At 36.2% G+C, this 52594-nt stretch carries 48 protein-coding genes; 12 read left to right on the top strand and 36 right to left on the bottom strand.

The genetic code is table 11. The features are described from left to right. Positions 1–732: 732 nt before the first annotated feature. The 13 genes from CN378_RS03490 to CN378_RS03425 all read right to left on the bottom strand — a co-directional run bounded on the left by CN378_RS03490 (position 733) and on the right by CN378_RS03425 (position 18798). On the bottom strand, positions 733–2238 hold the full coding sequence (locus CN378_RS03490) for an Eco57I restriction-modification methylase domain-containing protein (protein WP_098350545.1): 1506 nt from the start codon (positions 2236–2238) through the stop codon (positions 733–735). A 699-nt stretch (positions 2239–2937) separates the two neighbouring features. Then, positions 2938–3927, bottom strand: coding sequence for an HNH endonuclease (locus CN378_RS03485; protein WP_098350544.1), 990 nt, complete (start codon positions 3925–3927; stop codon positions 2938–2940). A 7-nt stretch (positions 3928–3934) separates the two neighbouring features. After that, positions 3935–4459 (bottom strand): response regulator, encoded by a 525-nt coding sequence (locus tag CN378_RS03480; protein WP_098350543.1) that lies wholly within the window; start codon positions 4457–4459, stop codon positions 3935–3937. Then, entirely contained in the window at positions 4459–6978 is a 2520-nt protein-coding gene (locus CN378_RS03475) for a sensor histidine kinase (RefSeq protein WP_179884799.1), read from the bottom strand. Before CN378_RS03475 ends, CN378_RS03480 begins: the two co-directional genes overlap by 1 nt. Positions 6979–7826: 848 nt before the next feature. Further along, positions 7827–7997: a hypothetical protein gene (locus tag CN378_RS22510; protein WP_179884798.1), complete on the bottom strand. Its 171-nt coding sequence runs from the start codon at positions 7995–7997 to the stop codon at positions 7827–7829. A 1043-nt stretch (positions 7998–9040) separates the two neighbouring features. Continuing rightward, positions 9041–10327: a phage lytic cycle repressor MrpR family protein gene (locus CN378_RS03470; RefSeq protein ID WP_098350541.1), complete on the bottom strand. Its 1287-nt coding sequence runs from the start codon at positions 10325–10327 to the stop codon at positions 9041–9043. Positions 10328–11022: 695 nt separating this feature from the next. Then, complete coding sequence (locus CN378_RS03460; protein WP_098350539.1) at positions 11023–11877, bottom strand: malate synthase; 855 nt, start codon at positions 11875–11877, stop codon at positions 11023–11025. Between the two features lie 1256 nt (positions 11878–13133). Continuing rightward, positions 13134–14072, bottom strand: a complete 939-nt coding sequence (gene rbsB / locus CN378_RS03450; protein WP_098350537.1) for a ribose ABC transporter substrate-binding protein RbsB — start codon at positions 14070–14072, stop codon at positions 13134–13136. 10 nt (positions 14073–14082) lie between these two features. Further along, positions 14083–15036, bottom strand: a complete 954-nt coding sequence (gene rbsC / locus CN378_RS03445; protein ID WP_034756545.1) for a ribose ABC transporter permease RbsC — start codon at positions 15034–15036, stop codon at positions 14083–14085. Continuing rightward, entirely contained in the window at positions 15029–16519 is a 1491-nt protein-coding gene (locus tag CN378_RS03440; protein WP_098350536.1) for a sugar ABC transporter ATP-binding protein, read from the bottom strand. Before CN378_RS03440 ends, rbsC begins: the two co-directional genes overlap by 8 nt. Before the next feature lie 18 nt (positions 16520–16537). Next, on the bottom strand, positions 16538–16924 hold the full coding sequence (gene rbsD / locus CN378_RS03435; RefSeq protein WP_098350535.1) for a D-ribose pyranase: 387 nt from the start codon (positions 16922–16924) through the stop codon (positions 16538–16540). Further along, positions 16921–17811, bottom strand: coding sequence for a ribokinase (gene rbsK, locus CN378_RS03430; RefSeq protein WP_098350534.1), 891 nt, complete (start codon positions 17809–17811; stop codon positions 16921–16923). The genes rbsD and rbsK overlap by 4 nt, the downstream gene beginning before the upstream one ends. Before the next feature lie 6 nt (positions 17812–17817). Next, entirely contained in the window at positions 17818–18798 is a 981-nt protein-coding gene (locus tag CN378_RS03425) for a LacI family DNA-binding transcriptional regulator (protein WP_098350533.1), read from the bottom strand. A 234-nt stretch (positions 18799–19032) separates the two neighbouring features. On the opposite strand from CN378_RS03425, the gene CN378_RS03420 reads away from it, so the two are divergent. Next, positions 19033–19272 (top strand): hypothetical protein, encoded by a 240-nt coding sequence (locus CN378_RS03420; RefSeq protein ID WP_098350532.1) that lies wholly within the window; start codon positions 19033–19035, stop codon positions 19270–19272. Between the two features lie 80 nt (positions 19273–19352). Here CN378_RS03420 and CN378_RS22280 read toward each other — a convergent pair whose 3' ends face one another. Beyond that, entirely contained in the window at positions 19353–19628 is a 276-nt protein-coding gene (locus CN378_RS22280; RefSeq protein WP_142323566.1) for a YceB family lipoprotein, read from the bottom strand. Positions 19629–19966: 338 nt separating this feature from the next. Here CN378_RS22280 and CN378_RS22835 point away from each other — a divergent pair, with 338 nt between their 5' ends. The 3 genes from CN378_RS22835 to CN378_RS03410 all read left to right on the top strand — a co-directional run bounded on the left by CN378_RS22835 (position 19967) and on the right by CN378_RS03410 (position 22039). Then, on the top strand, positions 19967–20092 hold the full coding sequence (locus CN378_RS22835) for a hypothetical protein (RefSeq protein WP_257140983.1): 126 nt from the start codon (positions 19967–19969) through the stop codon (positions 20090–20092). Between the two features lie 134 nt (positions 20093–20226). Next, complete coding sequence (locus CN378_RS03415) at positions 20227–21051, top strand: multinuclear nonheme iron-dependent oxidase (protein WP_098350531.1); 825 nt, start codon at positions 20227–20229, stop codon at positions 21049–21051. Between the two features lie 214 nt (positions 21052–21265). Beyond that, entirely contained in the window at positions 21266–22039 is a 774-nt protein-coding gene (locus tag CN378_RS03410; protein WP_098350557.1) for a nucleotidyltransferase domain-containing protein, read from the top strand. Positions 22040–22193: 154 nt separating this feature from the next. Here CN378_RS03410 and CN378_RS03405 read toward each other — a convergent pair whose 3' ends face one another. From CN378_RS03405 to CN378_RS03350, 12 genes are all read right to left on the bottom strand, one after another. Next, positions 22194–22913, bottom strand: a complete 720-nt coding sequence (locus CN378_RS03405) for a glycerophosphodiester phosphodiesterase (protein ID WP_257140982.1) — start codon at positions 22911–22913, stop codon at positions 22194–22196. Between the two features lie 363 nt (positions 22914–23276). Continuing rightward, on the bottom strand, positions 23277–23909 hold the full coding sequence (locus CN378_RS03400; protein WP_098350529.1) for a type 1 glutamine amidotransferase family protein: 633 nt from the start codon (positions 23907–23909) through the stop codon (positions 23277–23279). A gap of 427 nt (positions 23910–24336) precedes the next feature. Then, positions 24337–25638: a UDP-N-acetylmuramate--L-alanine ligase gene (gene murC / locus CN378_RS03395; protein WP_098350528.1), complete on the bottom strand. Its 1302-nt coding sequence runs from the start codon at positions 25636–25638 to the stop codon at positions 24337–24339. Between the two features lie 50 nt (positions 25639–25688). Next, positions 25689–26243 carry a nucleoside-diphosphate kinase gene (locus tag CN378_RS03390; protein WP_179884797.1) on the bottom strand — a complete coding sequence of 185 codons (555 nt, stop codon included), beginning with the start codon at positions 26241–26243 and terminating at the stop codon, positions 25689–25691. Between the two features lie 22 nt (positions 26244–26265). Continuing rightward, positions 26266–27162 carry a radical SAM protein gene (locus CN378_RS03385; RefSeq protein WP_098350526.1) on the bottom strand — a complete coding sequence of 299 codons (897 nt, stop codon included), beginning with the start codon at positions 27160–27162 and terminating at the stop codon, positions 26266–26268. Positions 27163–27479: 317 nt separating this feature from the next. After that, positions 27480–28076 (bottom strand): CYTH domain-containing protein, encoded by a 597-nt coding sequence (locus CN378_RS03380; protein ID WP_098350525.1) that lies wholly within the window; start codon positions 28074–28076, stop codon positions 27480–27482. A gap of 17 nt (positions 28077–28093) precedes the next feature. Further along, on the bottom strand, positions 28094–28912 hold the full coding sequence (locus CN378_RS03375; RefSeq protein ID WP_179884796.1) for an ABC transporter permease: 819 nt from the start codon (positions 28910–28912) through the stop codon (positions 28094–28096). Beyond that, positions 28878–29906 carry an ABC transporter ATP-binding protein gene (locus CN378_RS03370; RefSeq protein WP_098350524.1) on the bottom strand — a complete coding sequence of 343 codons (1029 nt, stop codon included), beginning with the start codon at positions 29904–29906 and terminating at the stop codon, positions 28878–28880. Before CN378_RS03370 ends, CN378_RS03375 begins: the two co-directional genes overlap by 35 nt. A gap of 10 nt (positions 29907–29916) precedes the next feature. Next, entirely contained in the window at positions 29917–30738 is an 822-nt protein-coding gene (locus CN378_RS03365) for an ABC transporter permease (protein WP_257140980.1), read from the bottom strand. A gap of 11 nt (positions 30739–30749) precedes the next feature. Beyond that, the gene (locus tag CN378_RS03360; RefSeq protein WP_098350522.1) at positions 30750–31427 is read right to left on the bottom strand and encodes a CPBP family intramembrane glutamic endopeptidase; all 678 of its coding nucleotides are present in this window, start codon (positions 31425–31427) and stop codon (positions 30750–30752) included. Between the two features lie 365 nt (positions 31428–31792). After that, positions 31793–32044: a PqqD family protein gene (locus CN378_RS03355; protein ID WP_098350521.1), complete on the bottom strand. Its 252-nt coding sequence runs from the start codon at positions 32042–32044 to the stop codon at positions 31793–31795. Between the two features lie 23 nt (positions 32045–32067). Further along, positions 32068–32889 carry a hypothetical protein gene (locus CN378_RS03350; RefSeq protein ID WP_098350520.1) on the bottom strand — a complete coding sequence of 274 codons (822 nt, stop codon included), beginning with the start codon at positions 32887–32889 and terminating at the stop codon, positions 32068–32070. 302 nt (positions 32890–33191) lie between these two features. Here CN378_RS03350 and CN378_RS03345 point away from each other — a divergent pair, with 302 nt between their 5' ends. Further along, positions 33192–34058 carry a helix-turn-helix domain-containing protein gene (locus CN378_RS03345; protein ID WP_179884794.1) on the top strand — a complete coding sequence of 289 codons (867 nt, stop codon included), beginning with the start codon at positions 33192–33194 and terminating at the stop codon, positions 34056–34058. On the opposite strand, the gene CN378_RS22505 is transcribed toward CN378_RS03345, so the two are convergent. Beyond that, on the bottom strand, positions 34055–34195 hold the full coding sequence (locus CN378_RS22505) for a hypothetical protein (protein WP_179884793.1): 141 nt from the start codon (positions 34193–34195) through the stop codon (positions 34055–34057). The genes CN378_RS03345 and CN378_RS22505 overlap by 4 nt on opposite strands. Before the next feature lie 133 nt (positions 34196–34328). On the opposite strand from CN378_RS22505, the gene CN378_RS03340 reads away from it, so the two are divergent. The 3 genes from CN378_RS03340 (at position 34329) to CN378_RS03330 (ending at position 38770) form a co-directional block, all read left to right on the top strand. Continuing rightward, positions 34329–34796, top strand: a complete 468-nt coding sequence (locus tag CN378_RS03340; protein ID WP_179884792.1) for a DinB family protein — start codon at positions 34329–34331, stop codon at positions 34794–34796. Positions 34797–35266: 470 nt separating this feature from the next. Next, positions 35267–37534 (top strand): tetratricopeptide repeat protein, encoded by a 2268-nt coding sequence (locus CN378_RS03335; protein ID WP_098350517.1) that lies wholly within the window; start codon positions 35267–35269, stop codon positions 37532–37534. 9 nt (positions 37535–37543) lie between these two features. Further along, entirely contained in the window at positions 37544–38770 is a 1227-nt protein-coding gene (locus tag CN378_RS03330; protein ID WP_098350516.1) for an MFS transporter, read from the top strand. A 256-nt stretch (positions 38771–39026) separates the two neighbouring features. Here the strand turns inward: CN378_RS03330 and CN378_RS03325 are convergent, their stop codons facing one another. The 5 genes from CN378_RS03325 to CN378_RS03305 form a co-directional block, all read right to left on the bottom strand. After that, positions 39027–40247 carry a hypothetical protein gene (locus CN378_RS03325; RefSeq protein WP_098350515.1) on the bottom strand — a complete coding sequence of 407 codons (1221 nt, stop codon included), beginning with the start codon at positions 40245–40247 and terminating at the stop codon, positions 39027–39029. A 54-nt stretch (positions 40248–40301) separates the two neighbouring features. Continuing rightward, the gene (locus CN378_RS03320) at positions 40302–41051 is read right to left on the bottom strand and encodes a C39 family peptidase (protein WP_257140977.1); all 750 of its coding nucleotides are present in this window, start codon (positions 41049–41051) and stop codon (positions 40302–40304) included. Positions 41052–41112: 61 nt separating this feature from the next. Continuing rightward, positions 41113–41373, bottom strand: a complete 261-nt coding sequence (locus CN378_RS03315) for a hypothetical protein (protein ID WP_098350513.1) — start codon at positions 41371–41373, stop codon at positions 41113–41115. Between the two features lie 56 nt (positions 41374–41429). Further along, positions 41430–42152 carry a hypothetical protein gene (locus CN378_RS03310; RefSeq protein ID WP_098350512.1) on the bottom strand — a complete coding sequence of 241 codons (723 nt, stop codon included), beginning with the start codon at positions 42150–42152 and terminating at the stop codon, positions 41430–41432. 13 nt (positions 42153–42165) lie between these two features. Beyond that, the gene (locus CN378_RS03305; RefSeq protein WP_098350511.1) at positions 42166–42768 is read right to left on the bottom strand and encodes a hypothetical protein; all 603 of its coding nucleotides are present in this window, start codon (positions 42766–42768) and stop codon (positions 42166–42168) included. Positions 42769–43048: 280 nt separating this feature from the next. Here CN378_RS03305 and CN378_RS03300 point away from each other — a divergent pair, with 280 nt between their 5' ends. Both CN378_RS03300 and CN378_RS23110 read left to right on the top strand, forming a co-directional pair. After that, entirely contained in the window at positions 43049–43294 is a 246-nt protein-coding gene (locus tag CN378_RS03300; protein ID WP_179884791.1) for a sigma factor, read from the top strand. A gap of 142 nt (positions 43295–43436) precedes the next feature. Continuing rightward, positions 43437–43562 carry a hypothetical protein gene (locus tag CN378_RS23110; protein WP_368731156.1) on the top strand — a complete coding sequence of 42 codons (126 nt, stop codon included), beginning with the start codon at positions 43437–43439 and terminating at the stop codon, positions 43560–43562. 715 nt (positions 43563–44277) lie between these two features. Here the strand turns inward: CN378_RS23110 and CN378_RS03290 are convergent. The 4 genes from CN378_RS03290 to CN378_RS03275 all read right to left on the bottom strand — a co-directional run bounded on the left by CN378_RS03290 (position 44278) and on the right by CN378_RS03275 (position 48289). Continuing rightward, positions 44278–45108 carry a M23 family metallopeptidase gene (locus CN378_RS03290; RefSeq protein ID WP_098350508.1) on the bottom strand — a complete coding sequence of 277 codons (831 nt, stop codon included), beginning with the start codon at positions 45106–45108 and terminating at the stop codon, positions 44278–44280. A gap of 531 nt (positions 45109–45639) precedes the next feature. Further along, entirely contained in the window at positions 45640–46464 is an 825-nt protein-coding gene (locus tag CN378_RS03285) for a hypothetical protein (RefSeq protein WP_098350507.1), read from the bottom strand. An 81-nt stretch (positions 46465–46545) separates the two neighbouring features. Then, positions 46546–46998: a hypothetical protein gene (locus CN378_RS03280; RefSeq protein WP_098350506.1), complete on the bottom strand. Its 453-nt coding sequence runs from the start codon at positions 46996–46998 to the stop codon at positions 46546–46548. Positions 46999–47071: 73 nt separating this feature from the next. Then, positions 47072–48289 (bottom strand): helix-turn-helix domain-containing protein, encoded by a 1218-nt coding sequence (locus tag CN378_RS03275; protein WP_098350505.1) that lies wholly within the window; start codon positions 48287–48289, stop codon positions 47072–47074. Positions 48290–49194: 905 nt separating this feature from the next. Between CN378_RS03275 and CN378_RS03270 the strand changes: the two genes are divergently transcribed. Together CN378_RS03270 and CN378_RS03265 are read left to right on the top strand one after the other, a co-directional pair. Continuing rightward, positions 49195–51354 (top strand): tetratricopeptide repeat protein, encoded by a 2160-nt coding sequence (locus CN378_RS03270; RefSeq protein WP_179884789.1) that lies wholly within the window; start codon positions 49195–49197, stop codon positions 51352–51354. After that, positions 51351–52574, top strand: a complete 1224-nt coding sequence (locus CN378_RS03265) for an MFS transporter (protein WP_098350503.1) — start codon at positions 51351–51353, stop codon at positions 52572–52574. Before CN378_RS03270 ends, CN378_RS03265 begins: the two co-directional genes overlap by 4 nt. Positions 52575–52594 lie beyond the last annotated feature (20 nt).

The following is a 52594-nucleotide window of genomic DNA, read 5'->3' as shown; positions in this document are numbered from 1 at the left end:
ACTTTATTCTAGCGTTCACATTTATGTGGTTAGTAAGGTGCGAAGTAGAATAGATAAACAAGAGCCCATACAAAAATTTGGTTAAAAAAAGAGTGAACCTGCAATTTAGGTTCACTCTTTTCTTCTTTATATGGATGGTAGCCGATTGTTAGTGCCCCTTCATCAATTCTTCTTTTCGGGTTTCGTATTCTTTATCAGAGATCTTACCTTGCTGTTTTAAATGATAAGTATACTGGAGTCCAACTTAGTAAACCCCTTTTCTCCTGTTAGCACCTATTCTTTTGTAACCAGAAAGTATTGAGTGGGATTCAAAGAATATTAAAACTTGCCATCTTGATAGTATGCTTCCACCTTAACTTTCATACTGCCTTGGCCAAACTCTTTTGCTTTTACAGTTATAGGGACAGTCGCATTTTCCCCTTCCTGGACTTCAGTTCATTCAGCAAGGATTTTTTTCTCTCTTCGCTATTCTGGATGACACTTGATGTTTCCACGACAGCTTTGGCATGCACTTCGGGGTTATTGAATTTCACATGTAGGTTCCATTTAATTTGTTCTGACCTGAGCGGTTTCTCGATTTCCTCGAGATTAGCTGAGATCGGTAGCAATCACATCCATGGTTGCTACGGGTCATTGCTATTACCAATTTCACTTTTTATACTAAAAAGCATTACTCAAAAAAGCTGTCGAGAATTTCAAAACAGCTTGTAACAATTAAATGCTTTTGTTTTTTTATACAAACATTTCATTTATTAATTGATCTATCTCTTCTTGAGGAGGTAATTCATTTTCATAATAAGTACCTAGTCTTTCTAACATTTCCAAAGATGGGTATTTTAGGGTTTTTAGGTCTGAAACATTTACTTGCGTACTTCCACTAAAAGTTCTAAAGTAAAAATCTACCAATGAAGAGTTTAGATACAACGTTAATCCTTTTGCTTTATTGCGGCTTAATAAACCCTTCTTTCCCGTATGGAAATAATTCACTTTATTATCGAATGCAACTTTAAATTTACCTATATATTGACTATCGTACACTGCTGCTATGATTCTCTTTTTTTCTTCTTTGGAAGAGACTCTTTTTACTAATACATAGATACCCGGGGGTCTCAGGTTATTAAAATTGGATTTGTCCTGAATAAGATAACCTGGCTTTTTACTAATAATTGGCCATTTTATAAACCCATTAAAAAAGTGTTCCGGATATATAAGTGGTATTGAAAATTGCGTAGATTCAAATCTTAAAAGACCTGCTTTTTCTCTAAAATCAACAACAGGACCTGTTGAAACTGTGATTCCTAAATTTTCTAAAGTACAAGGTAAAGAGTGCATTTTTTCTACTAATCCTAAGTCATCTTCTTTATTTAATCTAATTATCTTTTCCTTATCATTAGGAAATACTACATTTTCAAATTTCTTTTTTATCTTTCTTATTTCTGAAAATTCAACATTAACGCTCTCAGTTATGGTTATATTATGATTTATTGTTTGCGCATTTTTAGTTAAATACATGATAATAGTTTCCTGCAAAACATTATCATAAAAAATGTCCTTTCTTGAATCAAATAAATGTATCCACTCAAATTTTATTTTTTCAAGAAGATCACTCCTAAAGCTTTTAAAATATTGACCGTTACAAAAACTTCTTGGTGTAATACAAACAAGTTGTCCTTTGGATTTTAATAACCTAAGAGAAAGTGACACAAATGCCGCATAATAATTGGGAACTTCAATCTTTATACTCGATAATAGCCTCTTTTCCTTGGTGTTAGTATTTAGCTTTTTGTATGGAGGGTTAAGTATTATGTAATCATAAAGGGTTTCTTTTTTTTCGTGTATTTCATCAATTGTGTAACTAATAAAATCTTCATTTTTCAAAACAATTTCTAATTGTATCCTATGTTCATGACACATTTCACTAGAAATCTCCATATTTGCTCTCAATTCATCAATAATCGTATTGTCAATCTCATATAAAATAACCTTTATTTTTTGGGGCTTTACTTCCCAACTGCATACATAAGCTATAAAAGCTGCGGTTAAATTTCCAACTCCTGCACCCGCATCCAAAAAGTTTATTTCTCTTTTCTTAACAGGTTTAAACATTGAAGCCATAAAGTAGGCAATCCCCATAGGAGTAAAATATTGTTCATTAAGTTGCTTATTTCTTTCTTGGGCTCTATTAATACTAGTATTGTTAGAACTTTCATCAATTTCTCTTAAAAAGTCAATTACCATTTGGATAACCTCCACAAAGCCTATTATATAATAGTTAAATTACACTTCAATAATTTTCTGTTTCCAAATAGGGTTACAAAAATTCGAAGGTTGTTTATCACATAGGTAGCTAAAAGTAAATTCTCCTTTTCATCTTAATATTTCAATATGTCAATTTAACACAAACAATAATGAGTTAGCCAGAAAGATAATTTTAATCGACTTAAAAAAGTTAGAGTTGATAGAACCTTTGAAGCACCTATCAAAATTAATCGCAGTCGGTTTTTTCATATCAAACCATACGTCTGTTATACTTACAGACCAATTAATTCTAGAAAAGACAAACAGGTGCAGGTACGATAGACAAATGAAGCCTTGTTTTATATGCAGTTTTATACTTTAAATTTATTATTAGCAATAAAGTGTTTGATAAATGAATAGCCATCGAAAGGTTAACTTCAATGGCTTTTTTAAAAATAAATTTATTATGTTAAGCGCTTCAACCGACCATAGTCAAATGCATTAAGTATTCAACATTCAGTAGACTCCTGAAAGTCTGAGCTGGAGTAATTAAATGTCAAAAGAAAGGGTAAGAGGTTTAATATTTATATAGTGATGTCAGTAAAGTGACTAAAAATTGCAGACCTTCACATCTGGACGCCTCAAATGCATTCATTTTAGCACACACCACCTTTTATTAATCCTGTCACTCCCTCGATATTATATAATTTCTTTGAATTTCTTAAGATTACTTTTCAACTCATCCTCTTTTTCTATTTTTATAGTATACATATTATTAGTTTTTATAGGATTACTATCAATGTAAATATTAAATCTATTAAAATATATTTTATTTTTATCCTTCTCAAAAACCAGTATCATTACGGGAATCTCAAACTCCTTCCATTCCTCTGCTTGTTCAACTGGAATTCGAATTTGTTTTACTCCATTATTGAAATCTAAGCTTTCTTCATAACGAAAAAAAACCTTAATACTACGTTCATTTATATTTATTTCATAATCTAAGTCATATTCAGAGTATACTTTTTCAAGATAAACATTTTCACCATCAAATACAGAATTAAATGTTTCTTCAAAAGCCTTTTCATATTCTTGATCAATATCATCAATCAAATTAAAATACGGACCTTTCCTTTCATCTTCAAGTCCAGCCAAAACTGATAATACTTCGGTTAATTCATGCTGTTTAAACTCAGATAATTCCTTAATGTTTTCTAGTAACCTTTTTCTTTCTTTAATTTTTTGATTTATTTTTTGTTGATATCTTGCCCTAACTTTCCGAATTCCTCTATGAGTTTTCTGATTTAACTTAAGAATATTGACGTAGTCTTCTCCTTCGTCGGTTACAGGAATTAATTTAAATTTTTCATTCATTTCTTCACTTACATGTTTACCATAAATATCATCATGACATGGATCCAATAAATGTCCTTTCCAATCATCACTTTTCTCCCCATTACAAATATGGCAAGAGTAATATAAGTTTTCATACTTATCTATATAAGGATCTTCTGGAAACTTACTTCTTGGTTTAAAGTGATCAATCTCAAAAGATTTAAAACCATGAATACTCTCTGCCTCATGAGTCATGCAATAAGCACACTCGTAATTAAAATCAATGCGTAAATATTTTTTACAGGCTTTGTTGTTATAATTGTAATATCTTTTTTTTCTTATATGCTTTGGCACTTTTATTTCATCCTTTATGTCTATTACTAATTATAGACTCTAACTTATCATTTACACTTTTCAACAAGTCTAACTCTTGACCTACTTCTACTTCCCTTCTTTCTATGCCACTTTTTATATACTCTGCTGTTTCACTATTTGTTTTCCTTTTATGAGCTCTTTTTATTCTAGAAATAATCTCATCAAAACTTTTCACAAATTCTTTTTTCATTATTGTTTGATCAAATTCACCAAGTAATTTTTTTTCGTACCCATCGAACTCAAAATTTGTTAATAATAGGAGATATATATTAGAATCCTGTTCCCTTATCTTTTTGAGTACCTGGAATCCATCATAAGACACACCTTTTTTATCTAAATGGTTATCAATTATGACAAAGTCTATATCTTTTTCACATATTAAATCGTAATACTCATCAGGTGTTTTAAATAATTCAACTCCTTCAACTTCAATACCTTCATCTTCAAAAAAACGTCCATAACTTTCAATATTATCTTCTTCATCTTCAATATATAGACCCTTTATATTCATTAGTCTTCATCCTTTGGAAATAATATGGTGAATTCTGCTCCACCGAGATTATCTGAATTCTCTACTGTTATTTTACCCTTATATCTGAAAATTATATCTCTAACAATACTTAGTCCTAATCCTATACCATTTTCTTTTGTAGTCATAAAAGGAGAAAATATAAATTCTTGCTGGCCTTCTTTTATTCCTTTACCATTATCAGCACATTTAATCACATAAAAACTCTCTTTTTCTTGGCAGGATAACCTTACCTTTTTGTTAGCTGTTTGTTTAAGTGCTTCAAAAGCATTAGTTAATAAGTTAATGATTATTGACTCAAAGTCAATTTGATACATTTTAAAGTTGCTCTCAAAATGGTCTAAGTCATAATCAAGTTCAATATTCTGTGATCTAATAATATTATTATAAGTAGAAGCTATTTCCTGAATGGTTTTTCTAAAATCAACGCTTTCCATCTGCGATCGTTTTTTCTTTGTAACAAAGTTGACAATTAATTCGCTATAACCTTGAACCCTTTCCATGTCACTACTTATTTTATTGTATGCACTTGATATTCCTGGTTTCTCTTCTAACAATACAGACGGGTACCATTTTTTTGTATATGCTATATCAGTAATTATCCTGTTTATGATATCGGCAGTTTCATGTCCAAATGCGCCTGTTAAAATGCCTAAAGTAGCTAGGTTTTTATAAAGACTTAATTCTCTTTCCTTATCATCCAACTTTTCAACAAATATTTTCTTTTGCTCTTCTTGACTCTCTTCGTTGATTTTTCTTTCCTGAAATAATCTGTTTTTATAGAATAAAACGTCATTTTCCGACTGATTTTTTATTTCATTAGCAATATTAGCTAATTTTTCTATTTGTTCTTCTTCATTTTTCGCCCGTAATATCTCTTCAAGTCTTTTCTGTTGTTCTTCAATTCCTCTTCTTCTTGCTTCTTCATGTTTTTCTTCCTCTTCTCTCCTCTTCTCCTCTTCTCGTCTTTTTCTCTCTTGCTCTCTTTGAATATCATCTTCACGCTTTTTTTGAAGATACTCTTCTCTTCTTATCTCTTTTATAAAATTCAAACAAATTTGCACAAAACTTCTTAAGTCATAAAAAGCATCATTTTCTATAATTTGTTCTCTATTTGTAGCGTCTATTAACAAAGGGTTGTTTTCTTCTGTAATATTCACCTTACCTATAACTTGGTTATTCCCAATTAAATATCCATGAGTATCTTTTACTTTTGTTTGGTCTAATAATAACCAATCATTACCAGGTGAACCATATGGTTTAACATGGAATCCATCTCTATATACTTTAACCCCGCAAAATTCATCTAAAATTGCCCTGGCATGGGTAAGATTAAGTATTTCATTGGTCATGTTTTTTGAATCTCTCACAAAAAAATACAACTCTAGGTCAAGCTCACCACAATGAAGCGGTTCCTCAAGTGGAAAGTGCGTGTTTATTTCTTTTCCACTTTTTCTTTCACTGTAATTCAACGAGATATTTTCACCGTTCCTATCTAACTTACATACTAATTTAGCATATGCAACCTCTAAAACATCGTTGACTATTAAGTTATTGTCTAAATTAAATTCATCAGCTACTAATATAGGCTTAAAAGAATTTTCATCTAAGAAATCAGGGGCAACTAGTAATCTTAATTCTTTCTGAATTTTTGTGATATCCCTCTGAGTCCAGGTATCTCTTAATCCCTCTAATACCATAATTAGGCCAGTTGAATTCTCTTTTTTTAATTCTATTTCACTTTGGAGATTTTCAATTTCGTATATATAATCATCAATTTCTGAAGGATTCAGAATTTCAAGATCATGTTTAATATCCTCAATTCTAACTTCTAATGACTTATACTTATCAATCAGTGGCAGAAGATTGTCAGATAGGGAATTAATGAGCTTTGTATTGTTTAAGAATATACTGTAGTCAAAACTACTACTTCCCAATAGCTTTGTCTCTATGTATTGTTTATCTTCCTTATTAACTTCAGGACTAATTAAAAGGTAGTCAAGATGAGACTTTAGATACTTAGCACTTTGCACATCATTAGGATTATGTTTCAATAAAGCAAATCGCTGTTTCAGCCCAACAGAATTCATTTCTTCATAATTATTCCAATTTAAAGTGAATTTAAATGGTGCTTCATCACTATTAAATGAAAAAATCTTCACCTTCTCTGCTAGTCTCTCTACAGCGAACCTACCAATCCCCTTTTTCCCAGCAAACTTTCTCCCTTTGGGGCTATGAGTATCTCTCACTTTATTATTAGTCCCTATAACCATCCATTTATCTTCTACATCTTGCTGGGACATACCACTACCTGTATCGACTATTATGATTCGTCCATCTTTTCTTTTAACATTGTCAAAAACTATTTTTATTCCTTCCGCATCAGCATCGTATGCATTTTTTATTAACTCAACCAAAGCAGTAATATAGTCGGTGACAAGTTCACGCCCTAGTTGGCCTATATGCCTTGCGTTCACCTTAAAATGTATGTGCTTTTTCATATCCATATACTCCCAGCCTTTCTAACAAGCATCTTTTCATAAAACATATTTATATAAATCAAATTCGATTTCACTTAGAATGATATTACTTTCCTTGACAATTTTACCATATAGACTAATTTTATTAATATCTCTAAAATAGTTTCTGTATCACTTCATCATAAGAAATAAGGAATTACAAATTAGGAAATTATTTAACAAAAGTTTTTAAATTAGCTAGAAAGTTTGCAAATAAGGATAAAAAATAAGCATAAGGTTAGGATTATGTACATAGTTTCAAGAATTATGTATAAAAGTCATTAGTACAACTAAAATGGGCTCTAAAAAATTCATTTAAACAAAACAAAAGACGGGGCTAATTTACCTGTATCATTATTTTTTAATTAATAGTTTTTATTGTTTTTAATAAGATATTTGCAAAACAAACCCCACCCCAATTTCATGAGCAGCAATAATAACCCATACGTTAAGATCTCGGTATTTTGTTAAAACCCATACTCTTTAACTCGTTAAAGAAGCTATCAATAAGCAACAAACGGTACACTAAACATAGTATTTTTATTAAACAGTCATCTAATACTATTGTTAAAACAGTTCTATCCTTCCACAAAGCTATTTAATATATTACAGATTCTAGCATTATATTGAAAATCCCTTCTAAAAATTGATAAAAACAACTTTCTCCATATGATACTCCCCTGTATACTACTCCTCCTTAAACATAATAAGCTGGTCAGTCGACAACTCGCTCAAACTGATCCGATTGATTGCCACATAATCCATCAGTGTCAACAACAAGTATCGCCTCTTGCTGCCAACGAGAATTATAATTAGCGCCTCCAGCCTATCTACATCCCTAGCGTCGCTATGTTGGTGTTGTTGTTCTCTAAGATCTCTTCTTTCTCTATGTTCTTAAGTCTGTATGCAGATTCTCTCCCCACATGACTCACAACCTTTTCGCCGTACGAATACATTCTGGAATCAACTCTATCATCAAGCTGTTCATCCCCCGGAATCATCACACCATCCCCCTTTCACAAACACCCCTATCCATTTCAAATAATTAACACAGGCGAAATTTTCGTCGGCCAAACATAAACACATACCCATATTCATACATCTCCGACTCCAACCACTTAATCAAACGTTGAATCCACAAATTTCAACACTTGTAAATTTTTTCACAATCTTAAACCGCATATCCTCCCGAAACTTCCGGATCGACCTGATATACTGCCACTCCTCAAGCACCACACAACCAACCTGAACCCCGCCCTTGTACATGGCATCAACAAAATCAACACATATAGGGGAAGCTTCTCCAAGATATAAAATGTATCCCAGTCAACCATTCTTTGTTTTATTTTTCTACTTTCACTCATTTGATTCACTCCTGATACATTTTGTGTTCAATTTTTATATAATGAGGTTAGCTGGGAAAGGATACCCTTAGGTGATTTTTTAATATAGTCGGTATAAAGGCAAGTTTTTTCGCACAGTTTTTAATTAAATGATTATCGCCATGATAAGTAAAATAGAAAGTTGGAGGTATGTCTTTACCTGAAAAATAATTAAAAAGGGTGAAAAAATAGTGATTATTTTATTATTGAAGAAGATTTTCAAGATCTTATAAAAATAAAAAAAGCTCTTTTTCCCCTGCAATGTAGTGTTTTTATGGGGTTAGAAACTTCATTTATTTAATGAATTGTAATTAAGAATGGTATATTAACCAACAGAAGTAAACCTCATTCCCGCCATCTCACTACTGAGAGTCTAACTCAACTATCCTCAAATTAGATTCATAGGTAGACTATTAGAAGTACCCTCTCAGAGAAATTAGAGTGGCAAAAAAAAAGCAAGTTAAATTATCCTTGGGCTTGAATCAAATATTTAGAATAGACTTCCTTTACATTAAGGTCTATTCCACAAAGACTCCTTAAATTGAATTAGATATTAGGTTAAGATTATTCATTCTTTCCTCTATAGCTAAAAGTGAAGGATAATATTTTTTACTTAATGGTAAATTGATTTTTTTGTTATGGAAAGATTGATAATAAGCTGATTAAACAGAATCATTAATTTTAACGATGTAGTTCTTGTTTATTGTTAATAGACCTTTGTCAAAAAGTTTATCAATATCAGTTCTTAGTAAAAGACCGTTTTGAGGATGATGGCTTTCTTCATTTTTATAGGCTTGTATATGTGCAGCCTCTAACACTGCTATTAAACTTTCTCCCGTAATGCAGCATTTATTAGAATAGACATATAACATTTTGTCTCTAAAATCAGATTGCTTTAACCTAATTCTAATAGTAGTATTATTAGGTTTAGTTTCTTCATCACTATAAGCATCTGAAACTAATTTAAAATCTTCACTTTTTTTATTAGTAATTGGTTCAATGTTCAATCCGTAAATTGTATTTACTAAATCCAGAGAAACAAAGGTGTATAAAGAATGGGCAGGTGTTAAATAACCATTATTATTTTGTTTAGGTACATTAAAATTTTTCGAAAGCTCTTCTAAAGCCTCTTTTTTTATTTTATTATTGTACATCTTATGTTTAAGATAAATGTTTTTCACTAGAGATAACTTACCAGATTTCACAATTAACTTAGGATTTAGAGTTAAGTTAAACGCTTCCCCTATTATTTTCACCCTAGTACCGACGACTTGAGGGGTTTGAGTACCTATGTGCATACCTATACCAACTTTTTTTACAATATATTCACTTTTAACAATGTCTTCTTCAATTCTTTTCTTTCCCTTTCCGTTCTTAGTTTTATAAAGAGTTTGCTTATGAGCTTTTAGGATAAGATCAATACATCGTTCGCTTACTTTAAGAGATCTTTTAGATTTGTCTTCGTCCGTTAAAGTAAGCACATTAAGCTCAACATTAACATCAGTAATCTTTAAGTTGATTATTTCACTCTTATTAACTCCTTCAACACCTTCAAATAATAGTTGAATGATAACTGCATCTTGTGGATTAATGCATTTATCTACTATTGTACTAACCTCAACATCTGTTAAGTATTTTTCAATTGATACAAATACTTTCAACCATGTTGTTGAAAAAACAGTTTCCAAAGGATTGAAATCTATGTAGTGATTATTAACACAGAAGTTCAAAAATGAATTTATAATCTGAATATAGGATCTAGCTGTGGGTAATGACTTAAAGTTAAAGGAAGAGAATAATGTTTCAAGTTCATATAAATTAAACATATGTAATGTTTTATTTATTCTTTTTTCTTCATCTCTACAATAGGTGAATAAGATTTTTCGATATAACTTTTCAGTATCATACTCATAGTTTCTCAAGTATTCTTCTTTATATATATTTTCCACATGATTCCCCACCCCACCAGTTGTTTTTTTAAAATAAGTAACATCACTTTAATCCTAATTATCACTAAGGTAATTTTAACATATATTTCCTTTTGTTATATATAATAATTAGACATTAGATTCTCGGTCTTATGATGCTTCACCATAACTTGAGCTTTAATCGTTCTGTTTTTATTCTGATAGATAGCAGTTTTCACTAGAAATTCTTGCTTTTAAAGGAATACCTATAAAGAACCATGTGTCTAACAAAATACAATACACTCACGCCCTAATCTATCCAAACGACCCTTCCGCATAACAAAAACGGGGTCAGACCCCCAGCTCAGTTTCTGACGATATGAATCACCAGAAAGATCTACACATTTATGAGGTTTGGGAAGGTGCGCGGGAGAGCTGGATTGAACATGAACTCCCAAAACCGTATCGTAAAGACTATGAAGAAACGCTCGGTAGCATGATTGAAGACCGTATTGTCAGTTGGCATAGGCCCATTGGAGAGTGGGGCGGGAATGTAACGGGTAAAAAGTTTTAGGTACTCAGATAACTATTCGTCATCTAAGATAAATGATGTAAGTCAAGTGTCCAAAAACCACAAAAAGGGACAAGGCGGCCGCCTTGTCCCTTTTTAACACTATTCGCAGTGAACCTAAAACACTCTCTCACCTTATATGTGCTAGTTCCTCCGCTGTTCTTATCTAAGCACGCAATAATGCTCCATTCGGCTCTTTTAACTCCTGCTCCACTATTTGATTCACCTTAGAGAAGTGGTCCAGAAATTGTTGTGCCAGCTCTTGTTCCTCCGTGTCACTTTTCAATGAAACGATGTCGCGCAGAATCTGAGCCATCCACGAATTATCGAAATAACGGAACTTACCTGTATTCCATGTCGTTTTTTGAGGGGATTTTTCATTGACATAGTACTTCCAAAAAGGCATCTGCTTCGATTCCTCGTCTGTCAGTTGGAGTCTGTAATGGGAATGGGCAGGAATATTTCCATCTTCACAAAGTTTACCGATGAAATGATCCTTCACCATATAGACACCTAATATCCGTCTGTCTTTTTCAGGCATGCCGGGATCGACCGCTGTCAACAGGACCGCACTGTTTTGGTGTAAGCGACTGGGTTTGTTTGGCTTACCCTTATTAGTACCACTTTTTATTTCACCAGAGGAAACCGTCCAATCTGAAAAGGAGCTACTTTGTTCTTCTGTATCGCACCTGTAAACCATCTGCGATTCGGGATGAAGTTTATGATTTTTCATACGTTTTTCATGACCCATTCGAATCTCCTGGTGTTTTCTTTGCCGTGCCTTTTCCTCTTGCTTCTGCATTTCTTCCTCTTTGCGTTCCATTTCCTGCTCGTGTAATATTTTTTCAAGTGAATTGGCAGCACTTTTATCATGTAGTTTCAAGTGCTGTCCAAATACATCAGGGTAAACAAATTTTTTATTTTCCGTGGCGAAATGTATTTCAACTACCGTATCATTATGATCAACGATACTTCCCATACCAAACCGCTCATGTGTAACTTTCTTATTGATTAAATTCAATATATTAGTCCTCCTTGTATAATAACTCGGGTACTATTGCCTGAAAAGCTCACAAAAACTGTTTGGATTTCCCTTCGGAATAAATAAGATATTTAACTAAACGTTCAATAAAAAAAATCAACAGGTGATAATTATAGCATTTTTTTGATAAAAATACAAATTCTGTGTTGACAACCTATTTTATTGCGAGGTAAAATGTAATTTTGTTTAAATCTTGATGATTGGTACAACCCTGCGTTTTTGGTTTTTCTCTTGTTAAATGGGGACGGATCCCATTCGATTTTTTCAATTTGGAAAAGTCCACTTTCAAACTAATGACCTTATCAGCCATTGATGATATAGATTTGAATTCTCTACACTCATCCAAGTGCTCGAACCAGAGCCCTCCGTTTGAACTACTCAAATATCATGATCCATCCATCCTGCCAATAAATGTCCAATCAGCGCCTCCCCCTATCTACATCCTAAGTGTCTCTAATGGCGGTGGTGTTGATGTTGTTGTTCTCTAAAATCTATTCTTTCTCTAAGTTCTTAAGTCTGTTTGCAGGTTATTTCCGCACCCAATTCACATGCTTTTCGCCGCACGAAGACCTTCCGGAATCAGCTTTTAACAAGCTGGTCAATCCCAGAATCATAACATCCCTTTTGACAGACATCCTTATCCAATAGAAATAATCCATACAAGCTAAATCATTCATCGACTTAAGCGTATAGACACTCCCATACTCACACTTCTCCGACTTCAACCTCTTACAAAAAGGCCTCATTCTCAGTTTAAAAAACAGGTCATCTCGAATCTTCTCAATCGACCGAATATACTTCCTTTCACCGAGCACCACACACCTTAACTGAACTCCGCCCTCATACATAGCATTCAACAGAATCCACAGATACAGGTGATAAAATGTATTCAAATCGGACATCCATTGATTTAAATTTCTCCATCTACTCATTCGATTCACTCCGGATTCAATCTGTATTCAACTTTTATATAGGGAGATGGGCTGGGAAAGGATACCCTTAGGTGAATATTCTTAATTAAATATGTTGTTATTAAATTTGAGAAAGGAAAATACCTTTGGAGGAGAAAATGAAGAGCAGGTTTGTTATCATTCAACTGAAAATCAGGGTCAAACTCCCACTTCATTTGGAGCAAACACAAACAAGAAAAGCTAAATTAATTTCTCCTCTACTTTTACCAACAAAGAAAAAAACCTCATTCGTACAAATGCACGAATGAGGCTAACCACTACAATTTATTCTGAAGAATCTTCTATATTCTCCTCCGTCACCAACTTCAACGGAACCGGAATCTTCTCCTTCACTTTCTTACCCTGTAACACATCAGCCCCAGCCTGAACGGCCAACGAACCAATCTTCTCAGGCTGCTGAGCCACAGTCGCAGACAGGTTACCATTCTGAATGCTAGTCATCGCGTCTTCATTTCCATCAAATCCAACGACTAATACGTCACGACCTGAGCTCTTGATCGCCTGCAGTGCTCCCAATGCCATTTCATCATTATGAGCGAAAACGGCTTTGATATCTGGGTTCCCCTGAATCAGGTTCTCCATTGTATTCAATCCTTCGGTACGGTCGAAATTTGCCGTCTGCTTGGCCACGACATCTAGCTTTTCATCCGCGATGTTGTGGAATCCGGCTCCCCGCTCACGAGTGGCGGATGCTCCAGGGACACCTTCCAGTTCTGCCACCTTGGCTCCTTCACCGAGCTGTTTGACGAGGTATTCTCCTGCCATTTCGCCGCCTTTTTCGTTATCCGAGCTTACGAGTGTGGCGACGTCTCCTTTTTCCGCTGAGCGGTCAAGGGTGACGACGGGGATACCCAGGCTGTTGGCGGATTGGACGGCAGTGGAGATGGCCGCTGAGTCCGTTGGGTTGATGAGTAAGACGTTGACGCCCTTCTGGATGAGGTCTTCTACGTCATTGATCTGTTTGGCAGCGTCATTCTGTGCATCGACGACGACGACTTCCATGCCTTGTTTTTTCGCTTCGTCTTCTACTCCGTTTTTCATGGAGACGAAGAATGGGTTGTTTAGTGTTGAAACGGATAGTCCGATTTTGATATCTTCAGGGTTCGAGCTTGTATTTGGCTTCGCCCATTCCGGCGGCTGCAGGGAGCAGGCGCCTAGGAATAGGAGTGATAAACTGATTAGTAGTAACCATGCTTTTTTCATAGTATCCCTCCTACGCTGCTTTCTTTCGGTCGATGAGAACGGCGATGATGATGACGACACCCTTTACGACCATTTGGAAGAAGGATGAGACGCCGAGCAGGTTCAGACCGTTGTTTAACGTTCCGATGATGAGTGCACCGATCAGTGTTCCGACGATCAGTCCGCGTCCGCCTGATAGGCTAGTCCCGCCTAGGACGACGGCGGCAATGGCATCGAGTTCATAGGATGTACCCGCTGTCGGCTGGGCTGAATTCAGGCGTGACGTCAGGATCGCTCCTGCGAGTGCTGCCAGTAAGCCAGCCAGGGAGTAGATCATCACTTTGATGCGTGGTACTTTGATCCCTGAGATCAGGGCTGCTTTTTCATTCCCACCGATGGCATACGTTTTTCGGCCGAACGGGGTTTTGTGCAGGATCACCCACAGGATCGCGAACGTCAGGATCATGGTGACGGCTGGTACCGGGATTCCAAGGAAGTATCCTCTTCCGAACAGTTGGAAAGCATAGCTGTCGCCAAGTCCCGTGATGGGGTTTCCGTCTGTGTACACAAGCGTCAAACCGCGGAACATCGTCATCGTTGCAAGTGTCGCGATGAATGGTGCCATTTTTCCTTTTGTGATTAATAGTCCGTTGACCATTCCCATTACGGCTCCGAGAATACAGCCGATCAGAATTGCAAGGATCGGGTCGATTCCCGACACCATCATCCCGGCCATAAGGGCACTGGATAAGGCGAGGATCGAGCCGACGGATAAATCAATTCCGCCGGTCAAAATGACGAAGGTCATCCCGTAGGCAATCAGGGCGTTGATCGCGACCTGACGTAGTAGATTCAATAAGTTCAAAGGTTCTAGAAAACTAGGGTTGATGATGGATACGGTCGCAATCAGCACAAACAGTCCGAGAAGTGGACCAAGCTTTTGCATCAGATTGCCGACGTGATTCGTTTTAAGTGCGTTATTCATGTGCGTGACCTCCTGTCGCCAATGTCATGATTTTTTCCTGTGTGGCGTCTTCCTTTGAAATCTCTCCTGCGATGGTCCCTTCATGGACGACAAGGATGCGGTCGCTCATTCCGAGAACTTCCGGCAGCTCGGATGAGACCATCACGATCGCGACACCCCTGTCGGTGAGCTCGTTCATCAGTTGATAGATTTCCCGTTTTGCTCCGACATCGACACCCCTTGTTGGTTCGTCGAGGATGAGCACTTTCGGACCGATGCCGATCCATTTAGCGATGACCACTTTCTGCTGGTTCCCGCCGGATAGGTTCTTTGCATGAGTCCGGGCTGATTCGGTCTTGATCGTCAGCCGTTTGATGAGCATTTCGACAAAGTCCTGTTCGCTTTTATCATTGATCAAGCCTTTCTTTGTGAAGCTGTAGAGGCTTGGAAGGGCGATATTATCCTTCAGGGAAAAGTCGAGGACGAGTCCTTCATCCTTCCGATCCTCCGTGATGAATCCAAGACCGAGCTTCACTGCCTGATCAGGTGTTTTAATGGTGACCGGTTTCCCGTTCACGAGGATTTCGCCTTCATAACGTCCGTCAAGTCCGAAGATGGTGCGCATGATTTCCGTTCTACCTGCTCCCATCAATCCTGATACGCCGACGATTTCACCTGAACGTACTTCGAAGCTGACCTTTTCAAACAGTCCCTTTTTCGTCAGGTTCCTCACTTCAAGCATTGTTTCACCTGGTTTTGGTTGGCGTTTTGGAAAGCGGTCTGTTAATTCACGTCCGACCATTTTCTTCACGACTTCATCGAAGTTGGTTTCTGGGATTGGCGTCGTATCCACCGTGCGTCCGTCCCGCATGACCGTGATCGTGTCACAAATCGTGAAGATCTCTTCCATCCGGTGGGAGATGTACACGATCGACACGCCGGCTTTCTTTAGGGAACGAATGACGGTGAAGAGCGTTTCGATTTCCCGGTCCGTCAAGGCCGCCGTCGGCTCGTCCATGATGATGACTTTTGCATCCGTCATAAGTGCTTTGGCGATTTCGATCATCTGCTGCTGCCCGACCGAGCACTGTCCTGCTTCTTTTGTAAGAGGGATAGAAATGTTCAGCTTTTTAAACTGCTCATTCGCAACCGCTTTCATTTTTCTGGTGTTGATGAGACCGAATTGTGTAACCGGTTCCTTATTGATGAAAAGATTCTCAAGGACGGTCATCTCCGGCCAGACGTTCAGCTCCTGATGGATGAAGGCAACGCCGAATTCCTCGGCCTGCTTCGGATTATCGAACGTCATGTCCTTCCCGCCGATGGTGATCGTTCCCTGATCCTTCTTGTGAAGGCCCGTCAAAATGTTCATCAGGGTCGACTTTCCGGCGCCGTTTTCCCCCATCAGGGCATGGACTTCACCGTCCCCGATCTCGATGTCGACGCCTTCAAGGACCTTGTTCGTCCCAAATGCTTTATGGATATTCTTCATGCTGATCTGCATGCTACTACCCCCTTTGTTTTAAAAAATGACTCCCGCGTGAAGGATGCAATTCGCGTACGGTGTGACTTCTCCCGTGCGGATGACGGCCTTTGCTTTATGGGTTTCTTTCTTGAAGTCTTCATGGGATACATACTGGATCCCATCGAACCATGAGGTCATTTGTTCTTTAACCCCTTTATTTGTTTCGACTTCTTCAGCTAACGTGACGGTTTCAACAACCATTTCTTCCTTTAACAGTTCGACCACGTCAAGGAAGGATGGCTCTCCCGGTTTCATTGCCAGGTCGATTTTCACGACGTCTGACGGAATCGGGAGACCGGCATCGGCCACGACGATTGTATCCGTGTGGCCGAGATCGGCTAGTATTTTTGCGATGTGACTGTTCAAGATGCCATGTCGTTTCATTCTGCCAGCTTCCTTTCCACTTCGTCTCTTGTCGGCATGCCGCCCTGTGCCCCGAATCCGGTAACGGAAAGCGATGCGGCCCGGTTTGCGAATCGGAGGCTTTCTTCCATTGTTTGTCCTTCAGCAACGGCTGTTCCGAATGCGGCATTAAACGTATCGCCGGCCCCTGTCGTATCCACCACTTCGACTTTGAAGGAAGGAACCATGATTTCCTTTGTTCCGTCATGGTAGCGAACTCCGGCTGCTCCTTCGGTGATGATGACTTTGTCAGGATATTGTTTCAGTGCTTCTGACGGGTTCATCCCGTTAAAGAGTACATCTGCTTCGTGTTCATTCGGTGTCAGGTAGCTGGCGCGAACGATGACATTCTGTGAAATCTTCCGTGCCGGTGCCGGGTTCAATAGCAGTGGTACTTCAATCTTGTTGCACAGGTCTGCCACATACTCGACCGTTTCCTCAGGGATTTCCTGCTGAATCATGATGAGATCACATGTTTTGAGGAAATTGGCTGTTTTCTCGACGTATTCTGGTGTCACAAGATCATTGGCCCCTTTTACAACGACGATACTGTTATCCCCTTCAGCAAGGATGATATGAGCGGTTCCGGATTTCTCACCTGTAACCGGTTCCACATACTCGGTATGAACATCATTACTCTTAAAGTTTTCCAAAATCTCTTGGCCGTAAGGATCATCGCCTACGCACCCGATCATGTAAACGTCTGCTCCAAGTCTTGCTGCTGCGACTGCCTGGTTGGCCCCTTTTCCTCCAGGTACCGTATCAAAGCTGTCTCCCAGTACCGTTTCCCCTGCGCCAGGGCGTTTCGCTGATGTGACCACCAGGTCCATGGATGAACTGCCGATTACGGCAATCTTCGCTTTTTTCATCTTCCTTCATCCCTTTCTTGTTGTGTTTCGCTGTATGAGTTCAACCGGTAGCTGAACGGTTGTATCAATGTCTTTTTCTTTTTTTATTAGTTTAATCAGAAGTGCCGCGGCCTGTCTGCCCATTTCGTAAGCCGGCTGCCTGATCGTCGAGAGCGACGGATAGGAAAGGCTGCTCTGAGGGATGTCATCGTAGCCGATGATCTGTACGTCTTCAGGGATCTTCTTCCCGAGCCTCAAGGCTTCATGGAGAATCGCGATTCCGACGATATCATTGCTCGCGATGACGCCGTCCGTATCAGGATAGGTAGCGAACAGTTCCTCTGCCCAGCCCTTTGCGTCTTCAAAGGAGAATGAGGTCGTGGACATCACCGTGAAATCGACGTCTGTCCCGCTTAAGTACTCGACGGCTCCCCGGAATCGGTCCTGAGCCGGCTTGACGTGTGCCGGCCCCTTCATGACGGTGATCCGCTTCGCCCCTTTTTCAACTAAGGTCTTTGCCGCCAGGCGTCCCCCTTTACGGCCGTCCGCATAAACAGCCGGATAGTTGTCCGTGGTCCGGTCAAGGAGGACGAGTGGGAGATTCAATTCACTATACAGCTGATCATGCTCCACATGATTGGTCGCAGAAATCATGCCGACGACATTGTTCTGAACGAAGGTCTGGATATAATCCAGTTCCTTCTGGATGTTCTCGTCGCTGTTTCCAAGGAGGAGCCTGAACCCAGCCTCGCTCACTTCATCCTCGACCCCTCTCGCCAGCTGCGGGAAGTACGGGTTCGTGATATCCGGAAGCAGCAGTCCGATCAGCCTAGACTCCCGTTTATAGAGAGAGCGCGCCACCTCGTTTGGGCTGTAATTCAGCTTCTCGATCGCCCCCATCACTTTCTTCCTCGTCTCGACTCCTACATAGCCGTTATCATTCAGCACCCGGGAGACCGTCGCCACCGACACCCCCGCTTCACTCGCCACATCCTTGATTGTTGCCACACACGTCACTTCCTGTTCGTTTGGTTGGTTATTGTGTAACCGGTTACACATAAGATAACACATTTTTGTAACCGGTTGCAATAGTTTCGTTTGTTTTGATCTCTTTTTAAATGGATGGCACGGACGTGTTCGAGGGGGGATTTTATCCAGATGTGAATAGATATCAACGAATATTACAGAATTTACTAATATTTCCCCCTTTGTTCCTTTATACTTACGTTAAGGGGTGAGGCAATGAAAAAAGGCTGGATTTCAATTGTCGGCGGAATTATTTTAGGCTTGATTCTCTCTTTCTTTACGCTCGAATATGATGGATGGAAATACATTACGGTCAGTGGTAACGGAGAAGTAGAACAAGTCATTCATGAGCTTGATTTTAACCTTATCACAAACACTTTTCTTCTGATGACCGCCTGTGGAATTCTCATGTATTCGATATTATCCATGATTGAAAAGAAGAGGTCTAAAGATTAAGGAGACCCAACGGTTCTCTTTATATCTAACAGATCACCCATATTTTTGATAAAAGGTCTATCCCAAGGGAAAGCAACGAGTTAACATATAGATACTTCCCCTTTTGTTATTTCACCAGTTTGGTCATGAACATAGTCTGTTCCATTCTTACAGTTTTCTTTATTTTCCCATTGGACCACATACTCTTCCCCCTTGTGACTGACGGATATGATTTTAACTTTTCCAATGTGTTTGGTGTGTTCTTCTAACAAAATTGATTGTGCTTCATCTTCAGAAATTTTCGGTGTGGAGAGGTTGTTACAACCAGTTATAATCAAAATGAATAAAAGAGAACACACTATTACGATTCGCTTCATAAGCGTTCACACGCATGTTCATTTAGACGTTATCATGATTGATCAAGTTACAATTTTAGCAAAGCTGGATAGGACTATTTGAAATGATCATTTAATTCATTACTTGGGAGCTAGAAAATGAAAAATAAAAAACAAAACAGTAAAGAATTTTTTAAAGATACCCTTCTAGAGTTTATATCTGAAGTGGTTTTCAACATCTTATTGTTTATACCAAAAATGATTTTTCGCTTGATACGGAACATTTGGTGAAATAGGGAAGTAGCTAATGCCGGCAGTACCCTCTTCAATGATCATGCAGGTTAACGGTGTAAGAAACTAAATGTAAGGGGAGAGAAATATTGGCGAAGGATACAGTAGAACTGATTAAGGTTGGAAGTTTAGTAGTTATTGCCATTAGTATGGCTGTTATCGCTTGGCGAATGGGCGATGTAGTGAACTACCTATATGATATTGCTGTTAGGTAAAGCTCCTTTCTTTAAGGGACTTTGTTAAAACACGAGCCTCCCTTTGTTCAAGTAAAGGGCAGGTTAATTGAATTTGGCTAAAATTTATCTTTGGTAAATCAAACATAAAAGTGGGTTAGAAATGAGGTGAAGATGTGAAGATAGCTGTAAATTATTCAATTGAGGCGGAGCAATTAGTAAAAGACACTGTAATTGATGTTGAAATGTTTAAATGTCCAGATTTTAGTAAGGAACTTATCCAGCAAGCCGAGAGGACAAAGCCTTGTTATATTCATTTTGGTTTAAATGCTGGTAGCGGACAGTTGAATGGGGTCGATTGGACACTTATTAAGGAATTAAAAAATTGGACTCAAACCCCATATGTAAATGTCCACGCTGTGGCTTTTTCTAAACAGTACCCAGATTATGATGTACTAACTGATAAGCCAAAGCACATTAATTTAATGGTGGACGCAGTTTTACGTGATATTGAAATCGTAGGTAAAGAAGTAGGTATTGAAAACGTGATAGTGGAAAACGTAATCTGCCGAGGGCGGGGTGAAAATATGATGAGTTCAGTAATTAATCCCGAAGTTCTCTCGGAAATTGTTAATAAGGCTGGGTGTGGTTTTTTACTTGATACAGCTCATGCACAAATGACTTCTAAATGCCTTGGATTAAATGTAAAAGAATACATATCAAAACTCCCAGTTTATAATTTAAAAGAACTTCATATTACTGGCATCCAAGAAGATGAACATGGACGACTGCGGGACAGTATGCCAATGACAAAAGATGATTGGGAATTGGCATCTTGGTCCTTGGAAAAAATAAAAACCGGAGAATGGCAAAAACCGTGGGTAGTAGCTCTAGAGTATGGAGGAGTTGGACCAGCGTTTGAGTGGCGTACAGATAAAGAGGTGTTATCTAAACAAGTACCTGAGTTTTATGAAATGGTAAAGCTCAATCAAAAAAATTAGATTGAAAGAGAAATCTATAAATATTGTTCATTAGATAGGACAAGTTGGAGAGAAATCCTGATATTGAGTTATTCGGCTTTAGCTGAAGATTGATCGGATATCTGATCTTCAGCGTTTTTTCTTTATTCGGTTAAAGGGCAGGATAGTGAAAAAGCAATAAAAGAAAAATTTATAAAATGACTTTTAACCAGGGGGAGATAAAATGAGAGCAGATATGGTTTTGGAGAAGGTTATAAAGAAGATCAATATTCAGAGTGAGTACAAGCCTTTTGTAGAGGAGTATACAGCTGGCTTGCTTTCAGAGTTCAATGGGAAGATTCACAGTATTTATATGTGTGGCTCCATTCCTAAAGGGACTGCTAAGCCATTTGAGTCTGATGCAGATTTTACAATAGTATGTGAAAGACCAGAAGATATAGATTATGATAGAGTATCGTGTCTGAAGGACCAGATGTTACAAAAATATCGATTCGTAACGAAGGTTGATACGGTTATTTGTTCACTGGATGATGTAAGAAGTAAGCCCAATGAATGGGGATTTTGGATCAAGATCATCTGTGTTTGTATACATGGTACTGATATTGGTGAAGAAGTACCGCCTATTCTTATTTCACCTGAGTTCATATTAGACTTGAATTCAGACACTCAAGAGGCAGTGGAGCGCGTTCGCGGTTTTCTCTCTAATGTCACTGATGACACGCTAAAATCCAGATATACCAAAGGTTACTCAAAGAAATTAATTCGTGCATTATACTCTTTGGTTTTAGAAGATACAGGGGTTTGGCAAGATGACATTTCTAAGATGAAGAATGGCATCTTAGATTATTGCACTATAGATGTAGCTTTAGTTGACTATCTGTATGCGTGTTACATGGATAGTCATGTAGATGTGGAAGAATTTCTGGGGATTGCAGAAGAAGTATATCGTTTTATTGAGAAGGCTTTAACTGCATTGGCTGCTTCCAGAACTACTCCTTCAGAAATATAATTTTTCCCGTGCATACACGCTTATATATCGCAAACAATTTATATTCCAAAACAAAGAGACTCGTCAATCGACGAATCTCTTTACTTTTTATGGCTTCTAGTTTGAGTGTCACTATTTGTTGTCCGAGCACCTCAAAACAGTCCCCTTTAGGTCTCTATAGATAATCCAATAACAACCCCGGATAATCAGTCATGACAACCTCTACACCCGCTTTTTTCACCAACTGAAATTCTTCCATTGTATTGATGGTAAAAACACGTAACGGAATTCCCATCTCCATGACGATTCTCCCCGTTGGCGATTGGGCAAATGATGCATCACAATGGATGGCGTTAACCTGTAAGGGCTTGATCCGATCCAGAATATTTGCTGGAATCCCTTCAAAAAGAAAACCTGTCTCAATATCAGAATCAAGCTCTCTGACTTTCTTCAGACTCTCGGCATTGAAAGAAGAAATAATCGTCTGTTCTTTCATTCCTTTTTCTTTGAGCAGCTCCAGGACCTTTTCTTCCAACTGTGGGTAGTCGATTTGATCGTTCTTCAGCTCGATATTGATGATTATCGAGTCACGATGCGTGGTCACCACATCCAGGACCTCCTCTAGTGAAGGAATGGACTCTCCTTTGAAGGAGGGGTGAAACCAATTTCCGGCGTCATAGGTTCTGAGCTGTTCCCATGTCAAATCCTTCACAAAGCCGGTTCCATTTGTAGTGCGATCGATGGTTTCATCATGGATGACGACCATCTGGCCGTCTTTTGACAGCTGTACGTCCAGTTCAATCCCGTGGGCACCTGACTCGGCTGCTGCTTTAAAGGCAGACAGTGTGTTTTCCGGAGCCTCTCCACTCACTCCGCGATGAGCAAATAGTTTCATTTTCATTACCTCTTTTCTTCGCGAACTTTGACCAGAAATATCCCTTTAAGAAGTTTCTAAAAGAGTGCCTTGTGTAATTAATATACGTATTCTTCACAAAGAAATAAGCGGAGGTTTTCCAATTACGCACAGAAACATCATCCCTTATTTCATTTCTTGAGTTAATAGGCGGAATATTTCCGTCTGTTGATCAGTGACGAATATGACGTTGCTTCCGATTATTGGTGGTTGGGTGACTTCATTATTAAATTCCCAATCTTACGCAAATGAAACTTCCCAATAGGACTATCGTCAGGAAAGTCCAAAATAAAAAGCCCCACTTCTCTAAAAATCGCAATAGAGAAATGGAGCTTTTCAGCACCTTCACTTACCTATTGAATTCATTAACTGAAAGAAGTATTGGGGTTCATGAGTCTTATTCAGGTGATACCATGAATCTAATGTATCCGGCGCAAACACATCTATTTTTTTCAGTACCTCCATCGCAAATTCCAGAGGAGCTATTCCTGATGCCGTAATTAAATTGCCATCAGCTACCGCTGGTCCCGACTCATAGAACGCTTCTCCTTTATAGTGAGGACATACCATTTTCGTATATTCCAAGTTATTACTTGTATGCTTTCTGGTATCTAAGTATCCCATATTTGCGAGACCCTCAACTGCACCACAAATGGCAGCCACAATCGTGGTATGCTCTAAAGCTTGGCCAACCCTTTCCAAGATTGGTTGATGAATGTCTTCGCTCCAAGTCGTCCCTCCTGGTAAGATTAAAAGATCTTCCCACTCAAGAGTACATTCATCAAGGGACATATCCGGTTTTATACTCAGTCCCCCCATCGAGGTAATCACATCTGTAGTAGCTCCTACTGTCATGACTTTTACAGGTGCTGCATCTTTTTTAAAATACCTTCCTGAGTTCAGCTCAGCCATTACATATCCATATTCCCAGTCCGACATTGTATTAAATACATATAGAAATGCTTTTTGTATTTGCATTCAATCACACTCCAATCACCATTGATACAGCCATTATAATAAAACTTCCCTGACAGCTAGCGTCAGGGAAGTTCTCATACTTGATGAAAAGTTAACTAAAATTTCTATATCCCAGCCCCATTACATAATTACTCAGATAGAAAATCTTTGATAGCTTTCTTATTTTCACTAACATCTAAGTCAAGTACTAATCCGACCCCATCATAATATTCGTCGGTATATGTATGATCTAATGGTATTCTCATTGATTGTATATTTTTGTTATTTTCTCCCAATACTGAAGTAGCGATGGATAATACTTGAGGTGTCTTAATATTCGTTTTAATAAAAGGCTTAATTATCAATCCAATAGCTCAAATTGGGACAATGAACCTGTCCCTACGCCCCACTCTCAAATAAACTTATACTGACTATGCTGTCCAATCGCCTAAACTAATTGCGAATTTTCGTAAGCTGTTTGATATTTTTGAATATCTCCGGCCCCCATAAATAATAATACACTGTTGGGATGGTGGGACAGTTTTGAAATGTTTTGTTCTTTTAATAATATGGAATCTGGTATAATATTTTGTAACTCCTCAATACTGACATTTCCTTTATTCTCTCTAGCAGAACCAAAAATCTCGCACAGATATACGGAATCTGCTGAGCAAAGACTGTCTGCAAAAGAATCAAGAAAACGTTGTGTTCTGGAAAATGTATGCGGCTGAAAGATAGCAACGATCTTTCTATCAGGATATTTCTGTCGTACCGCACTTATAGTTGCCGCAATTTCAGTAGGATGATGTGCATAATCATCAATGATTACCTGATCTTTAAATATCTTTTCTGAAAAACGTCTTTTCACTCCGTTAAAGGATTTGAGTCCTTCCCTGATATCTCTCATGTTTTTCTTTTCCAGATAGCCAACACAAATAACCGCCAATGCGTTTAGTACATTATGGTTTCCATAACTTGCGATTTCAAATGTACCGAGAGATTTGTTTTCCATCTTTACTTCAAAAACCGTCCCAGAATCAGTTAAATGTACCTTTACGGCTTGAAAATCATTATCTTCATGAAATCCAAAATAACTGATTGGCACCTTAGTTTTTAGTTCTCTCAACAAGGGAGTATCTCCGTAGGCTATGATTCTTTTTCTAACTTGAAAAACAAATGATTGAAACGCCTCAAAGACCTCCTCAAGGTCTTTGAAATAATCCGGGTGGTCAAAATCAATATTTGTTATGACAGCATAGGAAGGTTTGTAGGCAAGGAAGTGTCTTTTATATTCACAGGCCTCGAAAATTAAATCGTTACTATCCTTTTCTCCTCTACCAGTACCGTCACCTATCAAGTAAGATGTTGGCTGGCATTGGTTAAATACATGGGCCATCAAACCTGTGGTTGAAGTTTTCCCATGGGAGCCGGTTACCGCTATACTATTTAACTCCTCACTGTATTCACCTAACAAATCATGATACCGAATGATTTTTAAGTTTAATTGTTTGGCTTTCTTGACCTCCATATGGTCATCATCGAACGCATTCCCTACAACAACAATGTGATGTTCTTTTACATTATCTGAATTAAAATTTAGTATTTGAATATTTCTTCTTTCAAGTCCCTCTTGTGTAAAGATATGTTTTTCAATATCAGAGCCTTGAACATCAAAACCCATATCGCTTAAAATTTGCGCTAAGGGACTCATCCCTGCGCCTTTTATCCCAATGAAATGAAAAGCATTCATTATTATGACCTCCCAGTTGTCTCCAGGGTCTAATGCAAGTTAAACGAATATTAATAGTTTAATGGATTTAAGAACAAGTCAGCCTTACTTCCTTCAAATCTTTTGTTTATAGTCGATTCTGAATTCTTAGGTTTTTCACTGTTATAAGATGGAGGAATATAATGGTTTGATATGATCCAATCATCTAGTACTTTGTGATAATTATTTATCTCCGATTCGGTAAAGAAAATTGCAGACTCTCTTATTCCTTCTCCAGGGGAAGAACAATGAAGCACACCTCTTGAAGGATGAGATGAAAAATAAAATCTGATGGTACCAGCTACATCATGCCTTCCCTGCAGGTCTTTTAGTAATTCGGCAGAATCGATACCCAGTGGAGATTCAATGGCAACAGCTACTGCAGGACCATTTGAGCATAAGTTTATTAGATCATCATAATGAGATGAATGTTTATGTTCTTCATACAATTGTCGTATTTGATATTTTGTAGCCGTAATCATCTTAAGGCCAATTATCTTTAGGCCCTTTTCTTCAATAAAACATACAATCTTTCCAACTAAATTTCTTTGAATGGCTTCAGGTTTCAAGAGAATAAAACCTCTCAATTTCATACCCTTCTTTCTATTATTATATTTGTTTCGCTGGAACCTTGTCATATTTTTCTACTTGGGATAAAATTTTATTAACTGCGTTCTCTTCGTTAATATTGCCAAGAAGAATTCTCTCGTTATTCTCATCTTCCGTTAACCAGTCATTATGTTCATTTTGCCTCGGGATCCACACAACCCCTTCACCATCGATTAATAAATATTTATTTTTTCTGTGCAGCCTGGATTTCAACTGAATATCCATCTGAGAATCATTAATCGAATGGAGTATTTCTTCAAGACTGTTGAACTGCTCATCAGATAATTCGTACTTTAGCCTGTTCTTGTAGCCACCTGGTCCAATGGGCATGTATTGAAATAATTGCCATTTTCTTATGCTCTTATAGTTTCTGAGTTGATGATAAATATTGACGATATCATCAATGTTGTTCTTATGAACCACTGTATTAATTCCTATGTTGGCATTATTTAAACTGAGTTCATCTAAAATACCCAATACCTCATGAACCTTCAATTTACGCCTGAACATATTCATTATTTCATCTGTTGAACCATCAAATGGTATTCCAATAACATCAATTGATTGAACAATATCTTTGGAAGAAATTTTATTGATAAGGGTATTCTTTCCGATGGTAACATCTCTGATTAAAGATAGACCAACCGTATCCAGGTTTATGGTATAGTCTAACGATTTTAATGTTCTGAGTATGTATGGCATGTCTTCACGCGCCAATGGTTCTCCACCAGACATTGTCACTTTAGAGATATTTACTTTTTCCTTTAGCTCTGACAGAAAATTTATCAAATCACTTGTTATATAGTCTTTACCACTAAAAAAATTGTAGCACCCAGGACACCTTACAAAGCACTTATTTCCACCGCTTAATTGAATCCTTCTATTTAATTCCAGCATAGATTTTCCCTCTTCCTCTTTTGAATTTTTAAAGTGCGCCTATGTCCTCTCAATCATCTTTCAGGCGGCTTTGATTCATTCCATGACTTAAACACTCTGGCTTAGGAAGATAGCCCGGGTTTTATTCCAGATAAGAACGTTTTCTTAGCTAATAGATACAAACACACCTGTTGATTAACTGATTGTAATGACGTTATAGCCGACACACTATTATGAGGAGCAATACGGAGGTGTTAACAGGTAACTGCACGCCTAGAGAATCTAGTCCAGGCTGAATCCCACCGGCAAAGAATATATATTCTTCATTTTCTTGAATTTTAGATATTATTCAGGGCTATCAGAAAACGCTCATATTTGCTTTTCCCGTTTAATTGAAATGTAATTTGTTTATCTTTAAGCAGGTTCATAATATATTCACATTCTTCTTGATTTGAAATCCCTTCTATTTCCAACTCATAGGATTGAACCCCATTGGGAAATTCAGAATGATCCAGCTCAAAAGTATAGTTCTTTACGATGTTAAGACAATGTCTTGTATTTTTAATGGTTCCAAGAAAACTCAACTTCTCTCTTTTTGTCAGAGACACTATCACGGCTCTGCTGCTTTCAGGTAAATACTCCATTATGAAATCTGGATTATCCATACACTGTTCGAGAACCACCTTTGAAACGATTCGTTGTACTTCATCAGAGGTCACAAACACGGCTTTATTTAATTTCGATTTCATACATAAAATCACGTCGTCGTTCTCTTCACGAATCCGAAGAGTGACCCCTGATTTCTTTAAATCTAAATGAGGAGTGTCATAGTAATAATTGATCTGCTTTAGAATTTTTGTTGGTTTATTAGCTAGCAGATGCTTAAAACCTGCTGCATCCAGTAAGAGTTTAAGTTCTTGTTCCTTCACCTTCATATTTTCATACTCCCTTTCTAGAACAATGTCCAACTTCCTTGCCTTCGGGCATGCCTTTCAGCAAGTGTGAGAATTCCATACGTAACCGGAATCAACAATGCATTAAATAACACTAACCCGCCGCACATCAACCACCAAGTTGAATCAATCTGTCCTTCCAGGGCTTGTCTGAGCATAAATAAACTATAAGTTACAGGGAATAAGGCAGCTGCTATTTTAGCCCAATATGGAAAAACTGTTGGAGGAATGCGTACTCCGCCGAATAAGTTCATAGGTCCGTAAAAAATGTAATACAGGTAGCCGGAATCGCGTGAGAATAAACAAAGTGCACATAAGAATGCTCCCCATATCACTGCTGATACAATCATCAGGAGGAGAGAGGCTGCTAAATACCCCCAAGAAATTCCGCTTAAGTTTGAGATAAAAAAGAAGGTCAGGATGCAAAAAACAAAAAACATCCATATTCCATTAAATAAAGAGTAAACTGATCTCCCATATAAAAAGACTGTCTTAGAAGCAGGAGTCAGATAAACCACTTCCAAGGTACCTTGTTTTCTTTCGAGTTCAAAAGTCCATGCCGATTGAACAACTGTCCAAAAAATTTGAAATACTAGGAAACCGCTTAGTAGAAACAACGCTATGTCCCCACCTTCAATTACTTGTGCAAGGGCAGAACCAGCACCATCGCGGAATGGTTTGAAAGAATAATAAGTCGTTAAAAAAGTGAGAACTGGCCACATGAGTAATGAATAAAAAATAACTTTGCTTCCACCAAAGTCATTTCGATGTTGTTTATAGAGCTCAGCTCGAAACGCCCGCCAGGATCTTGTCATCATCTTGAAGCCCTCCTTCAGATAAAAGTACAATCGCATCCTCTAAAGTAGGTTTTTCCACTGTTAAATTTTTTATCTGTACCCCTTCTTTCATTAACCAAGGAAGGATGGCAGGGGTTAAGTCATCCACTGAGTCCGTCTTAATACTTAAAAGCAGACCAGATTGATCATTCTTTTTCATCAGTGAAACATCACTTTCCGGAATATTTAAGAAATGATTAAGATAATGTAATCTCTCTTCTATGAAATCCTGAATATGAAGATGCAAGGTTTCATATCTAGCAGCTTTTTTTACAACTTCCGAAGGTGTAGCACACATAATGAGCTCGCCTTTATCTATTACATACACCCGGTCACAAAGCTCTTCTACTTCTTGAAGATAGTGACTGGTCAAAAGAATTCCTTTTCCACTTTCCGCAGCTAAGCGCTTGACTGTTTTACGAAGCTGCCTTGCAATAGGGGCATCCAGACCCAATGTTGGCTCATCCATTAACAGATAATCTGGATCGTTAATAAGTCCACGGGCTATTTGCAGCCTTTGTTTCATTCCTTTTGAATAGTTTTCAACGGGAGTATCCGCAGCTTCTTCTAATCCCATTTCTTTTAAAAGGATCTCTGCACGGGTAATGATTTCATTTTCAGCCAGTCCATATAACCTGCCAAAATACATTAGATTCTCACGCCCGGTAAGTCTCCAATAAAGCATCCTTTCTCCACCAGCAATCATATTTATTTTTTCAAGAATATTTTGTCGGTTTTTTACAGTGTCCAGACCGTCTATAGTGATTGAGCCCCTAGTTGGTTCAAGCAAAGTGGAAATCATTTTAATGGTAGTTGTTTTTCCAGCTCCGTTTAATCCTAAGAGACCAATGATTTCACCTGGATACAGTTTAATGTTTAAATCTTTCACTGCCACCTTTTGCTTTTTTTCAGACCGGAACCAGCCTAGTTTATTCTTACTTTCATAAATTTTTGTAACTCCATTTACAGATAGCATTTAATCACTCCTAAGCTATTGATCTATCAAAAACTGTTCTTTCAGCATATTTGATCATATATGCACCAATAAGGGTGTATATGAAACTCAAACCTAGTACGGACATAATTTTAAGTGGACTTTCCCAAATAGACATGCCAGTTAACATAGAATCCCGGAACAGGAATACTGAATCTGTTATAGGAAAAATCTTGCTTATCCATTGAAGCGGCACAGGCAAATATTCAATTGGAAATACGAAACCACACACTAAGCCGGTAACGGTAAACAGGTTATTCTGAACAAAGTAAGTATCACGCGTGTACAACATTACTCCAGCTAATACTAAAGCAATTGAAAAACATGAAATCATGAATAAAAGAAAACCAAAGATCGCAGATGAATCTGGATTTGTTAATTTCAAACCTAAGAAGAAAGCTATGATAAGAGCCGGCAATAATTCAATTACCACTCTGTAAAGCTGCTGAATAGCAGTGCCAATAAAATAAGAAGAACGTTTCGCTGGAGAAAGCATCAGTACTTCTAACGTTCCTTCCCTCCATTCAGTTATTAGAGATCTGGAGACATTCATCATCATACTGACCGAAATAGTACTTAGCAGTCCACCAATGATTACATAAGTCAGGTAATCATTGGTTCCTGCAAATTCCGAAAATTTGCTGTCTAATTGGCCTTGAATCAAGTAATGGTATGTGAAAAAAGAAACGAGGATAATATACGTACTATTGAGCAAATGACCTAAGGTAAAAGTCCAAGGATAGGCCCTTATATCTGATATTTGGTTACGATAGATAATGGCTTTTATTGCTTGTAACAATGGCTGGACCTCCAATATTTGTTGAATTAAGTATACATTCCAGTTCCTTTTTGTTTGATTGCCAGATTTTTTGCTTCTTGTCGTGAATACAAGTACCTCCGGAAAATGATTATGATGGACGATGAATTATAGACAAGATGTCCAATGATTGCTGGTAACAAAGTTCCGCTTATTTTATAGGAGTAGTACCATGCAATACTTAGCAGAAACAATATCACATAAGATCTGGCAGTGAAGGTTTTTCTAGTCAAGGGGTGAATATAGTGCGACAACGAAAAAAGACCTCCAGAAACAATACATTCAATCCAAAATACAGAATCCGGTACGTATGTACGGTAAAAGATTTCTTCAAAGATCGCACTGCCAATGATTGAAGATTCAATACCAATAAAGGCCTTTGTGGTAATTGGCGGTAAAAGCGGATATACCTCATTTCTTAATAAAGAGCTATAGTCCTTATATTGAATAGCTAGTGCGAAAATTGCACAGCCAGTTGCAATGAAATAAGGAAATATTCCACTCTCAGAGGTAAAAGAAAAGGTAGGTAATCCAAAGAATATTGCTGGAGTAAGAAAAGGTAAGAAGAAAATCGTTATTCTAACTATGTCTTTTAAATTCGATCCATTAATTTTTTCTCTAATTAAATTTGTTGAGATCATTGCAAATGCAAAAAACAAACCAAATATGAAGTAATCTAAAACCATTATTTCTGCCTCCAAAAATTTACGTGTAGATAAAGATTCAATAAAGGAAAAGGGCACCGTTTGATAGGTAAAAAACTTATTTCTTCACTTAAATAGTAGTTCAAGTGAAATCTGAACTCAGACAATTGCCATTCAATTCGTAAATTGAACTTTCTCTGGGCAATCGTCTTAATAATTAGTTAGGAAGATTTCCAGCTACTAGCTTTACTTGTTTTAAAGTTGGCTTTTTGTACATATGTATCCCCTCCTCCCCTTGTAACGGTGCCCTTTTCCCATATTGAATTCCCTATCTGTTAAACCACGTTCATAATTAAGGAGAAACCTCAATTATGATTAATGTTGAAAATAAGGGTAAATCTATCAGGTTAGACCTCAGCTAGTCCTCTTTCAATTAATACATCTACAAATTCTTGTACATCACTTTCTACGTCATTAACTTCTGTTTTGTATTTAAGTGCAACTTTCTGTGAAATACCCTTTATATCCCTCTCTCCATCGATAGACTCCCAAATCACCTGTCCAACATCGTTTAGTTCAAACAAATCATAATTAAGAGCCAAGTAGCTCGTACCATTTATTACGCTAAACCTAGCAAACATATTCTGTGCAGGCACCATGTTTCATTTCCTCCTTATTTCAATCAACTTGTTTGTTTATTTTTCAGTGTAGATTGAGATTTTATATTTAACGATTGTGCATACTTTATCGTTGCTTTGACTAATTCATTAATGGTATCTAATTCAAACGGTTGACTTTGCAATTCAATGTACTTACTCAAGAGGCCTGTATCCCCTGTTTTTTCTTGATATCGAAGTGCCTTTCTATACAACCATTTTGAATTTGGGTTTGTTTCTCCATGGGCTGCCAAATAAGAAGTCATCACTCGATCCAGGAACAATCGAGATAAAAAAAATGCGGAACCATAATCTCCAGATAAATATGCACCCTGTAAATCTTCCAACAAACCTTGATAACTCTCATTCTCGACTGCTACACGATAATGTCCCAGATTATCAAAATCAATACTGTTATAAACTTCTTCAAATTTCTCAAAGTTTATAATGGGCTTGCCAAACTTCAATCTATGAAGCAAATCATATTCATCATCTGAAATCCGCTCTATGTATTCATTTGTTTTAAAATTTAGACCATTCAATGAGTTAACCGCCTTATTAAACTCACACCAGGTCCAATATTCAAAATCCAATCGAATACTTTCATGAATGACGTTACGGATTAAGGTCTGTTCACTCTGTAGAAAACTTTGAGCGATTTCTTCATCTTGTTTCATTGCAGGAAACACATCACAGATAACATAAACGTCGATATCAGAAGTGGAATTCCCAAATCCCTCCATAAGAGATCCAGCTAAATACACGATACAATCATCAAAATTGATATCATTCAAGTACCCAATAATAACATTTGGATTATTCAGTAAATTTTTAACGTTGTTATCCATTGAAACCTTCTCCTTTTTATTTACTTAGCTTTGTTAAGAGATATTGATTTCCCTGGGTAGCCATTGACCCAACTTCAAGCTTATCCTTCCAATTAACTAAAAAATGTACTTTAATGAGCCTATCTCGCATCCAGTTATCACCAGTTCACGGTCCGTGTGATTCAGTACTATATCACTACTATAAAACATATGTTTACAATTACAGTTCACATATAACCCTCATAACTTTATAATTGATACATATGGATCTAAATACTTATAACACTAATCTATCAATAGATTATTTATTTGGAGGGGCTTTTTTGGATAAAGAAGTATTAGGTAAAGAGATAAGAAAGTTGAGAAAACTTAGGAATTTGACACAAAACCAACTAGCTTCAAATATTTGTAATCAATCAGAGATCAGCAGACTAGAAAAAGGTGATGTATTTCCGAGTATTGATATTCTTCATCTTGTTGCCAATAAGCTTAAGGTGCCCACTTTTTATTTTTTCGAAGTTCTAATTCATGATAATATCGCCTATAAGAATAGTCTGACTGAGAAAATATTGACATTAGTTCAGAATAAGAATTACATTGAAGTTTTTAAATCAGTGGAAAAGGAACTGAATAAAACTGAATGTCATCCTGAGTTCAAACAATTTTTATCATGGCAATATTATGTATCTGCTTATTATCTAAAGAAAATTAATTCCGATACTTGTTTAACAGAACTAAAACTTCTATTAAAGCAGCAGACTTTTGGAACAAATATTATCCAGGATTTGTTCATTCAAAATTCCATTGCTAATATCTATGCCGAGAAGAAAAAATTTAAAGAAAGTATTCGTAATTATGATTCAATATTAAATACTGAGATAGAGAGCAATGAGTATACTGCCTTTCGTATTAAAGTACTCTATAACTTGAGTAAAGTACTGTTCTTAGATAATCAAATAGAGCTTTCTCTTTCCACTCTTGATAAGGCAATTGAAGAACTTTGTAAAAAAAATGATATGTCCCTACTTGGACAAGTCTATTTTCAAAAAGCCGAATGTCTTGAAAAGCTTCATTACCCCTTTGATGAAATTTCTGAATGTTATAAGAAAGCTCTATTTTTCTTTAAACTTTTAGATCTTAAATATTATGAGAAAATCATTCATGAAAAAAAACAAAAATACTTAAATTAAACTTCAGGGTTTTCAATAGAATGCTCGAATGGAAGATCCGATTCATTTTGCCCCAGCGAAACTCCCTTATCGCTGCTGAGAGCGATGGCACCAATTAGTAATAAAATAAACGAAAATCCTAACATGACTTTTTTCATGAGCACAACCTCCTGTTTATCGTTCGATAAGTGTATAATAAACCATAATTTTCATGAAAAATATGCAAATTTACATATTTACAACAAATTATCTTAAAATTTGATAAATTACTTATATATGGAAGGTGAATATATGAAGGATTTATTCTTTTATAATTGGCAAGTTAGAGATGAATGGCTGGAGTGGTGTATGGAGGTTTTAGGTAATAAATTAATTGATAGCAAGTCGGAAGATATGCAAAATATTATTCAAACGTTATTTCATCTAATTTATAAAGAACAACATTGGATGAGCATTATTAAAGAGAAGCCTGACTTAATTCAGAACAACAAAGAGTCTATGCTTACAATAGAAGAAGTAGTAGAATATTCAAGATATACTAGACCTTTTATAAGGGCTTTCATTGCCGAGAATCAATTTGAGTCAAATGCGATCCAAAAGGAGGACGGCTTCGGAACTCCACAACTTTTGAATAATAGTTTGCACCAGGTAATTATTCAAGAATTTCATCATATAGGACAGATAAGTATTTGGGCCAGCAACCTTGGGTATGTGCCACAAGAGTCGAATATCAATGATAATCGCATCCTCATAGATTAAGAGTCAAAAGCAGAAGATGAACCTTCTAAAGGTCATCTTCTGCTTTTTATATTTTTCTTATTATAATGTTTTTCGAAGCAATATTAAACGCGTTATTGTTATAAGAAGTTTCCTTAAAACTAACATCCCCCTTCACCAACCTGTAAAAACCCAATATCAGATAAATTATCTAATTATTCCGGCAATATGCAGCATTGCATATTTCATAATGTCTTTTGTCTGATACTATTCTAATTGTGAGAGATCACAATTTACAAATTGAGGGAGGGATAACGATGAAATCATTAAAAATCGGTATGGTAGAGCCTATGCGTTCTCATGAATATGGTTATGATGGGCCATAATAGCTTAACTTAATATCAAATGTTTATCTGGCTAAGAAGTTCGACTCGTTATGTTTAGCTTCTTGGCCCCCCTTAAGGACCCTAAAAGGGTCTTTATTTATTATCTATTGAGGAGCGAACAGTTTAATGAAAAACATCAGCATAAACAAGGTAACTCAGGAACTTGTTAAAGAAATTGAAAAACATTCATTTGGCTCTTATCTTTTAGAGGGAAATGCAGATTTAAGCAGGATTGCCACATCTAATTTCGCCAGGCAGGTTAAGCAAGACCACTTTGTCTATGAAATATCTTGTAAAAGTTTAATAACCGACTCTTATTCATTCGTAAAAAAATTAATATCTCCATATATTACACTTCTTGAAAAAGATCATCCCTCTCTGCTAGTAAAATACAAACAATCGCTTTGCTTATTGATGCCTTTTTTACGGAAAAAAAAGTTATTTGAAGATGTCACTCTAGGGCTGGATGTCCCCAGGGATGAGAATCCTACTTCTTTTACGATGAGCTTCATTGTCAGTATGCTCAACGGAATTATAAATTTCCTCCTGGAAATTCCCAACCTTTATGCTAATCGAAAACCAGTGATTTTTTTACTTAAAGATATCGATGAATGTGATTACTCAAGTATTCAGCTTATAAAACGTCTCATCATACGCTCACCCGTCTGTTCATACTATGTTGTCTTAACTTCGTCTAAGCAAGATGTCTTCAACCAAGTTGAAGTGAATTTTAATCGGGAATTTTTGTTTAACCCTATTTCTTATGCCCTAAGGACAGATATTAATACTCAACTTCAAAAACTAGATTCAAAAGAGAAAAATGAGATTCTGGAAGATTATATTGAGAGCTGCGGAGTTAATGATGAAGATGGTCTTTATTCTGCTGTATATCATGGTGCAGATAAAGATCTAAAGAGTAAATATCATCAAGAACAGGTAACATTATTAAATAAAACCGAAAAAGATCTCTCTTCTAAATATGCGAAACTCTTATTTCATATGGAAGCACTTAACGATGATAAGATAGTGGAATTGTTAGAAGACGCAGCGTATCATTGCAGAATCAGTGGATATTATCATGAGGCTGTCCATTATGTTACCCACTCCCAAAATCATTACTGGTCAGCATACGATGATCAGCAGAAGGCAAAATTACTAAGAATCAAAGGAGTTGGACACATAAGACTTAAAGAAAACCCTGAAGCCCTTGAGAGTCTAGAGGAAAGTTTAAGATTGGCAGCAGACCCATATTTTAAAGCAAGATTATGCTACACAATTGGATCTTTCGTTATTAAACATGAAGCAGACAAATATGGTCCAATGTGGCTAGATAGGGGTTTTGAACAGATACAAGGACTAGAGAACGAAAAAGCTACTCTCGAAAGACTTTGGTTAAATAATTCTAGGGCTCTTATCAAATATAGGGAAAAGAATTATGAAGAGGCAATTAGAATTGAAGAAGAAAATCTTAACAAATTCCAAGAAACATTTAGTGGCCGGGAACATGCTGTTACCCATGCGATCCTTCATTACAACACAGCATATGTGCTACAAGATTCCGGGCGTTTGAATGAAGCGATAGATCATATTGATGAGGGTATTAGATTAGTCTCTTCTAATTTAGATTTATATAATAACAAGGCAAATATCCTGCAGCAAATGGGCAGATATGATGAGGCTGTTTCCTATTATAATAGAGTTAAAAATGAAGGGTATCCAAAAGTTGAAGTGTATATTAACTTGGGTAATGCGTACTTGAAGTTAGGAAAATACCAAGAGGCCTGGGATCATTACAATTATGCAGTCAAGTTATCGCCGGATAATCCAAATACTTGGAATGCAAGAGGTCACCTACTTTACGTAAAAGGTAAATTCAAAGAGGCAATTAATGATTTTTCAACAGCACTTGACCTTGACCCTGCATTTATTTCAGCTCTAATTAATCGTGCTAATACTTTTGCTGGATTAGAAAAGAGTGCTGAAGCGATATCGGATTATAATTTTGCAGAAAAAATAGCACCTAACCGAGTAGAAATCTTTATAAATCGGGGAGCAATATTTCAAGAAATGGGCTATTGGCAAAAAGCTAAAGAAGATCTGGAATATGCTTTAGAATTAGCCCCTTCTTATAATGCAGCTTATATCTTTGTAAACTTAGCTGTTATTTACAGTCAAGAAAATCAATTACTAAAGGCAAAAGAATACATCCAACAAGCCGTCACCCAGAATTCCTCCGATCCATGGATAAAATTTAATAAAGCCCATCTTCATATCCAATTAAAAGAATGGGATTCTGCGTATTTTGAAATCAATAAAGCTTTAGAGATATCTCCAACAAATAAAGAGTTTATTGATTTGAGAAAAAAAATTCAAGAAAATCAATCTCTTGTTTAGGTGTTGAAAATGGGTAAAAAATTAACCTTTAAAGATGTCCAAAGTCTCTTTTTTTATAGTAAAAACTACTTTTTGTTTTTTTTAGGATGGGCTATATCCCTCTTTGGAAGTTCATTAACCAAAATAGCTTTACCCATCTTAATTTTAGAAAGAACCGGTTCTGGTTTTGCCATGGGGATGACGTTTGCTCTTGAAACGATACCTTCAGCTCTATTTGGTCCCCTATTAGGAGCATTATCAGACCGGTACAATAGAAAAATAATGATTGTAGCGTCTGATGTGTTAAGAGCAATATTTTTGATAGCAGTTCTATTTACAGGTAATCTTTACATTATCTTCACGCTAATATTTTTAATGGGGATATTAAAAGCGCTTTATGTTCCAGTAAGATCTGCCATTATCCCAGAGCTTGTATCAAAAGAAAATTTCCCTAGAATTGTAGTATTACAAGGAACAACTCAAAGAATCATAAATATTGCCGGTCCTGCATTAGCAGCTGCCATTATTGGGTTTACAAATCCTACTTTCGCTCTTAAGTTAGACATCATCACATATTTAGCTGCAGCCATTCTTTCCTATTTTGTTTATATCCCCATTCACAAAGTTTCTAAGAATAAAGGTATAGTGGCAGATATGAAGGATGGGTTTCTTTATCTATTCAGCCAATCATTGATTAGAAAACTAAATTTTTATTGGGTGATCCTTAATTTCGGTTTTGGAGGATTGACAGTACTCTTGCTCCTCTACCTTGAAGAAATAAATATGGATAATGCCACTTACGGACTGTTGATGACTGTTCTGACAATCGGAATGCTGCTGGGAACAATGGCAGCTTCAAAAGTAAAGGATACCCAAAAAGAAAAGATGCTCGACTTACTCCCTTTTTCATTCGGGGTTTGTTACTCGTTTCTTTTGTTCGATGTTGGAACTCTGTTTCTATTCGTGGTCGTGCTTATACTAGGTTTGAACTTTGGCTTATTCAACGTCATGGCCAGTATCATTTTCGGGCTGAATATCCCAAATGAGATTAGAGGAAGAGTGTATGCGAATGCCACTGCTTTTACTACATTGGCTTTTTCGGCCAGCACAATAATAGCCGGGGCTATGAAAGAGTACTTTACTGTCTCAACGATTTTCTTTGTCATCGGAATCTTTGTTGCCTTTTTCTCGTTTGCGGTAATGATTTTCCACAACAAAAAGAACCCGCATAATGTAGTAAAAAAAGTGGTTAACTAAGCGAGAATGAAATCACTCCTGTACCCTATTTAAGTTGTTAATGAACCGTCGAGACTTGACGGTTCTTTTTCCTTTGGTCTAAACTCTTTAGTTCTTTAGTTTTTGGCTAAAAAGATTTAAATACGTTCTAAATTTATATATAACATTCAGTTCAGTTCAAAAGAGCAAAAACCTATTGGTGGAATAAAGACAAAAAAACACACGAAGCTCCTATTCGTATGTTTTTCTAATATTAATTTTCAAGGAATTTTTTATTTTAATTTGGCTTTACATGAATTACATGGAAGGTGAATGATTTATCACCGGATCTTGTTGCATAGGCAATAAAATCATTAAATTTTTTAGGCTTAGACAGTAACTCGTAATAATCAGTAATGGGGGAATAGGATTTTTCTTTTATATTTGCCATATATAACTTATTCATACCATACCTGAAGATTACTTTCTCCTTATTAATGAATACAGGCGAATCCAAAGTAAGTCTGTCCTGATTGTTATAAGTCAACGTTATATCTTGGCTTAAGTCTACTATATCCAGATAGCCTTCTCCGGAGGTTACAAGGATGTCAGCATTTGAAGAAAAATCAATTATCCCTTTTTGTTTTAGAAAAGATTTCTCGGTATCAGCTGAGTGTATACCTAAATTAAACGTTTTCTCATTATTTTTATAGACGGATTCATAAAAAATTTGTCCAGTCTCTCCAGTAGTTTGTGAAATCAAGTACTTCCCATCTCTGGTGTCGGTATCTTCCTTTAATGTCCTTTCCATCAAAACGTCTGTCTCAGATGTTTGATTTGAATAACTATAGATACTTGAGGTTAACTTGGTTCCTTTTTTTTCATATTCAATCCACGTTAAGATATTTTTTTCTTTGTTTACTTTTAACGTAGGTGGAGGCGTTCCATCATTGGAACTTCCCTTTTTAATTACTTCTACTTTTCTTGGTTCATTTACAGGCAAATTGTTAATTACCCAATCTACATCGGCTATTTCAGATGTATTGTATTCACTCCAATAAAGATTACCTTCTAAACCGGTTATACTGCCAATACCTACTTTCGTATCATAAAGGACTTCACATCTATCATTTTTTATTGAATATTTCACAAGTGAAGTTACTTCATCACCATAATCTACATAAATAATATTATTTTCATCCAAGTATTCAGGGGATATTAAAGAATTTACAGGGCAGCTTGGATGTGAGATTTTATAACTTTCTATTTTCAAGTTGAGATTCTCATTCTTCTGAACTAGATTGATCATTTTTTGCTGATTAGACTCCACATCTTCATCATTTTTTGTATTATCATTTAAATCTTCTTCTTTAGTACTATCAGTGTTAGAAACTGCTGACACTATATTGGTCGGTTTTTCAGAGTTTGATTTCTTTTTGTTTTTATCATCTTGATATACCCAGATTGCAGCAACCATAATAACTGTTACTAAAATAATGCCTGTTACTTTAGATCTCATAATTTCCTCCTATTAGAAAGAGCCCATCATAATAGACTGGGCTCTCTATATGTCTTAATAAATCATAGCTTGTCTGAAGTGCTCATAGTTTGCATCATATACACCACTCATTGGATGCCATACATTCCCTAGTGTAACGCCTCTATTTCCTTGATCGTAAGGATCCGTCAAACGAACTTTGGCTGGAGAATATCTAGTATCATAGCCAGAAGCATTTAAGATATGTCCAGCAATATGAGTTGTGTATTTAGGCATATAAGATGGATAGATTTCTAAATCCAATGCTGCAGGACCGCCAGTATCAACAGCGAATTCTATTCTGTCAGACCATCTGCCGTAATCACCGATACTGACATATACATAGTCAACTTTTGATTGATGCTGATCCAACACATTATCTACTAGTGAAAAATCAGTACCAGCCTGAGTAGTCCCTAACTTGCTTGCATAATAACTTTGACTTGAGGATGAACCATTAATGTATCCTAAAATTTGTTTTACAGTAGCTGGTCCGCACCAGTAACTGGTTTGCTGTTCATAAGATGGGACTGATATAGCCTTATATTCTCCGTCTGGAATGATATAAGAAGATGAATCGTCTTTTTTAGCTTTGGATTCTTTCTTTTTACGAATATGTTCGTCTACTGCAGCTTCTTTAAATTTCATATCCTTGATTTCTTGTTTCGTTTTTATATCTTCTGTTAAATTAGTACTATCCCCTGTCCCTTCGGCAAATGCATTCACCCCGCCGACTCCACTCAGCAAGAGCCCACTTAGTGCTATAGTGGCAATTTTCTTGTGCATCTTTATCCACTCCTTTAGAAATGTTTTTCTTCTTCATTTTGAAATTCAGGAAAACCAGGTATTAAAAACGATTATCCCTTAAATATTTTAATAACCAAGTGCAAGAAAAAGTTATGAGAGCACTGCCAATGATTGATAACCACAAAGCAGCTACTGAAATATCTTCAATTAGTAATTCATCTGTAAACTCGAACGTAAATAAATAAAGGGAAGTTCGTACTCCATCAACTTGTAATAATTTATCCAATAATACTTTGGATTTATAAATAAAATACACACCGATCACAGGAAGAAGAAACAAAGTGATTATTTTTGATTTCATACAAGACAACCTCTCTTTTTAAAAGCCTGGGCTGGATCTCCTCCCCTGTTTTTTCCCTACTTCACTTGTTGAAGCTCCCAAAATATATCATACACATTTACATCAATGTGAAGCTTTTTATCCTTCGTCTTATCATTTTTAAATTCTTTCGAACTTGTAATTTGATTTTCTATAACTTGCTTAGAAACATCTACTAAAAAAATGTTATTATTTTCAGTTAATGTTTCAAATGTTTTTTCCTTCGTTTTAATTGACCCTTCAGCTGCATAAACACCTACAACTTCTAACTCAACTGGTCCATTCAAAATAGATTTAAGTTTTTCTGAATTTACCACATTATCCTCTACTGCTATTGTAAGCGCTCCAAGGCTTCCATCACTCATAGACTTTGTTCTTACAAATATTCTATTTATGTCCACTTTTGAATCATTCATTATTTCTTCAAACTTAGCAAAGCTAATAGTTTCATTAAAAGTTATTGTTGCAGGCACCGAGGCATATCCTTCTGACTTTAATTTTTTAAAATACGATGGCATTTTTTTCTGGTATTTTTTAAGGCTGTTTAACGTAAGATTCTTCGAGTTCACAATTACATCAGCTTCAATTTCTTTACTTTCTTTTTCCCTATTCATCTTTAATTCAATAGAGTTATCATCAGACAATTTACTTGGACTATAATTTTCCATCTCTAACTTATTAGATGGTGAAGCAAAGGAAGATGTAGCTAATCCCAAAATTAGTGCTCCAGTTATTATTCCAATCGGAAAGAATTTTTTCATAGTGATCTACCTCCTATTGTTTGTAGTAGTTAATTGTCCCAAGTGGGGCATGCCATTGTGTATTGTATTCCCCGTAAAAGCTCTTACTGCTTTCGTGTGCATTCAACTCAATATAACCGTCTCTTGCACAGGATACATTTCCACCTCGATTGTTCCAATCCACATAAAAGTAATAACTAGTTGAAGTATTTATGCTTGTAGGACTTAAAGAAACGAATTCTGACTCTTCATCTTTACCATCCCCGCCATCATCATCTGTATCAAATTTAGGATTCGGATAATTAGTGGTCATACTTGAAGTACTAGTGTCAAGATTACCGCTCATATCCGTTGCATCAAGGCCATGGTAGTAACTGCTGTCATAATAATAGTTTTTAATCGCAGTTACTTCACTTGAATTGTACTTAATATTGTGCAGTCGTAAATCTACCTGATCAACACAAGATCCACTGTAAGTATTGTAACTATTTGTATAATAATTACCTGAATTTGGAGCGTATGAGCCGGCTGGACTATACCACGACCCACTTACAATCTTTGCCGAAGCCTGTCCGGTAAAACAAGAAATGGCAAACAATCCAGTTACCGCTACACTTAACATCCTTTTCTTTTTCATATTATTCCTCCTTATACTTAGTACAAGTAAAATATTACCACCAGTTGTAAAAGTTTATAATTGGGAAAATCCCAATCACTTACTATCCATTGAACATTCATTTTGGTTATTTTCAAACTGCTCCGTTCTATATAAATCCCTGTATACCAGCTATTTCAAATGGGGAAAATCTGTAGGAATTTTATGATTTTATATTTTGATTTATTTCATTTACCAAAGAATGAAACGGTCTTCCATTACATTCCGTCGTATAATTAAGTTAATGGTGAGGTGGGTAAACTTGGATAAACAATTAAACGCCCTTGGAGGGTTTGAAGAAATAATGAAACGATACGGGGAATACGTAACAAGATTGATATTCGGATATGTTAAAGACTGGGCTATAAGTGAAGATTTAACCCAAGAGGAATTTATTAATATTTATTATCATTTAGACGAATTTGAAGGGCGCTCCCAATTAAAAACCTGGATTTTTTCAATAGCTATAAAGATTACATGCGTTCATGGCATTATAAAAAACAATTGATAACGAATAACTTTTTCTACCTTCAAGACTCATCGCATAAACCTGATCAGCAATTGATCAATAGAGAAGCAAATGATGAATTAATAATGAGGGTTTTTAAGCTGCCGATAAAGTATAGAGAGGTAATCTTATTACATTACTATTGGAATTAAAACTGACTGAAATAAGCCAAGTCATTAATAAAAAACCTGAAACCGTACGTACAAGATTGTTTCGCGCAAAAAAATTATTGAAAGAAATAATAGGGGGGCATTTCGAGGATGAATAAAAAAGAATTTAAGAATCGTCTCCACCATTTCATCTCAGAAGATCCAGTGTTTACTGAAGAAAAAAGGCCGCTATTTTAACTAGAATAAAAACAGAAACTGCTGAAAAAAAGAATATGAAGATAAGGCCCATTATAAGCGGTCTGACCCTCTTGTCCCTAGGTATTTACCTTTTAATATTTGGAATGCATCAGATAGAATTATTTGAGAAAGATGAAACAGACTCTAAGTTGATCGCAACCCCAAAAGAACATACAGATAAGCCAGATGGGACGAAAAAAGAGAATGGTGAAGATAGCTTCTTACCTCCAACTCAAGAGAAAGTCAATTCTAAGGTGAATGATCTCCAATCTTCATTCAAGCTGAATATGACGCAAGATTAGGCCATGCAAACCTTTGGAAAGAATTTTTCAGCAGGTGAAGCCCAAAACCCGGAAGGCAGCCCTTTTGTTTTCTGGAGATACGAGTATTTTGAAGACCCTAATTCAAAACGAAATTCTATTTTACCCCAGGGGATATTGATATTGAACGATTAAAAAGTCACACCTTAGGCATATCGTTTTCTATATTCTGGAGTAAAGGGGAGGCGCATTTTGCAACAATCGCCTATCATGAGGACGATAAAGTTAAGCTTATTACACACAAGAGAGATGGTTCAGTCAACGTAGAGGAAATAAAAGATAACTCCATTAATTAAGGGAGTTATCTTTTTTACCGTTAATTATTTTTGTTCTTTTGGACGAATTTTTCTTTGATTGTCTCAATCTTTTTGTTATTTAATTTAAAATCTTTTTTGAACTGTTTCATTGTTCTTTCTTCGATTGTTAATCCATTAAACCAGTCCCAGAAGTTATCTTCACCTACATAATCGATTACATAATCAGCGAAAGATGTTTCCTCATTAAAATATTTCAAGTGTTTGGCATGCTCGTCCTGGTGAAGACTCTCTTCTGTATCTGCTTGAATAAAATATGGAGAATCTCCATAGATAAAGCTCTTATACGGCCAGAAAATTTCCGGATCTATTGTATTATAACGCGTCATATCACTCCCATTCATTACCCCGCCGTCATTGACATCGAAGTGAATGTGAGTCCCAGTAGAATTTCCTGTCGTACCCGTAATTCCAATTTGCTGCCCCCGGCTAACAGTAGCGCCTGTAGATACCCATCTTTCATCTAAATGAAGATATCTGGCAATTAAATCATTGCTGTTGCCTGATTCTGGGCTGTTGTTGTTTGTTTCTAGAACAATCCAGTTTCCAGCAGAACTGCTTACCCCACTATACTTTACTCTCCCGGAACTAACTGCGTAGGCAGGGTCATATCCCGTATCTACATCAACTCCCAGGTGAGAAGACCTGGTTGGATCTAAATATTCAGAAGTAATATAATTAGAGGTAGTAAAATATCTCCAATTGAAATCATCATAAGGATTCAATGGATCAGCTTTCTGCGGACCAGTCTCCGCAGCTGAAACTCCTCCAGAAATTAGGGATCCAGATAAACCAATAATCGCTGCAACTGATAGAAATTTCTTCATTTTCATATTTTTTCTTCCCTTCTTCGTCTAATTATATAAATGACTCATATTAAATATCTATTTACATTCAACTACTTTAAAATATTAATAGTTGCTGTAAGAAATACTTAAAGAACTGGTTCTAGTTGAATAAAAGGTTCCTCCTGTATTTCCATACACAGGAACTCTAAAATATGCTGAAACAGTTTTGTATGAACTAGATCTCGCCACCCCGATATAAGATGAAGTTGTGTAATAGTTACCTACTGAATATAATCTAGTATTATCAAAATCAAAATTTGCCTTTCTGGAATAATCTCCTCCACCAAAATAGACAGTCTTTTCTGAAGATGAAGATGCATTTACATCATAATTATCCCAAACCGTAACCGAAGACCCAGCACTTATTGGGCCATAACCCACTGAAAGCCCGGCTGTTGCACTATAATAAGGTCTCTTATTATAGCTTCCATACCATTTAGTTTTCTTAACAAAATCTACATAGCTAGACCCAGAGAACGTTAAATCTACTTGAACAGGGTTAGTATAACTGCCGAACTAAATGGCAGTTTCAGCACCAGAAACGTAGGTATAATCGCCAAGTCCGCAATTATACGTAATACCTTGAGAAGTAACTTTTATATTTGTGTCCACATAATCGCCATCACTCATGATAGAACTGCCGATAATACTTGTTTTTCCATTCTTTGAATGTTGCTCGTCACAACCATTTCCATAAGGATCTGAATACGTAATGCTTCCTGAAACATTACCTACGTCCTCTCTATTTACTCCTGCAAGCATGGTAAATGAAGGCTCTTCTATTTCACCTTTCATTACTTTGTACACCCATGCATCCGTAATGGAATTTGAATATTCAAAATCATTACCATTTACGTTATCTAATCCCAGATCGCTCGCTGGTATATTAAAGGAAATCAAATCACGTTCATCTTTATCAAAGAAATAGACAACGAGAGTCTTTTTATCTTCTAATTTCTTATTAGCAACCAATTCTTTGTTATTAGGTGAATTATAGAGTTTTAGCTTAACAACCTCCAAGTCCTCATCTTCTTTTGTAACGTTAAAGATAACATCATTAGAATCGATGCCAGATTGAAAAGCAGTACCAGAGATTCTCACATCTTTAGTCACATTTTTATATTGAATTTGCCCTGTAATAGAAAGATCTTCACCATTGAATTCAGACTGATCAATTTTCAACGATGAAGGAATCTCCAATTCTTTAGTATTTGGATTTTTTTCAGGCAAATTCACCAAAGCTACTCCCTTGTACACATTTTTCACATTGTCAGCGAATGCATAGCCAGGAATCAATACAAGAATTAAAACCAAAGCTAGTAGAAATTTTAAACTCCTCATTCTAAATCCCCTCCTAAATATTTTTGAATACAACTCAATTATGAGGGGGTAATTCCAGAATTTGTATTGGGAGATAAATGGTCAGTTTTGGGTAATCACTAGTAAATGTTTATCAAATTGTTGTAAGGAAATATCCTTAATTTCAAAATCTACAAAGTAATGTTTTCTTAAGGTTCCTAAATCTTTATTTAATTCTCTTATTTGTTCAGGATCAATTTGCAAAGATGGATTATTCAAATATTCTTCAACCATACGATCATATTCCTTAAAGTATTCATAATACATATCATTGGGATGAATTTTATAAAGCGTATCGATTTGAATTAAGTTTTTATGCAAATTGTATAAATGACTCCGTTGAGTTTCTCCCGTGGTTTCCAGAACATTGCTTGAGCTTTTAAATGTATTATCTATCAATGTTGCAAAAGCTGAAATATATTCTTTTTCATTATTGGCGATCTCCTGCAAATAATGAAAATTAATAGAGCTGCTAACTAGCAGAGCAACTATCACACCTATCAGGAAAATTTTCAATTTATCATCTCCCTCGAATTTGTTTTAAACAGGGACTTGTAGCTGCCACTTAATTTGGGAAAATTATTATGATTTAAATAACTTTTAATAATTCTTCAGTATAAAAAGTGAATTTTTTATCATTTATGTTCTTATTATGAGTTATTAGTAGTTTATAACAGTAGATTTTTTTCTCATTATTTTCATTCTTTATGTAGTGTGGCAATGCAACTTTTTCAACATATTTTGCCAATTTTTTCTCCTGCCCCGAGAGGACCAAAGAGTGCATGGTGAATTTTATCCGATAATCAATTGATGACGCCTCTTCTGCGTATTTTAGTCCCTGATTTATAAAGAAAAGACCTTTCTCATTTTCATCCTGTAGGAGGTGTATGTTCACTATCTCATATAAAGTACTTACACTATTAATCTCCATTTGCTCAGCAATTTTTTGACTTAAGGTAAATTGTCTAAGCGCTAATTTATATTCTTCTTGACCTTTATAAAGCAGCCCCAAATTATGATGCACACTAACCAATAGTTCTTCTTTTTTGAAATACGTAGCCTTAAACAAAACGGTATTCAGGTGATAGAACGCTTCAGTGGGAACATTAATTTGAGTATATAGAATGCCAAGTAACATATGAACATGCAAAGTTCTTGTAGTATTAAAGCTTTTTTGGAATACATCTAATGCTTTTATTGCATAGGTAATGGCATATCCCAATTTATTCAACTTGCCACTCACTAATGCAAGATAATAATATAAATCTTCTTGTTGTAAGGATTCACTCTCAAGACAATTATGAAGTAAACGGAAAGAATCCTCTAAGAGGCCACTCTTTAAATAGTATATTCCATTAAAAAACTCCAATGTTTTCATTTCTGACAAGTTTAATATTTTATAATGGTCTTCCAGGGTCTCTTTTATCTTGGAACATTCAACTAAATTATCATTAAAGAGGTAATATCGATATTTAATTAAAAGGAACCTGTGTATAAAGGTTGAGCTTAAGAATAATTTTTCTTTCTCACAAAGATTATCAAAAGTAGTTTCAGCTCTTTCTTTGTCTTGAAAAATGATAAATCGATCTAACTCCTCGATTAGTATTTGATTTTCAGCTAAGTCGGTTTTAAGGTCACTAAAATCAACATCTAATCTAGAAAATAAAAGAGTAAGTGTTTCATCATTTACTTCCTTTGTTCCATTTTCTATTTTGCTTAAATGTGATACTGAACAAATCCCCTGACTCAAATCTTCCTGTGTCATCTTCTTTGCTCTCCGGAAATATCTAATCAATTTACCATGCATTCAACCATACACCCTCCCTTTATTAAAAAAAACGTCCTTGATGGACGTTAGTGATGAAAGAATTAATCAAGACTTATAGAGGTCGGCGGCCAAATTGGATCTGTTTCTTTATCTACAGAAGCTGTAATGGTAGTTTTGTTTACGTTAATACCTACCCCAATGAATAAAATAGACAAGCAAAGAACAAATTTTTTCATCATTTAAATTCTCCCTTTTATTTACTTATTTTATATTTAGGTATCCACCTTATAAATTTCAGGCTTCTACCTTTAAAAATTAAAAATATTCATTGTGTAAGATAGCAGTGTTTTTTCCCAATGATAGAAGTTATGACGGAATGAGTAATCTGAAAAGTGATAAAAGAAAATACGAATGCGGTTTGAGAAATAGGTCTGTATTACTATCACAATTAAATATTATCAAACGGTTTTTATATTCCGATATGCAATGTTGCATATTTTCGAAAATTCACTATTCTTTCAGTAGATAAACGAATATACAAAATATTTATCAAATAGGATCCTTCATATTAGGATAACTGATTCGCTTTTAAGGTTTAAATCACTCTAAAGAAAAGATATTTTCAGTATTTTTTTATGCAATTATGCATATTACATTGACCCGTGGAATTTTATTTAATATATTTATCTTGTAAAATTTTACAAAAAATGACTAGAGAGGAGTTGACAAACATGAAATCAATCAAAATGACAAAGGTTGAGAACGTTAGAGCGTATAGCTTAGGTTACATCGACGAAGGCGGCTGGGCTTAATCGAATATTAAAACAATAATGCTACATATTAGATAGCATTAGAGGGCTTGTCAAAAAGCGCAATTAAGGCTCTTTTCCATCTGTGAAAAGAGCCTTAATTTATATAAAAATATGAAATTAGGAGTTTTTCCAATGGAAAACTTAAAAGATATTTATTCAACTTTATTTTCATCAAACGAACCCCATGTGTCATTAATAAATGGAGATCCAACAGAAGTTCTTCCACATATGGGTCAACTAAAGGAATCTTTCTTACTGGATAAACATTATGTGTACAGTACTTCCGGTGTTTGTTTACCTACCGAGTCCTTTTATATTGCGAAACAATTAGTGTACCAACAATTAGAGAAACTTGATTTGGGACAGTCTTCTCTTGTAAGCAAGTATAAAAAGCCTCTGTATTATTTAATGCCCTGGTTAAAAGAAGAAAGTGAGTTGTTTAAAGGTGTTTCTCTAGGGTTAGAGATTCCTCAAGAACAAAATCCCACTTCTTTTACTCTCAGCTTTGTCTATCAAATAATAAATGGCATTATCAATTTTTTATTGGAATCAGCAAAGCTATTAGGTACTACTGAAAAAGTAGTATTCATGTTTTCTGATATAGATAATACCGACTTTTCAAGCATCCGCTTTATCGAACAGCTCGCAAAGCGATCAAAACAAGCAAACTTTTACTTAGTGGGTTCCTACTCAGCAAACAGCCTCCCGGAAAAATATCTCTTTCTCTCTTCTATAAAGGCTAAAAATTTGGCTGACATTCAATCTGAATATGCTTCCGAGACATTAGATTTCACAGATACTTTTCATTCAAATCGTGATAGTCGTTCAGATTACACTCAACATTGGCAGAAGTATCAGGAAAAGGACCTATCCGCTACATATGCGAATCTCCTTCTCTCGAATGACAAAAGTAAGGAGATAGCAGAATCCTTTAAAGAAGCAGCCATATATTCAAAGAGAAACGCTTGTTATGATGAAGCCATTTATTATGTCGATATCCTTATCCACCACTACTGGGATTACTTTAATGCTAGGAATAAGGCAAGATTGCTTCGCTTAAAAGGTGTTTCGCACGTTCTGCTAAAACAGAACAACATTGCGATGGAATGTTTAGAAGAAAGTATAAAACACTCTGATGACAGGTATTTCAATGCCAAGGTCTGCTACATAATCGGTTCATTTATAACGAAGCATATCGATGAACTTCTCGGCCAAGAATGGCTGGATAAAGGATTCTCCTATATTGAAGGTTTACATGATAAGCAAGCTGTAATGGAAAGGCTTTGGTTAAATAATTCACGTGCCCTCTATTATTTTAAAAACAAAGAGTATGATCGTGCTATTCAAATAGAGAAGGACAACATCAAAGAATTCCAGCTAACCTTTGAGCACAATGAACATCTCATGACCCATGCTATATTACATTACAATACAGCCTATGCATTACAAGATAGAGGTAATTTCGATGAAGCTCTTTCTTATATGGAAAGAGCCATTCACCTAGTTCCATCCCACCTAGATTTATATAACAATAAAGCAAATATGCTACAGATAATGGGTCGAAATGAAGAGGCAGTCCACTACTATGAAATGGTAAAAGAAGAGGGTTTACCTAAAGACGAGGTCTATTTGAACTGTGGCAATGCTAAATCTTCTCTAGGTGATTGGGGTAACGCCTTGAAAGACTATGACTACTCGTTATTTATCAACCCGGATAATAGTAATGCGTGGAATTCAAGAGGATATTTATATTATTTAACAGAGAATAACGATAAAGCTATTAAGGATTTTACTCAGGCGTTAAAAGTCAGACCACAATTTATACCCGCCTTACTTAATAGGGCTCTTACTTATGAAGCCATTGAACAATTCGACCATGCCTTGAGAGATTACCAAACGATTGAAAATTTGAACAAAAACACAATAGAGGTTTTTGTGAATAGAGCTTCACTATTTCAGCGAATCGGCATGCTAAATGAAGCAAAAAAAGATCTTTCAAAAGCCATCGGGTTACGACCAAATCAAGCAGAGCCTTATGTGAATCTGGCTATCGTCCATAATGTGGAAGGTAACTTTATTGAAGCAAAAACCCTGTTAGAAAAAGCAGTCACACTTGATAAAACCAACCCCTGGTTTTATTTTAATAAAGCTTATATTCATAAAGTATTAGAAGAATATCATGAAGCAAAGAAAGAGATAGAGAATGCTCTTACACTGTCTCCAAATGAAGAGGAGTTTCACAACTTTCTGTTAGAAATTATTGAAGAACTTAACCAGGTGAACTGGTCATGAAACGATTGAGTGGTGAATTCACCAAATTATTATTCAGTAAAAATTATGGGTTATTCTTTTTCGGAGGAGCCATTTCTTTTTTCGGCACCGCCCTGACACGAATAGCCCTTCCAATTCTGATTTTAGAAAAGACAGGTTCCGGATTATTGATGGGGCTTGCCTTTGCCATCGAAGTCCTTCCTGCCACTTTATTAGGACCATTCCTTGGTGCGCTGACCGATAAATTCAATCGAAAAAAATCACTCATTATCGTCGACCTTTTGAGAGTACTGTTCATTTTAGGTATCTTACTTACTACAAATTTCATTTTGATTTTTACGTTACTTGCATTGATGGGTGTTTCGAAGTCGTTTTACGCACCTATCAGATTAGCCGTTTCACCGGATATAGTCCCTAGAAAACATTTTCCCAGTGCTGTTTCATTAAATGGTTCTACTCAGCAACTTTCCAACATATTAGGTCCTTCTCTTGCCGGAATACTCATTGCATTTACAAGTACGTATGCGGTTATATTGATTGATCTATTCACCTATTTAATCGCAGCTTTACTAACATGCTTTATTAAAATCCCTGAAATAAAACGTACCAATAGAGAACCTCTTACTGTTCAAATAAAGGAAGGTTTCCTTTTTCTCTATACAAATAAACACCTTAGAAAGCTAAATTTTTATTGGATTGTTCTAGATTTTGCATTTGGCGGTCTGCAAGTTTTATTACTTTTATACTTACAGGAAATAAGTATGAATAAATCTTTTTACGGCCTGTTAATGACCTGTCTAACAATTGGTATCTTTACAGGAACAATATTTGGGCCCAAAATCAATAAGCAACGAAACAAAAATCGTATAATAAATATTCTACCTTTATCTTTTACATTACTCTATTGCGTGTTAGTTTTCGACTTAAGTTTCATACCTATGGTATTTATTATTACAATATTGGGTTTTTTATACGGATCATTTAACATTCTGGCTAGCGTAGATTTTGGTTTAAACATCCCTTCTGAATTAAGAGGGCGGGTTTATTCTAACGCAAATGCGTTCACTACTCTTGCAATTGCTTTAAGCACCATTTTTGCAGGCGCGACCGACGGTTACTATAAAGTATCAAGTACCTTCTTTACCTTTGGAATTTTTAGTTCCCTGACTCTGTTAATCATTATGTTCACACATACTTCAATGAGAAATATACTTTTTGGTAAAAAAACTATGGCCTCGTAATTTAAAAAACCAAAAGAGCT

This window comes from Bacillus sp. AFS015802 (assembly GCF_002561455.1).
Classification (GTDB): domain Bacteria; phylum Bacillota; class Bacilli; order Bacillales; family Bacillaceae_B; genus Rossellomorea.
The sequence above is the reverse complement of the archived record's forward strand: the minus strand, read 5'-3'. Positions and strand labels throughout refer to the sequence as shown.

What these genes read in the sequence shown, in the direction of transcription:
- CN378_RS03490 (WP_098350545.1), bottom strand. Translation starts at nt 2,238, where the DNA reads ATGGTAATTGACTTTTTAAGAGAAATTGATGAAAGTTCTAACAATACT.
- CN378_RS03480 (WP_098350543.1), bottom strand. Translation starts at nt 4,459, where the DNA reads ATGAATATAAAGGGTCTATATATTGAAGATGAAGAAGATAATATTGAA.
- CN378_RS03475 (WP_179884799.1), bottom strand. Translation starts at nt 6,978, where the DNA reads ATGAAAAAGCACATACATTTTAAGGTGAACGCAAGGCATATAGGCCAA.
- CN378_RS22510 (WP_179884798.1), bottom strand. Translation starts at nt 7,997, where the DNA reads ATGATTCCGGGGGATGAACAGCTTGATGATAGAGTTGATTCCAGAATG.
- rbsB (WP_098350537.1), bottom strand. Translation starts at nt 14,072, where the DNA reads ATGAAAAAAGCATGGTTACTACTAATCAGTTTATCACTCCTATTCCTA.
- rbsC (WP_034756545.1), bottom strand. Translation starts at nt 15,036, where the DNA reads ATGAATAACGCACTTAAAACGAATCACGTCGGCAATCTGATGCAAAAG.
- CN378_RS03440 (WP_098350536.1), bottom strand. Translation starts at nt 16,519, where the DNA reads ATGCAGATCAGCATGAAGAATATCCATAAAGCATTTGGGACGAACAAG.
- rbsD (WP_098350535.1), bottom strand. Translation starts at nt 16,924, where the DNA reads ATGAAACGACATGGCATCTTGAACAGTCACATCGCAAAAATACTAGCC.
- rbsK (WP_098350534.1), bottom strand. Translation starts at nt 17,811, where the DNA reads ATGAAAAAAGCGAAGATTGCCGTAATCGGCAGTTCATCCATGGACCTG.
- CN378_RS03420 (WP_098350532.1), top strand. Translation starts at nt 19,033, where the DNA reads ATGAAAAAAGGCTGGATTTCAATTGTCGGCGGAATTATTTTAGGCTTG.
- CN378_RS22280 (WP_142323566.1), bottom strand. Translation starts at nt 19,628, where the DNA reads ATGAAGCGAATCGTAATAGTGTGTTCTCTTTTATTCATTTTGATTATA.
- CN378_RS03410 (WP_098350557.1), top strand. Translation starts at nt 21,266, where the DNA reads ATGGTTTTGGAGAAGGTTATAAAGAAGATCAATATTCAGAGTGAGTAC.
- CN378_RS03405 (WP_257140982.1), bottom strand. Translation starts at nt 22,913, where the DNA reads ATGAAACTATTTGCTCATCGCGGAGTGAGTGGAGAGGCTCCGGAAAAC.
- CN378_RS03400 (WP_098350529.1), bottom strand. Translation starts at nt 23,909, where the DNA reads ATGCAAATACAAAAAGCATTTCTATATGTATTTAATACAATGTCGGAC.
- murC (WP_098350528.1), bottom strand. Translation starts at nt 25,638, where the DNA reads ATGAATGCTTTTCATTTCATTGGGATAAAAGGCGCAGGGATGAGTCCC.
- CN378_RS03385 (WP_098350526.1), bottom strand. Translation starts at nt 27,162, where the DNA reads ATGCTGGAATTAAATAGAAGGATTCAATTAAGCGGTGGAAATAAGTGC.
- CN378_RS03380 (WP_098350525.1), bottom strand. Translation starts at nt 28,076, where the DNA reads ATGAAGGTGAAGGAACAAGAACTTAAACTCTTACTGGATGCAGCAGGT.
- CN378_RS03375 (WP_179884796.1), bottom strand. Translation starts at nt 28,912, where the DNA reads ATGATGACAAGATCCTGGCGGGCGTTTCGAGCTGAGCTCTATAAACAA.
- CN378_RS03370 (WP_098350524.1), bottom strand. Translation starts at nt 29,906, where the DNA reads ATGCTATCTGTAAATGGAGTTACAAAAATTTATGAAAGTAAGAATAAA.
- CN378_RS03360 (WP_098350522.1), bottom strand. Translation starts at nt 31,427, where the DNA reads ATGGTTTTAGATTACTTCATATTTGGTTTGTTTTTTGCATTTGCAATG.
- CN378_RS03355 (WP_098350521.1), bottom strand. Translation starts at nt 32,044, where the DNA reads ATGGTGCCTGCACAGAATATGTTTGCTAGGTTTAGCGTAATAAATGGT.
- CN378_RS03350 (WP_098350520.1), bottom strand. Translation starts at nt 32,889, where the DNA reads ATGGATAACAACGTTAAAAATTTACTGAATAATCCAAATGTTATTATT.
- CN378_RS22505 (WP_179884793.1), bottom strand. Translation starts at nt 34,195, where the DNA reads ATGAAAAAAGTCATGTTAGGATTTTCGTTTATTTTATTACTAATTGGT.
- CN378_RS03340 (WP_179884792.1), top strand. Translation starts at nt 34,329, where the DNA reads ATGAAGGATTTATTCTTTTATAATTGGCAAGTTAGAGATGAATGGCTG.
- CN378_RS03335 (WP_098350517.1), top strand. Translation starts at nt 35,267, where the DNA reads ATGAAAAACATCAGCATAAACAAGGTAACTCAGGAACTTGTTAAAGAA.
- CN378_RS03330 (WP_098350516.1), top strand. Translation starts at nt 37,544, where the DNA reads ATGGGTAAAAAATTAACCTTTAAAGATGTCCAAAGTCTCTTTTTTTAT.
- CN378_RS03325 (WP_098350515.1), bottom strand. Translation starts at nt 40,247, where the DNA reads ATGAGATCTAAAGTAACAGGCATTATTTTAGTAACAGTTATTATGGTT.
- CN378_RS03320 (WP_257140977.1), bottom strand. Translation starts at nt 41,051, where the DNA reads ATGCACAAGAAAATTGCCACTATAGCACTAAGTGGGCTCTTGCTGAGT.
- CN378_RS03315 (WP_098350513.1), bottom strand. Translation starts at nt 41,373, where the DNA reads ATGAAATCAAAAATAATCACTTTGTTTCTTCTTCCTGTGATCGGTGTG.
- CN378_RS03310 (WP_098350512.1), bottom strand. Translation starts at nt 42,152, where the DNA reads ATGAAAAAATTCTTTCCGATTGGAATAATAACTGGAGCACTAATTTTG.
- CN378_RS03305 (WP_098350511.1), bottom strand. Translation starts at nt 42,768, where the DNA reads ATGAAAAAGAAAAGGATGTTAAGTGTAGCGGTAACTGGATTGTTTGCC.
- CN378_RS03290 (WP_098350508.1), bottom strand. Translation starts at nt 45,108, where the DNA reads ATGAAAATGAAGAAATTTCTATCAGTTGCAGCGATTATTGGTTTATCT.
- CN378_RS03285 (WP_098350507.1), bottom strand. Translation starts at nt 46,464, where the DNA reads ATGAGGAGTTTAAAATTTCTACTAGCTTTGGTTTTAATTCTTGTATTG.
- CN378_RS03275 (WP_098350505.1), bottom strand. Translation starts at nt 48,289, where the DNA reads ATGCATGGTAAATTGATTAGATATTTCCGGAGAGCAAAGAAGATGACA.
- CN378_RS03270 (WP_179884789.1), top strand. Translation starts at nt 49,195, where the DNA reads ATGGAAAACTTAAAAGATATTTATTCAACTTTATTTTCATCAAACGAA.
- CN378_RS03265 (WP_098350503.1), top strand. Translation starts at nt 51,351, where the DNA reads ATGAAACGATTGAGTGGTGAATTCACCAAATTATTATTCAGTAAAAAT.